The sequence below is a fragment of the Micromonospora sp. DSM 43699 genome (genome assembly GCF_055517075.1).
In genome coordinates this window covers 1-56556 of the sequence record NZ_JBTMMT010000011.1, presented here as the reverse complement: position 1 = coordinate 56556, position 56556 = coordinate 1, and the positions used below count along the sequence as shown (strand labels likewise).

46 protein-coding genes and 2 pseudogenes (1 of these 48 only partly in view) are annotated in these 56556 nt (G+C 72.6%); 26 read left to right on the top strand and 22 right to left on the bottom strand.

Annotated elements, in window-relative coordinates; translation table 11 throughout:
- Together AC0AIB_RS08405 and AC0AIB_RS08400 are read left to right on the top strand one after the other, a co-directional pair.
- A protein-coding gene (locus tag AC0AIB_RS08405; RefSeq protein ID WP_465096355.1) for a glycosyltransferase family 4 protein crosses the window boundary here: on the top strand, nt 1–781 show its 3' portion. Its footprint begins 449 nt before the window's first position; 781 of the gene's 1230 nt are visible here — the last part of the coding sequence; its start codon lies off the left edge, out of view; it ends in the stop codon at nt 779–781.
- Nucleotides 782–921: 140 nt separating this feature from the next.
- Complete coding sequence (locus tag AC0AIB_RS08400; protein WP_465096354.1) at nt 922–1440, top strand: acyltransferase; 519 nt, start codon at nt 922–924, stop codon at nt 1438–1440.
- A gap of 35 nt (nt 1441–1475) precedes the next feature.
- Here the strand turns inward: AC0AIB_RS08400 and AC0AIB_RS08395 are convergent, their stop codons facing one another.
- Nucleotides 1476–3506, bottom strand: coding sequence for a hypothetical protein (locus AC0AIB_RS08395; RefSeq protein WP_465096353.1), 2031 nt, complete (start codon nt 3504–3506; stop codon nt 1476–1478).
- A gap of 238 nt (nt 3507–3744) precedes the next feature.
- On the opposite strand from AC0AIB_RS08395, the gene AC0AIB_RS08390 reads away from it, so the two are divergent.
- From AC0AIB_RS08390 to AC0AIB_RS08375, 4 genes are all read left to right on the top strand, one after another.
- Nucleotides 3745–4701 carry an NAD-dependent epimerase/dehydratase family protein gene (locus AC0AIB_RS08390; protein WP_465096352.1) on the top strand — a complete coding sequence of 319 codons (957 nt, stop codon included), beginning with the start codon at nt 3745–3747 and terminating at the stop codon, nt 4699–4701.
- Between the two features lie 248 nt (nt 4702–4949).
- On the top strand, nt 4950–6278 hold the full coding sequence (locus AC0AIB_RS08385) for a lipopolysaccharide biosynthesis protein (RefSeq protein ID WP_328348648.1): 1329 nt from the start codon (nt 4950–4952) through the stop codon (nt 6276–6278).
- Nucleotides 6263–7465, top strand: a complete 1203-nt coding sequence (locus AC0AIB_RS08380) for a glycosyltransferase (RefSeq protein ID WP_328348647.1) — start codon at nt 6263–6265, stop codon at nt 7463–7465. The genes AC0AIB_RS08385 and AC0AIB_RS08380 overlap by 16 nt, the downstream gene beginning before the upstream one ends.
- 5 nt (nt 7466–7470) lie before the next feature.
- Nucleotides 7471–8724 carry a glycosyltransferase gene (locus tag AC0AIB_RS08375; RefSeq protein ID WP_328348646.1) on the top strand — a complete coding sequence of 418 codons (1254 nt, stop codon included), beginning with the start codon at nt 7471–7473 and terminating at the stop codon, nt 8722–8724.
- Between the two features lie 82 nt (nt 8725–8806).
- Here AC0AIB_RS08375 and AC0AIB_RS08370 read toward each other — a convergent pair whose 3' ends face one another.
- The 3 genes from AC0AIB_RS08370 to AC0AIB_RS08360 are packed head-to-tail and all read right to left on the bottom strand — an operon-like array spanning nt 8807 to nt 12373.
- Nucleotides 8807–10264 (bottom strand): O-antigen ligase family protein, encoded by a 1458-nt coding sequence (locus tag AC0AIB_RS08370; protein WP_328348645.1) that lies wholly within the window; start codon nt 10262–10264, stop codon nt 8807–8809.
- A 55-nt stretch (nt 10265–10319) separates the two neighbouring features.
- The gene (locus AC0AIB_RS08365; RefSeq protein WP_328348644.1) at nt 10320–11333 is read right to left on the bottom strand and encodes a dTDP-4-dehydrorhamnose reductase family protein; all 1014 of its coding nucleotides are present in this window, start codon (nt 11331–11333) and stop codon (nt 10320–10322) included.
- On the bottom strand, nt 11330–12373 hold the full coding sequence (locus AC0AIB_RS08360; RefSeq protein WP_328348643.1) for a polysaccharide biosynthesis protein: 1044 nt from the start codon (nt 12371–12373) through the stop codon (nt 11330–11332). Before AC0AIB_RS08360 ends, AC0AIB_RS08365 begins: the two co-directional genes overlap by 4 nt.
- A gap of 221 nt (nt 12374–12594) precedes the next feature.
- On the opposite strand from AC0AIB_RS08360, the gene AC0AIB_RS08355 reads away from it, so the two are divergent.
- From AC0AIB_RS08355 to AC0AIB_RS08345, 3 genes are read left to right on the top strand one after another with little or no spacing between them, the layout of a single operon-like run.
- Entirely contained in the window at nt 12595–13419 is an 825-nt protein-coding gene (locus AC0AIB_RS08355; protein WP_328348642.1) for a sugar transferase, read from the top strand.
- Nucleotides 13416–14342 (top strand): NAD-dependent epimerase/dehydratase family protein, encoded by a 927-nt coding sequence (locus AC0AIB_RS08350; protein WP_328348641.1) that lies wholly within the window; start codon nt 13416–13418, stop codon nt 14340–14342. Before AC0AIB_RS08355 ends, AC0AIB_RS08350 begins: the two co-directional genes overlap by 4 nt.
- 5 nt (nt 14343–14347) lie before the next feature.
- Nucleotides 14348–15637 carry a glycosyltransferase family 4 protein gene (locus tag AC0AIB_RS08345; RefSeq protein ID WP_328348640.1) on the top strand — a complete coding sequence of 430 codons (1290 nt, stop codon included), beginning with the start codon at nt 14348–14350 and terminating at the stop codon, nt 15635–15637.
- Here AC0AIB_RS08345 and AC0AIB_RS08340 read toward each other — a convergent pair.
- Both AC0AIB_RS08340 and AC0AIB_RS08335 read right to left on the bottom strand, forming a co-directional pair.
- Nucleotides 15581–16015 (bottom strand): hypothetical protein, encoded by a 435-nt coding sequence (locus AC0AIB_RS08340; protein WP_328348639.1) that lies wholly within the window; start codon nt 16013–16015, stop codon nt 15581–15583. The two genes, AC0AIB_RS08345 and AC0AIB_RS08340, sit on opposite strands and share 57 nt — an antisense overlap.
- A gap of 107 nt (nt 16016–16122) precedes the next feature.
- Entirely contained in the window at nt 16123–18696 is a 2574-nt protein-coding gene (locus AC0AIB_RS08335; protein ID WP_465096351.1) for a Tex family protein, read from the bottom strand.
- A gap of 151 nt (nt 18697–18847) precedes the next feature.
- On the opposite strand from AC0AIB_RS08335, the gene AC0AIB_RS08330 reads away from it, so the two are divergent.
- Nucleotides 18848–20359, top strand: coding sequence for a deoxyguanosinetriphosphate triphosphohydrolase family protein (locus tag AC0AIB_RS08330; RefSeq protein WP_328348637.1), 1512 nt, complete (start codon nt 18848–18850; stop codon nt 20357–20359).
- Nucleotides 20360–20383: 24 nt separating this feature from the next.
- Here AC0AIB_RS08330 and AC0AIB_RS08325 read toward each other — a convergent pair whose 3' ends face one another.
- The 7 genes and pseudogenes from AC0AIB_RS08325 to AC0AIB_RS08295 all read right to left on the bottom strand — a co-directional run bounded on the left by AC0AIB_RS08325 (nt 20384) and on the right by AC0AIB_RS08295 (nt 28441).
- Nucleotides 20384–21529, bottom strand: a complete 1146-nt coding sequence (locus AC0AIB_RS08325) for an MBL fold metallo-hydrolase (RefSeq protein ID WP_328348636.1) — start codon at nt 21527–21529, stop codon at nt 20384–20386.
- A gap of 128 nt (nt 21530–21657) precedes the next feature.
- Nucleotides 21658–22650 (bottom strand): serine hydrolase, encoded by a 993-nt coding sequence (locus tag AC0AIB_RS08320; RefSeq protein WP_465096350.1) that lies wholly within the window; start codon nt 22648–22650, stop codon nt 21658–21660.
- Between the two features lie 108 nt (nt 22651–22758).
- Nucleotides 22759–23445, bottom strand: a pseudogene (locus AC0AIB_RS08315) (SDR family NAD(P)-dependent oxidoreductase).
- Between the two features lie 11 nt (nt 23446–23456).
- On the bottom strand, nt 23457–24641 hold the full coding sequence (locus tag AC0AIB_RS08310) for a zinc-dependent alcohol dehydrogenase (protein ID WP_328348634.1): 1185 nt from the start codon (nt 24639–24641) through the stop codon (nt 23457–23459).
- Between the two features lie 371 nt (nt 24642–25012).
- Complete coding sequence (locus AC0AIB_RS08305; protein WP_328348633.1) at nt 25013–25774, bottom strand: succinate dehydrogenase/fumarate reductase iron-sulfur subunit; 762 nt, start codon at nt 25772–25774, stop codon at nt 25013–25015.
- Entirely contained in the window at nt 25771–27708 is a 1938-nt protein-coding gene (locus tag AC0AIB_RS08300) for a fumarate reductase/succinate dehydrogenase flavoprotein subunit (RefSeq protein WP_465096349.1), read from the bottom strand. The genes AC0AIB_RS08305 and AC0AIB_RS08300 overlap by 4 nt, the downstream gene beginning before the upstream one ends.
- A gap of 1 nt (nt 27709) precedes the next feature.
- The gene (locus tag AC0AIB_RS08295; protein ID WP_328348631.1) at nt 27710–28441 is read right to left on the bottom strand and encodes a succinate dehydrogenase cytochrome b subunit; all 732 of its coding nucleotides are present in this window, start codon (nt 28439–28441) and stop codon (nt 27710–27712) included.
- Between the two features lie 29 nt (nt 28442–28470).
- Between AC0AIB_RS08295 and AC0AIB_RS08290 the strand changes: the two genes are divergently transcribed.
- A complete protein-coding gene (locus AC0AIB_RS08290; protein ID WP_328348630.1) occupies nt 28471–29409 on the top strand; it encodes a LysR family transcriptional regulator in 939 nt (312 codons plus the stop codon).
- A 23-nt stretch (nt 29410–29432) separates the two neighbouring features.
- On the opposite strand, the gene hrpA is transcribed toward AC0AIB_RS08290, so the two are convergent.
- On the bottom strand, nt 29433–33488 hold the full coding sequence (gene hrpA / locus AC0AIB_RS08285) for an ATP-dependent RNA helicase HrpA (RefSeq protein WP_465096348.1): 4056 nt from the start codon (nt 33486–33488) through the stop codon (nt 29433–29435).
- A 189-nt stretch (nt 33489–33677) separates the two neighbouring features.
- Here hrpA and AC0AIB_RS08280 point away from each other — a divergent pair, with 189 nt between their 5' ends.
- Nucleotides 33678–34157, top strand: coding sequence for a cytidine deaminase family protein (locus AC0AIB_RS08280; protein ID WP_328348628.1), 480 nt, complete (start codon nt 33678–33680; stop codon nt 34155–34157).
- 882 nt (nt 34158–35039) lie between these two features.
- Here AC0AIB_RS08280 and AC0AIB_RS08275 read toward each other — a convergent pair.
- From AC0AIB_RS08275 to trmB, 3 genes are all read right to left on the bottom strand, one after another.
- Complete coding sequence (locus tag AC0AIB_RS08275; RefSeq protein WP_328348627.1) at nt 35040–35684, bottom strand: hypothetical protein; 645 nt, start codon at nt 35682–35684, stop codon at nt 35040–35042.
- A gap of 142 nt (nt 35685–35826) precedes the next feature.
- On the bottom strand, nt 35827–38340 hold the full coding sequence (locus AC0AIB_RS08270) for a DEAD/DEAH box helicase (protein WP_328348626.1): 2514 nt from the start codon (nt 38338–38340) through the stop codon (nt 35827–35829).
- A gap of 179 nt (nt 38341–38519) precedes the next feature.
- Complete coding sequence (gene trmB, locus AC0AIB_RS08265) at nt 38520–39146, bottom strand: tRNA (guanosine(46)-N7)-methyltransferase TrmB (RefSeq protein WP_465096371.1); 627 nt, start codon at nt 39144–39146, stop codon at nt 38520–38522.
- Nucleotides 39147–39359: 213 nt separating this feature from the next.
- On the opposite strand from trmB, the gene AC0AIB_RS08260 reads away from it, so the two are divergent.
- The 3 genes from AC0AIB_RS08260 to AC0AIB_RS08250 all read left to right on the top strand — a co-directional run bounded on the left by AC0AIB_RS08260 (nt 39360) and on the right by AC0AIB_RS08250 (nt 42420).
- Nucleotides 39360–40064: a hypothetical protein gene (locus tag AC0AIB_RS08260; RefSeq protein WP_328348625.1), complete on the top strand. Its 705-nt coding sequence runs from the start codon at nt 39360–39362 to the stop codon at nt 40062–40064.
- A 221-nt stretch (nt 40065–40285) separates the two neighbouring features.
- The gene (locus AC0AIB_RS08255) at nt 40286–40963 is read left to right on the top strand and encodes a class F sortase (RefSeq protein WP_465096370.1); all 678 of its coding nucleotides are present in this window, start codon (nt 40286–40288) and stop codon (nt 40961–40963) included.
- 179 nt (nt 40964–41142) lie between these two features.
- Nucleotides 41143–42420 carry a lanthionine synthetase LanC family protein gene (locus AC0AIB_RS08250; protein WP_465096347.1) on the top strand — a complete coding sequence of 426 codons (1278 nt, stop codon included), beginning with the start codon at nt 41143–41145 and terminating at the stop codon, nt 42418–42420.
- A gap of 218 nt (nt 42421–42638) precedes the next feature.
- Here AC0AIB_RS08250 and AC0AIB_RS08245 read toward each other — a convergent pair whose 3' ends face one another.
- On the bottom strand, nt 42639–42959 hold the full coding sequence (locus tag AC0AIB_RS08245; protein WP_091246605.1) for an antibiotic biosynthesis monooxygenase family protein: 321 nt from the start codon (nt 42957–42959) through the stop codon (nt 42639–42641).
- A gap of 386 nt (nt 42960–43345) precedes the next feature.
- Nucleotides 43346–43510 (bottom strand): hypothetical protein, encoded by a 165-nt coding sequence (locus tag AC0AIB_RS08240; RefSeq protein ID WP_328348623.1) that lies wholly within the window; start codon nt 43508–43510, stop codon nt 43346–43348.
- Between the two features lie 593 nt (nt 43511–44103).
- Between AC0AIB_RS08240 and AC0AIB_RS08235 the strand changes: the two genes are divergently transcribed.
- Nucleotides 44104–44871 (top strand): DUF5753 domain-containing protein, encoded by a 768-nt coding sequence (locus AC0AIB_RS08235; RefSeq protein WP_465096346.1) that lies wholly within the window; start codon nt 44104–44106, stop codon nt 44869–44871.
- Nucleotides 44862–45059: a DUF397 domain-containing protein gene (locus AC0AIB_RS08230; RefSeq protein ID WP_328348621.1), complete on the top strand. Its 198-nt coding sequence runs from the start codon at nt 44862–44864 to the stop codon at nt 45057–45059. The genes AC0AIB_RS08235 and AC0AIB_RS08230 overlap by 10 nt, the downstream gene beginning before the upstream one ends.
- Before the next feature lie 180 nt (nt 45060–45239).
- Here AC0AIB_RS08230 and AC0AIB_RS08225 read toward each other — a convergent pair whose 3' ends face one another.
- Entirely contained in the window at nt 45240–46037 is a 798-nt protein-coding gene (locus AC0AIB_RS08225; RefSeq protein ID WP_328348620.1) for an exodeoxyribonuclease III, read from the bottom strand.
- A gap of 293 nt (nt 46038–46330) precedes the next feature.
- Complete coding sequence (locus AC0AIB_RS08220) at nt 46331–47251, bottom strand: proteasome assembly chaperone family protein (protein ID WP_328348619.1); 921 nt, start codon at nt 47249–47251, stop codon at nt 46331–46333.
- Between the two features lie 417 nt (nt 47252–47668).
- Between AC0AIB_RS08220 and AC0AIB_RS08215 the strand changes: the two genes are divergently transcribed.
- The 3 genes from AC0AIB_RS08215 (at nt 47669) to AC0AIB_RS08205 (ending at nt 49783) form a co-directional block, all read left to right on the top strand.
- Nucleotides 47669–48568 (top strand): peptidase M23, encoded by a 900-nt coding sequence (locus AC0AIB_RS08215; protein ID WP_328348618.1) that lies wholly within the window; start codon nt 47669–47671, stop codon nt 48566–48568.
- Nucleotides 48569–48720: 152 nt separating this feature from the next.
- Complete coding sequence (locus tag AC0AIB_RS08210) at nt 48721–48870, top strand: hypothetical protein (RefSeq protein WP_328348617.1); 150 nt, start codon at nt 48721–48723, stop codon at nt 48868–48870.
- Between the two features lie 199 nt (nt 48871–49069).
- Nucleotides 49070–49783, top strand: a complete 714-nt coding sequence (locus AC0AIB_RS08205; protein ID WP_442930828.1) for an EcsC family protein — start codon at nt 49070–49072, stop codon at nt 49781–49783.
- A gap of 109 nt (nt 49784–49892) precedes the next feature.
- On the opposite strand, the gene AC0AIB_RS08200 is transcribed toward AC0AIB_RS08205, so the two are convergent.
- Nucleotides 49893–50747 (bottom strand): GDSL-type esterase/lipase family protein, encoded by an 855-nt coding sequence (locus AC0AIB_RS08200; RefSeq protein ID WP_328348615.1) that lies wholly within the window; start codon nt 50745–50747, stop codon nt 49893–49895.
- Nucleotides 50748–50993: 246 nt separating this feature from the next.
- Between AC0AIB_RS08200 and AC0AIB_RS08195 the strand changes: the two genes are divergently transcribed.
- The 6 genes and pseudogenes from AC0AIB_RS08195 to AC0AIB_RS08170 all read left to right on the top strand — a co-directional run.
- Nucleotides 50994–51257: a DUF6343 family protein gene (locus AC0AIB_RS08195; RefSeq protein ID WP_328348614.1), complete on the top strand. Its 264-nt coding sequence runs from the start codon at nt 50994–50996 to the stop codon at nt 51255–51257.
- 12 nt (nt 51258–51269) lie between these two features.
- Entirely contained in the window at nt 51270–52682 is a 1413-nt protein-coding gene (locus AC0AIB_RS08190) for an NADP-dependent succinic semialdehyde dehydrogenase (protein WP_328348613.1), read from the top strand.
- An 86-nt stretch (nt 52683–52768) separates the two neighbouring features.
- On the top strand, nt 52769–53734 hold the full coding sequence (locus AC0AIB_RS08185; RefSeq protein ID WP_328348612.1) for a TIGR03885 family FMN-dependent LLM class oxidoreductase: 966 nt from the start codon (nt 52769–52771) through the stop codon (nt 53732–53734).
- Between the two features lie 37 nt (nt 53735–53771).
- The gene (locus AC0AIB_RS08180; protein ID WP_328348611.1) at nt 53772–55349 is read left to right on the top strand and encodes a Na+/H+ antiporter; all 1578 of its coding nucleotides are present in this window, start codon (nt 53772–53774) and stop codon (nt 55347–55349) included.
- Entirely contained in the window at nt 55349–55606 is a 258-nt protein-coding gene (locus AC0AIB_RS08175; protein ID WP_328348610.1) for a UBP-type zinc finger domain-containing protein, read from the top strand. Before AC0AIB_RS08180 ends, AC0AIB_RS08175 begins: the two co-directional genes overlap by 1 nt.
- A 121-nt stretch (nt 55607–55727) precedes the next feature.
- Nucleotides 55728–56229, top strand: a pseudogene (locus tag AC0AIB_RS08170) (snapalysin family zinc-dependent metalloprotease); the annotation flags it as partial.
- Nucleotides 56230–56556 lie beyond the last annotated feature (327 nt).

Sequence of the window (56556 nt, the reverse complement as noted above, 5' to 3'; positions counted from 1 at the left end):
CCTGGTCGCCCCGCGCGGCGAGTTGTCGCCCGGCGCCCTCGCGATCCGGGCCCTCAAGAAGCGGCTCTTCCTGGCGCTGTGGGCACCGCTGCTGCGCTGGCTGCGGGTGCGCTGGCAGGCGTGCAGTGAGCTGGAGGAGAAGCAGATCCGGGCGAACCTGCCGTGGGCGCAGGTGATGGTGAACGGCAACGAGAGCCCGATCCCGGAGCATCCGGCTCCACCGGTAGTCGCACACGACGGGCCGCTGCGGTTGGTCTTCGTCGGCCGGATCTCGCCGATGAAGAACCTGTCCATGGCGCTGGAGGCGGTGGCCGGGACCACCCGGCCGGTGGAGTTCGACATCTTCGGCCCGCCGGAGGACGCGCCCTACTGGTCGCGCTGCCAACAGATCATCGCGGCCATGCCCGGTCACGTCCGGGTCCGTTACCTCGGCGAACTCGCGGCGGCGGACGTCATGCCGACCTTCAGCCGGTACGACGCCTTCCTCTTCCCCACCCTCGGCGAGAACTTCGGCCACGTGATCCTGGAGAGCCTGGCCTCCGGCTGCCCGGTCATCTGTTCGGACAACACGCCGTTCAGCAAGCTGATCGTCGACACCGGCGGGGTGGTGGTCCGGCCGGCGACGGCGGCCGGCCTCAGCCGGGTCCTCGACCTGCTCGCCGACCGGTCGGCCGGGGAACGGGCCGAGGCGAAGGGGACCGCCGGGCGGCGGTACCGGCGTTGGCGGCAGCGGAACCGGGAACCCAATGTGCTGGAGCACGCCCGCCGGTTCTGTCGCTGATCCGTTCGCGCGGGAACTGCGTCACCGTGGTCGGATCCGGCTCGTTGGCTCAATGACCGGATCCAGGTACGCGGGTCCGGTCGTCCATAGCCCTGCACCCTGCGATGAAGGACAGCCCAGTGCCAAGTCGCGTTCGTACGATGGTCCGGCGAGTGCGGGACCACCTGGCCGCATCCCGTGATCCTGAGGCGTTCGTCCGGTCCCTGGGGGTCAACCTGACCGGTCGGGTCAGGTTCTACGGGGTCAACCGGGCGATGTTCGGTTCGGAGCCGTGGCTGATCACCATCGGCGATAACGTCTTCATCACCTCCGAGGTGCAGTTCGTCACGCACGACGGTGGCACGTTGATCCTGCGCAAGGACCACCCCGACCTCGACTGGACCGCGCCGATCACCATCGGCGACGACGTCTACATCGGCATGCGTGCGATGATCCTGGCCGGCGTCACCATCGGAAACCGGTGCGTCATCGGGGCCGGTTCGATCGTCACCCGGGACATCCCGGACAACACCGTGGCGGCCGGGGTCCCGGCGCGGCCGGTGCGCACGACCGACGAGTACCTCGAACGGCTGCGGGCCAAGTCGCTGGGCATCGGGCACCTGCCCGTCCCGGCCAAACACGCGGCGATGAAGCGGATCTACGGCGTCACCACCGGCTGACGCCCGCCGGTCCCGCCGGGGCACGGGCCACCCGGTCAGGCCCGCCGGTACGCCACCTGCGGCGGGGGGAACTGGTGTACCCCGCTGATCGTGATCGCCCCCAGCGCCCCGGTCACCCCGGTCACCTCGTAGCCGAACCGGTCCCCGGTCATCGCCGCCGCGCCGGCACCGAGGTTCAGCGTGGTGACGGCGCCGACGCCACTGGCCCGTACGGCGGGCGGCGTGGTGCCGCTGGCCTGCCAGACGTGCGCGTACCAGTGCCAGCCGGCGGGCAGCACCACGGGAGCGCCCAGCACGGACTCCTGCACCCCGACCGAGGTGACGGCGACGGTGCCGAAGTCGGCGATCGGGCCGAGGACGGCGGGACGTCCGGTGGCCGGATCGTGGGCGTACACGCCGTGCCGCAGGACGCCGGTGCCGGCCACGGTGACCTCCACACAGGCCCGGTCGACCGGGGTCGGTTCGGCCAGGAAGACCGGGTGCAGCAGGAGCCGTTGGTAGGTGCCGGTGCAGGTGCGGCTCAGCGTCGGGCCGGACCGGACGAGGAAGTAACTGCCCCGGGGCCCGGTCGCCCCCGGTAGCGGTCCCGATGCGGCCCGGTCGGGTTCCGCGCGCCACGTCCCGTACCCGGGGGAGACCGGCACGGCGTACGGGATGCCGTCGACGGTGACCCGGTCCGGCACGTCGAGGTTCGTCGGGCCGACCGGGACCAGCAGCCGGTGGAACAGTTGCGGCGCCGCCATCTCGGCCTGCGCCACGGTGCCGACCCGTTCGATCACCACGAAGTCCTGGCCGTCGGCGGACACCGCGATCTCGGTGGCGGTCGACGGCGGCGCCAGGTAGCGGCGGTAGGCGGTGCCGGTCACCGAGTCGCCGGCGGCCAGGGTGCGGCCCCAGACCAGTTGCGGGTAGTTCTTCTTGAGGCTGGAGCTGATGAACCAGCCCTTGGCCGTGGTGTACCGGACCCGGATCTCGGGCTCTCCGTCCGCGACCGGCAGCAGCCCGACGGCGATGCCCCACTGTTGGACACCCCCGCCGCTGACCACCCACTGGGTCATGCTGCTCGCCGGCATCAGCCGGTTCCGCAGCGTCGCCGGGGTGAAGTCGGTGAGCGCCGTCAGGGTGTCGATGTTCGCCCAGACGGACCAGTTCAGGCCGCCGGCCACCCCCACGTTCGGCATGAACTGCCGTCGGGTGCCGCCGGCCACCGGGGTCAACGGCCCGCACTGGGTGACCCCCGCGTTGAGGGTGAACCGGCTCAGGGCGGTGACCGTCTGCGCGACGATCAGGCTGCCACCGGGCGACCAGCGGTATTCGTTCGAGATCCGGCACAGGGACGGGAGTTGCGGCATGATCGTGGCGATAGGGGTGCCGATCCGCGCCCGGGCCGTGTCGATCATCCCCTGGTAGGTGGGGATGACGTAGGACTCCCGGATCACCAGTTCCTGGCCCGTCGACCGGCCGGCGGGCACCGGCCGGCCGTCGAGTTCGACGGCCACCGTGTGGGAGTGGGTGGCCGGGCGGATCTGCACGTCGGGGGTGAGGCCGGTGATCGGCACGGTGGTCCGGTTGGTAGCCCCCGAGACGTGGGTGAGCGGCGCGGCCGGCCTGACCCGGGCGCCCTGGGCGATGCCGTCCACGATCGTGTACGGGTTGCCGAAGAGCAGGCTGTTGGCGTTGGTCACCGCCAGCAGGGTGAAGATGCGGGTCCCGTCGCTCCACTGCGAGCCCACGTCGGCGGTCGTCTTGCCGTGGTTGGTCACGACGATCTGGTTGCCGACGTTGTAGCCGTGGTTGCCGCCGACGTACGACCAGCCGGTGTTGATCGGGCAGTTGTCGTCCGAGGTGTCGTGGATCCTGGTGCCGACGGCGGACATGACGGGCCACACCTGGGCGTCGGTCGCGGTCGAGGGCACGAGGCTCACCTGGGGCAGGCCGGAGTGCCACAGGCCGACCATGCTCTCCGCGTACGCCAGGTTGACCGGCATGACCACGTCCCGGGTGGCGTCGATCCGCGATCTGACGGACATCAGGGCGTTGGACCGGTAGACGATCAGCTCAGCCATCCTCCACACCTCCGGTGTTGACCTGCGACGATGCTGTCACTGTGCGCGTTTGCGCAGCTGGCGGCGGTTGTCGGTCGGCTCCCGGACAGCACCACCGGCCGTTCGGTGGACCCCGGCCGGGCCGCCGCGATGGACAACTGCGAACTTTGTCCTTAATGGGATGAGGTGCCCGTTTCTGCCGTAATGTGCTGAACACCTGCTCGATGAACAGGTGACGTGCGTATCCGGGGGGTTGTTCATGCGCATTCTGATCACTGGGGGGGCCGGTTTCATCGGCGCCAACCTGGCCCGCGCCGCCCTGTGCGAGCCGGCCGTCAAGGAGGTCAGCGTCCTGGACGACCTCTCGGTCGGGCTGCGCGGCAACCTCGACGGGCTGGACGTCGATCTCGTCGAGGGGTCGATCCTGGACCCGGCCGCCCTGGACACGGCGATGGCGGGCCGGGAGGCGGTGGTCCACCTGGCCGCCCTGCCCAGCGTGCCCCGCTCGCTGCGCGATCCGCTGGCCTCCCACCACGCGAACGCCACCGGCACGTTGATGGTGCTGGAGGCGGCCCGCCGGCACGACGTCGGGCACGTGCTCGTCGCCTCCTCCTCGTCGGTGTACGGCATGAACCCGGCGTTGCCCAAGGCGGAGCTGACCTGGACCCGTCCGATGAGCCCCTACGCGGCCAGCAAGCTCGCCACCGAGGCGTACGCCCTGGCGCACCAGGCGTCGTTCGGGCTGCCCACACTGGCCTTCCGGTTCTTCAACGTCTACGGTCCCGGGCAGCGGCACGACCACGCGTACGCGGCCGTCATCCCCCGGTTCACCCACGCCGCACTGCGCGGCGAGCCGGTGGTGGTGCACGGCGACGGCACCCAGTCCCGCGACTTCACCTACGTCGGCACGGTCTGCGAGGTCATCCTCGACGCGCTCCGCCGCCGGGTGCACCACCCGCATCCGGTCAACCTCGCCTTCGGGGCGCGGGCCAGTCTGCTCCAGGTGCTCGACGAGTTGGAGGAGCTGTTCGGGCGGCCGATCGACCGGGAACACACGCCACCGCGCACCGGTGACGTCCCACACTCGCTGGCGGACAACACCACCCTGCGGCAACTGTTCCCGGACGTCACGCCGGTCGCCCGGGCGCAGGGGCTGCGGGCGACCGGCGAGTGGATGGCCGCGCGGCTGGGCGTCGCCCCCGCCCCCCTCCGGTGACCCGGGCCGTGGGCCAGGCCTCCGCCGAGACGGTCGCCGCCGGGCTCCCTACTGCCGGGCCGGTCGCTGCCGGGCCGCCTGCTGCCGGGGTCGCTGCGGGGTCGCCTACTGCCGGGCCGGTCGGCACCGGGCCGCCGGTTGCCGGGTCGATCCCTGCCGGGCTCACAGCTGGCGGGGCGACGGTCGTTGCCGCGCCGCCGGTCGGTACGACGGTCGCCTCCCCGGTCCCGACGTCCGATGCGGCATCGGTGTCCGGCCCGCCGTCGGGGCCCGGTCGGGACCGCACGGTCACGGTCGGCATCGCCACCGCGATGGTGGCCAAGGGGATCGGCTTGGCCGCACCACTGGTCATCACGCCCGTCTGTTTCCGGTATCTCGGCGACCAGCGGTACGGCCTGTGGATGGCGATCACCGCGCTCACCGGGATGGCCTGGTTCGCCGATCTGGGGCTGGGCAACGGGCTGCTCACCCGGCTCGGTCAACTGGCCGACGACCCCCGACAACAGGCCCGGGAGATCTCCGGGGCCTTCGCCACCCTCGGCGTGGTCGCGGTGCTGCTGCTGGCGGCACTCGTGGTGGTCACCCCGGTGGTGCCCTGGGTGGACCTGTTCGCCGTCCGTGACCCGACCGTGGCCGTGCAGACCACCACCCTGGTCCTGATCTGCTTCGGTGCCTTCGCGGTCAACATCCCGCTCTCGCTGATCCAGCGGATCCAGTACGCCCGCGGCCAGATGGTGCAGAGCAACGTGTGGCAGTCGGCCGGTGCGCTGGCTGCCATGGTCGTCGTGCTGGTCGCCATCGCCGCCGACTGGGGACCGTTGGTGGTCGTCGGCGGCGCGGTGCTGGCCGTGCCGGTGACCAACCTGCTCAACACGGTGACCTACTTCTGGTCCGCCGGGCCCGCCGACCGGCCGACGCCGCGACTCGTGCACCGGGAGACCGTCGTCCGCCTGCTCCGGCTGGGCCTGCAGTTCTTCGCGCTCACCATGATGTCGTCGATCGCGCTGAACGTGGACAACCCACTGGTCGCGAACGTCCTGGGACTGACGGTGGCGGCGCACTACGCGGTCGTGGGAAAGCTGTTCGGGGTCCTGTGGATCTTCGTCGGACTGGTGGGCATGACGGTCTGGCCGGTCAACGGCGCCGCCCTGGCGCGGGGCGAGGTGGCCTGGGTACGCCGCAACACCCGGCGCATGGTGGCGCTCTACGGCGTGATCGTGGGAGCGGTCGGGCTGCTGCTGGTCGGCTACGGCCACCGGCTGATCGAACTCTGGGTCGGCACCGTCGACCGGTCGACCATCCGGCTCCCGGTCCTCGTCGGGCTGGCGGGCTGGTCCCTGCTGGTGGCGGTCACCTCCCCGTTGCTCATGGTGCAGAACAGCATCGGCCTGCTCCGGCCGCAGTTCGTCGGTTGGGCGTCGTTCCTGGTGCTGGCGACCGTGCTCAAGGTCTGGGGGCTGCGGCAGTTCGGCCTGGCCGGCCTGCCCGGGGCGGCCTGCGTCGCGTACCTGCTCACCATGGTGCCGGCGGCGCTGGTGGGATACCGGCGGGCCCTCGCCCGGTGCGGGCCGTCGTGACCGGCCGGGTCCGGGTGCTGCGGGTCGTCGGCGAGCTGAACTTCGGCGGCACCGAGATGCGTACGGCCGAACTGCTGCCCCGGCTCGCCGCCGCCGGCACCGAGCTGCACCTGGTGACCCTCAGCGACGCGGTCGGACCGGGGCCGCTGGCCGACATGGTCACCCGGCACGGCGGCACCGTCACGGCGATGCCGCTGGACCTGCGCTTCCCCGTCCGATTCGTGCGCCTGCTCGGGCAGTTGCGCCCGGACGTGGTGCACGCCGACTGTGCCAACTTCTCCGGCGTGCCGCTCGCGCTCGGCGCGCTGCGCGGCGTGCCCGGACGGGTCGCGCACTTCCGGGGGGACGACAATCAGCACCGCACCCTCCGCCGACGGATCCACCGGTGGATCTGTGGGCGGCTGCTGGGGATCTCCGCCACCGACATCCTCGGCGTCTCGCCCAGCTCGCTGACGTTCGGCTACCATCCGGGCTGGCGTGCCGACCCCCGCTGCCAGGTGGTGCTCAACGGACTCGACCTCGACCGGCTCCGCCGGCCCAGCCCCGACGACCTCCGGACCCTGATCGGCGCGGGACCGGGCGACCTGGTCTGCGTGACCGTGGGCCGGGCCTCGCCCGAGAAGCGCCGCTGGCTGCTGCCGCCGATCCTGGCGGCACTGCGGGACCGGGGCGTGTCCGCGCACGCCGTGCTCGTCGGGCCGGGCGACCGGGCGGACGACGACCGCGTCCGGGCGGCGGCGGCTGCCGCCGGGCTCGGCGACCGGGTGCACCTGCTGGGCCCGCGCGAGGACGTGGGCGGGCTGTTGCGGCAGGCCGATGTCGTCGTCCACCCCTCCTGCCTGGAAGGGCTGCCCGGGGGAGTGCTGGAACCCGTCGCGTTGGGCGTCGGCACGGTGGCCGCCGACCTGCCGGGGGTGCGCTTCATCAGCGAGCGGCTACCCGGCGTGACCATCGTCGATGTCGACGCTCCGGCGCAGGTGTGGGCGCGGGCGGTGGACCGGGCGGCGGCATTCACCGCGTCGACCGCCCCTGCGGTGGCCGCCGACCGGTTCGTCCACAGCGTCTTCGCCATTGACCGGGCGACCGCCATCCACCTGGAGATCTACCGACGGTGGGCGGCGGCCCGCCCGGGGCCGGACCGGGTGCCACGAGAGAGCAGCCGACCACCGGTCGGCTCGGGACGGTGAGCGAGATGACCGATCAGACAATGGTCGTCGGCCGGGAGCCACGGCCGGACGGCGCATCGACCGGGCGGTCCGACCGGCCCCGTCCGCTGCTCATCGGCGCGTACGCCTTCCCGCACGGGGACGCCACCTCCAACCGCCTGCTGCAACTCGCCCGGTCCGCCGCCCCCGAGGGCAGCCGCACGCTTGTCGTCAACGACTGGCCGTGCGAGGTCACCTTCCCGATCCGGCCGCCCGGCGCGGCCGGCATCGACCTGGTCACCCTGCGGATCCGTGGTCTGCACCGGCTCACCCGGCTGCCGGCCCGGCTGGCCCGCCCGGTCCGGGTGCTGCGGGCCACCCGCCGGCAGGGGGTACGCCGTGGCGACGTGAGCGTGGTGCTGCTGCCGATGGCGCTGATGACCCTCGGCAACTGGACCGTGTTGCGCCTGGCGCTGCGCTGCCCGGTGGTGGTGGACGCCAGCGAGCGGCACGACCGGCGGCAGTTCCGGCACGGCTGGCTGACCCCGTACTTCGTCCGGCACCGCTGGTCGACGTTCCTGGCCACCCGGCTCGTCGGTCGCGCTACGGCGGTCTCCACCACGCTGGCCGGCTACCTTGCGGCGCACGGGCTGGAGGTGCTGGTGGTGCCGCCGCAGGTGGACTGCGACGACTTCCGGGCCGGGCAGCCGCCCGCGCTCTCCACCGGCCTGCGCCTGCTCTATGCCGGCACCCCCGGCCGCAAGGACATGCTGGACGTGATCGTGCGCGGGATCAGCCGACTCGGCCCGGACCAACAGCGGCGGGTCAGCCTCACCATCGCCGGGGTCACCCGTGAGGACGCCGCCGCCCACTCGGATCTGGACGTCTCGGTACTCGACGGCCTCCGCGCCGAGGTGCGGTTCCTGGGTCGGGTCCCCCGCGCCACCGTGCTGACGCTGCTCGCGGAGTCGCACTTCTCGATGCTGGTCCGCCCCACCGGTGGCTACGCGGCCAACGGCTTCCCGTCCAAGGTGCCGGAGAGTCTCGCCGCCGGCTGCCCGGTGCTGCTCAACCACACCAGCGACCTGGCCGCCTACGTGCACGACGGCGTCGAGGGGCTGGTGCTCGACGACAACGGCCCGGACGACGTGCGGTGGGCGATCGAACGGGCGCTACGGCTATCCGACCAGGAGTGGACGGCGATGAGCCGGGCGGCCCGGTCGAGGGCCCGCGAGTCGTTCGACCACCGGGCCTGGCGGGACCGGGTCAGCGCCTTCGTGGCGGCCGACGACCGGGGCTGACCCGGAGGGTCTGACAGGTGGTGGGCGTCCCGACCGGGACGCCCACCGTCGTGTGATCTCAGCCCAGCACCGTTGCGTGACCTCAGCGCAGCGCCGGAACCGGCAGGTGCGGCACGGCGTCCACCGGGCCGGGGACCCGTTGCGGGTGGGCTTGCGAGGGGGACGGCTCGACGCTGTCCGCGTCGGTCAGGGCAGCGGGCAGGTGCCGCTGCACACCGGCGGTCACGAGCCAGAACACGTACGGGTAGGTCTGCCCGGTGCCGAAGATGGCCGACTCGGTGATCTGGATCAGCAGGCCGGTGACGACGAGCCAGACCAGACCCGAGTCGGCCCGGCGGACCGGTGCCCGCAGCGCGACCCGCCCGACGGCCAGCAGCAGCAGCGCCAGCGGTGCCACGGCGGTGAGCCCCAACTCCAGCAGCAGTTGCAGATAGCTGTTGTGCACCACGCTCACCCCGGTCCCGAAGGACTCGTCGAGACTGGCGAGGGCGAACAGGTGGTTGCGGGACGCGTACCCGAAGCCCAGGGCGGGGCGGTTCTGCCACCACAGGTCGACCGTCGCCTGCCACATCTCCGTGCGGCCGTTGGACAGGTCGCCGCCGGTGGGGTCGGTGAAGCGCAGCACGAACTGCCGCATCCACGGGCCCGCGAAGATGATCGGCAGCAGATTGAACAGGTAGGCCACCAGGAGCCCCGCGGCCAGCCCGGCGGCGAGGCGGACCATCCGGCCCAGCCCGTGCCGCAGCACGACCCAGAGGGCGCCGACGAGCACGGCGATCAACCCGGTGCGGGACTGGGAGAGCAGCAGGCCGGCAGCGGCCGGCACCATGCCGAGCAGTTCCAGCCGCCGCCGGGACTGCCGGTAGACCGCCCAGCCCAGCGGGGTGGTCAGGGCACAGACGATGCTGAGCATGTTGGGGTTGTTGTAGAGCCCCTCGAACCGTTCGGTCTGCGACAGCGCGGCGACGAGTGTGCCGTCGGCGAGCCCGAGGCCGAGGCTGATCAGGGCGGAGCCGCTGAGGACCAGGTAGACCACGCGCAGGTCGGCCAGCATGACCGCCCGGTCCGACCACCGGCAGCGGATCAGAACGTGCACCAGCGCGGCCAGCAGGAGCAGCGCGACACCGCGTTGGAGGGTCTCCAGCGGCACCACCGACCAGGTGAAGCTCAGCGTGGCGAGACCCGCCATCGCCCAGAGCGCGCCGATCAGCAGACGGGTCCACGGGTCGAGCCGGACCATCGTCGCACCCGGGGTGCGCAGCGCCCAGACGATCAGGGCGCCGACCGCCGCGTACCGGGGATAGAAGCTCGCCTCCACCAGGGTCGGCACCTTGGACGAGGCGCAGACCAGGAGCGCCATGGTCAGGCCCAGCAGCCACCGCCAGCCGTCCACCTGCTGCGCGAGCGCGAACAGCGCGAGCAGTAGCAACGCCACCGACGCGACCGCGACCAGCGGGAGGTTGACGCTCGCGACGGTGGTGACCACCGCGACGACGACCGCCCCGACGATCAGGCACAGTTGACCCACTCGGTTCCCCACGTGATGTCCTTTGACTCCAGCAGGCCGGCGGTGCCGGCGGTGGTCGTTTGGTCCGTCAGCCCGACACGCCCGCGAGGCCCGGCCGGGCCTGGTCGAGCGCCCAGCGGGCCCGGGCGGCGTGCATCGCCGCGATCATGTCCGGCCAGCTCGGCGGACGGTAGCCGGTGACCTGGGCGAGGGCGTCCGCGTGCATCGACCGGTCGCAGGTGAACTCGTCGTCCGGCACCAGTTCACCGGACCACCCGTACACCTCGGCGACCAGTCGGAGCAGGTCGTACTTCGAGATCGGTGCGGCGGCGACGTGGTAGAGGCCGGTCAGCTCCGCCCGGGGCAGGACCACCGTGCGCAGCAACCGGGCGAACTCCACGGTCGTCACCCCGCTGTAGATGGCCCTGGTGAAACCGCGTACCTGACCGCGTTGGGAGAGGAACCAGTCCACCAGGGAACGGTTCGTGGTCAGCTCGTGCCCGACGATCGAGGTGCGCAGGGTGAGCGCCGCGACCCCTGTCGCCTCGCCCAGCAGCTTGGACCGACCGTAGAGGTCGGGCGGGTCGGGCAGGTCGTCCTCCACGTAACCGCCCCGGCGGCCGGAGAACACGCAGTCGGTGCTGACGTGCACGAGCCGGCCGCCGACCTGCGCGCAGGCGTCGGCCAGCAGGTGGGGGAAGAGGGCGTTGAGGGTGACCGTGGGCACCGCGTCCTGTACGTCCGGCCGCTGCTTGATGACGCCGACACAGTTGACGACGACGTCCGGTCGCAGCTCGTCCACGAGTCGCCGGACGTGGTCGAACCGGGTCACGTCGACGGCCGGGACGATGCGGGCGAGCAGCTGCCGGGGGAACCACCCGGCCCGGTCGTCGATGGTGCGGGCGAGACCGTGGACGTCGAGCTCCGGGTCGTCGTCGAGTTCGCGCAGCACGGCGTGGCCGAGCATGCCGGTGACGCCGACGACGAGAACCCGGCGTGCCGGGCGTTGGTCGGCCTGGTGGTCGCCCCGTTGGTCGGCCTGGTGGTCGCTGCGCCGCCGGGGCACCCGGTCGGGTCGGCCGGTGTCGGCGGCCGTGCTCATGTCGTCACCACGGCCGCCGCGGCGGCCTGGACCTGCGCGCGTACCTCCGGCAGCGTCATCAACAACGACTCGATCTCCGGTACGGACAGCCGGCGGGCGTTGTGCGAGTGGAAGTCGGCGAGGCCACCGTGCTCGACGTCGCCCTCCTCGAAGTAGAGGGAGTAGTTGAGGTCACGGCTGTCCACCGGCACCCGGAGGAAGTCGCCGAGATCCTCGGCGAACGCGAGTTCCTCCCGGCTGGCCAGGGTCTCGTAGAGCTTCTCACCGTGCCGGATGCCGAGCACGTTGAACTTCGCCGGCACCCCGAACAGGTTGCACAGTGCCGTGGCCAGGTCGCCGATGGTGCAGGCGTCGGCCTTGCGGATGAAGACGTCCCCCGGCTGGCCGAACGCGAACGCGTGTTCCACCAGCTCGACCGACTCGGGCAGCGACATCAGGAAACGGGTCATCGTCGGCTCGGTGACCGTCGGCAGCCCCCCGCGCAGGATCTGGTCGATGAACAGTGGAATCACCGAGCCGCGCGAGTACATCACATTGCCGTAGCGCACACAGCAGACCCGGGTCCGGGCCGCCGCGTTGTTGCGGGAGTGCGCCTGCGCCACCTTTTCCATCAACGCCTTGGTCATGCCCATCGCGTTGACCGGATAGACGGCCTTGTCGGTGCTCAGCAGGACCAGCGTCTCCACGCCGACCCGCTCGCAGGCGTCCACCACGTTGGCGCTGCCGAGCACATTGGTGCGGACCGCCTCGAGGGGGAAGAACTCGCAGGAGGGCACCTGCTTGAGGGCCGCGGCGTGGAAGACGAACTCCATGCCCCGGGCGGCCTTGAGCACACTGTCGTAGTCCCGGACGTCGCCGATGTAGTAGCGGACCCGGTCATTGCCGAGGCGGTGCCGCATCGCGTCCTGTTTCGACTCGTCACGGCTGAGGACCCGCACCTCGGCGGCACCGGCGTCGAGCAGTCGGGAGACCATTGTCTGGCCGAACGACCCGGTGCCACCGGTGATCAGGAAACGCCTGTCCGAAAGCGAGGAAAGCATATCTCCTCCTGCCTGTATCCCGGCGGACCATCCTCGGGAATCGCGATCTCGTCAATGGTGACCATACTGTTGCCATAACGAGACCGGGCGCGCTTCCGGTAAAGGGAGGAGCAGTCACGTTTCACGTTTGCCGGGTGCGTTGCGCGCGCCATTGCCGACCCGCCCGGGGTGGCGAATGTGAAAGCGCGGGTCGTCCGCCGCAATGGTGATAGGTGTGTTCCATGCCCAAAGTTGCTGTCCCCGCGGCGCAGCCGCGCGCCGGTGCCCACGGCCCAGCGGCCGGACGGGGAGCCGCCCCGACGACCCGGCGACCGTACGATCGCTGGAAGCGGCTCCTCGACGTGCTCGGTGCCCTCGTCGTGCTGACCGTCGGCGCACCCCTGCTGGCCCTCGTCGCCCTGGTCGTGCTGGTGACGCACGGGCGGCCGGTGCTGTTCCGGCACACCCGGCCCGGCCTGCACGGCGAGTTGTTCGAGGTGGTGAAGTTCCGCACCATGCGCCATCCCGACCCGGTGCGGGGGCTGGTGACCGACGCCCAGCGCCTCACCCGGGTGGGCCGCTGGCTGCGGGCGAGCAGCCTCGACGAGCTGCCGGAGTTCTGGAACGTGCTGCGCGGCGAGATGAGCGTGGTCGGTCCCCGTCCGCACCTGGTGCGGTACCTCGCCCTCTACAACGCCGAGCAGGCCCGCCGGCACGAGGTGCGGCCGGGCATCACCGGGCTCGCCCAGGTACGCGGACGCAACTCCCTGAGTTGGGAGGCGAAGTTCGGCTACGACATCGACTACGTCGACCGGCGGTCCTTCCTGCTGGACCTGAAGATCCTGCTGACCACCGTCCGGGTGGTGCTCAGCCGGGAGGGCATCTCGGCTCCCGGCGCGGCCACCTGGCACGAGTTCACCGGCAACGACCAGCCGCCCGCGCCGTCGTCGGCCGGTGACCGGCCGGCTGCGTCGTCGGTCGCCGGCCGGTCGGCTGCGTCGTCGTCGGTCGACGACCCGCCAGCTGCGTCGTCGGTCGACGACCGGGACGCCGCGTACCGCCGATGAACCGGGTGCTGCTGCTGGGCGCCGGTGGCTTCCTGGGCCGCCACATCGGTGCCGTGCTGGCCGGGCACACCGTCCTGCGGTCGCCCACCCGCGCGCAGTGCGACCTGGTCCGGATGGAGCTGCCCGAGTTGACCGCGCTGGTCGCGCGGGAACGGCCGGACGTGGTGGTGAGCGTGGCGGGCCGGATCGTCGGCTCCGGGCTGGACTTCGTGCGGGCGCACGTCGTGACGACCGCGAAACTGATCGAGGCGGTGTCCGTCGCCGCACCCGGGGCCCGGTTGATCCGGATCGGCTCGGCGGCGGAGTACGGCGTCGTGCCGTACGGCCTCGCCGTCGGGGAGGACCACCCGGCCGCACCCGTGAGCGAGTACGGGCTCAGCCACCTGGCGGCGACCCGCCTGGCGCAGCTCGCGGGCGACGCCGGCCGCCTCGACACGATCGTGCTGCGGGTCTTCAACCCGGTCGGGCCGGGGATGCCGGCGGGCAACATGCTGGCCCGGGTGACCGCGATGGTCCGGGCGGCGGCGGCCGGCGGGGCGGGTGACCTCGCCCTGGGTCTGCACGACACCTACCGGGATCTCGTCGACGTGCGGGACGTGGCGGCGGCGGTGCTGGCCGCGACCCGGTGCGCCGTGGGCACGGAGCGGGTCGTCAACGTGGGCAGCGGACGCGCGGTGGCGACGCGGGACGTCGTCCGGCTGCTGGCCGACGTGGCCGGGTTCCCCGGTCAGATCCGGCCCGGCACCTTCCCGCCCGACGCCACCCGCTCGGCCGCGGTGCCCTGGATGTGCGCCGACCTCGACCGTGCCCGTCGGGTGCTCGGCTGGGCCCCGGCGTACGACCTGACCGACTCGCTGCGCGCCCTGTGGGGGGCCGACGGCGCGCAACCCACCCGCCCGGTGGCCGGCGTGGCGGCGGGGTGAGGTCGATGCGGATCGGCCTGCTCACCCAGTGGTTCGACCCGGAGCCGGGCCCGGCGGCCCTGCCCGGGATGCTCGCCCGCGCCCTCGCCGACCGGGGACACGAGGTCCGGGTGCTCACTGGTTTCCCGAACTACCCGACCGGTCGGCTGGCACCCGGCTACCGGCTGGCCCGCCGCCTCGACGAGACCGACGGCCCGCTCCGGGTCCGCCGGGTGGCCCTCTATCCCAGCCACGACCGCTCCGCGCCGCGTCGGGTGGCGAACTACGGGTCCTTCGCCGTCTCCGCGCTGGTCTCCGGCGCCCCGGCGCTGCGGGGCCTGGATGCCCTCTGGGTCGGCAACTCGCCGATCAGCGTCGCCCTGCCGATGTGGTTCACCCGGTACGTGCACCGGGTGCCGGTGCTGCTGCACGTGCTGGACCTGTGGCCGGACAGCGTGGTGGCGAGCGGCTTCCTCGGCACCGGTCGGGTGTCGCGGACGGTCGAGCGGGGGATGGCCGCCTGGTGCGGCGCGATGTACCGCAGCGCGGCCCGGGTCGCCCACGTCTCACCGGGTGCCGCCGATCTGCTCGCCGGCCGGGGGGTGCCCCGGGAGAAACTCGTGCACATCCCGGTGTGGGCGGACGAGACGCTGGGTGTCCGCGCCGCCGACCTGCGCGCCGAACTCGGGCTGCGCACCGACCAGGTGGTGCTGGTGTACGCGGGCGCGCTCGGCGAGGCACAGGGGCTCGACTCGCTGATCGACGCCTGCGCCCGCACCGGCGACCCCCGACTGGTCTGCCTGATCGCCGGCTCCGGCACCACCGAGGAGCGGCTGCGTCATCGGGCCGGGGCGGTGGGGGCGACGAACGTCCGGTTCCTCGGGCAGCTGCCCCGGGACCGGATGCCCGCGCTGATGGCCACCGGGGACGTCCACTACGTGAGCCTGCGGCCCGGCGGCATGTCCGCGTACACGATGCCGAGCAAGGTGCAGGCGACCCTCGCCGCCGGGCGCGCGCTCCTGGTCGCCGCGGAGGGCGACGCCGCCGCCGTGGCACGCGACAGCGGTGCGGGGATCACCGCCCGACCCGGTGACCCCGACTCGATCGCCGACGCCCTGCGGGAGGTCTGCGACCTGGGCCGGGAGAAGCTGGAACTGCTCGGTCAGGCCGGCCGGGCGCACTACGACCGGGTCTTCTCCGTGGCCGCCGGTGCCGACCGGGTCGAGCGGACCCTGCACGAGATGGTGGCCGACGGCCGGTCAGGGCCAGTCGTCGCCCGCGCTGAGCCGGCGGCGCAGGAGCACCTCCAGCGGTAGCGACTCCCCGTCACGGCCACCACGGCCGATCACCAGCGGCGGCGGGGACGGCTCCGGCGTGGCGCCGAACAGCAGCGCGCGCAGGCTGGCCGGCACGGTCAACAGGTGGAACCGCCCCGACACGTCGACCGCCCGGTGCCGGGCCCGGTCGACGTACCAACCGTGCAGCCCGGTCCGGTAGCGGTGCCGCCCGTCGTAGGACACGGCGACGAGGCGGGTGGTGGCGAGCCCCCGCTGTCGTGCCTCGGCGACGAACGCGTCGACCAACTCCGTCGCCTCCGCCTGCTCCGCCGCACGCCGCCGCTCGTCGGCGGCGGCGTGCGCCTGCACCGCGTGCCGTCGCGTCTCGCGCCAGTCCGCGCCGTCGTCCGTGACCATCACCCGACGGTACGCCGGTCACCGCCGCCGTCGCCGCCCCGGGCCACGGCGGTCGGCAGGTCGACCGTGGACAGTAGGCAGCCGACCAGCCCTCCGGCGGGCCGGCCTCAGAGCAGGCCGGCCCGCCGGAGGGCGTCGGCCATCGCGCTGTCGGCGGGCGGCCCACCGCTGCCGCGCCCCTGGCGTCCCTGTCCGCCGCGCCCCTGACCACCCTGGCCCTGTCCGGGCTGACCTTGACCGCCGCGTCCCTGACCGCTCCGCCCCTGCCCGCTCCCTCCCTGCCCGCTCCGCCCCTGCCCGCCCTGGCCCTGGCCGCCCTGACCCTGGCCGCCCTGACCTTGGCCGCCCTGACCTTGGCCGCCCTGACCTTGGCCGCCCTGACCTTGGCCGCCCTGACCTTGGCCGCCCTGACCTCGGTCGCCGCGGCCCTGGCCGGCCCGGCCCGGTTCGCCCCGGTGCGGCCGGTCGACGTCGGCCCGGCGTGCCCCCGCCGCCGCCTCGTCGTCCAACCGCAGGGTCAACGAGATCCGCTTGCGCGGCACGTCGATGTCGAGCACCTTGACCCGGACCACGTCACCGGACTTCACCACGTCGCGCGGGTCCTTGACGAAGGTGTGCGACATCGCCGAGACGTGCACCAGCCCGTCCTGGTGCACGCCCACGTCGACGAACGCGCCGAACGCGGCCACGTTGGTGACCACGCCCTCCAGCAGCATCCCGGGGGTCAGGTCGCTGATCTTCTCCACCCCCTCGACGAAGGTGGCGGTGCGGAACTCCGGTCGCGGGTCCCGGCCGGGCTTCTCCAGCTCGGCGAGGATGTCGGTGACGGTGGGCAGGCCGAAGGTGTCGTCGACGAAGTCGGTGGCCCGCAGCCCGCGCAGGATCGTCGACCTCCCGATCAACGAACGCAGGTCCTGCCCGGTGCTGGCCAGGATCCGGCGCACCACCGGGTACGCCTCCGGGTGCACGCTTGACGAGTCGAGCGGATCGGTGCCACCGGGGATGCGCAGGAAGCCGGCGCACTGCTCGAACGCCTTCGGGCCGAGCCGGGCCACCTTCTTCAGCTCGGCGCGGGTGCGGAACGGCCCGTTGGCGTCCCGGTGCAGCACGATGTTCTCCGCCAGGCCGGCGCCGATGCCGGAGACCCGGGTCAGCAGGGGAGCGGAGGCGGTGTTGACGTCCACCCCGACCCCGTTGACGCAGTCCTCCACCACCGCGTCCAGCGACCGGGACAGCTTCACCTCGGACAGGTCGTGCTGGTACTGGCCGACGCCGATCGAGCGCGGGTCGATCTTGACCAGCTCGGCCAGCGGGTCCTGGAGGCGGCGGGCGATGGAGACCGCGCCGCGCAGCGACACGTCCAACGTGGGCAGCTCCTGCGAGGCGTACGCGGAGGCGGAGTAGACCGACGCGCCGGCCTCGGAGACCATCACCTTGGTCAGGCCGAGCTGCGGATGCCGCGTGATCAGGTCGGCGGCGAGCTTGTCGGTCTCCCGGCTGGCGGTGCCGTTGCCGATCGCGACCAGCTCCACCCCGTGCGCCCCGGCCAGCCTGGCCAGCGTGTCGATCGAGGCGTCCCACTGCCGGCGCGGCTCGTGCGGGTAGATCGTGTCGGTGGCGACCACCTTGCCGGTGGCGTCCACCACCGCCACCTTCACCCCGGTACGCAGGCCCGGGTCGAGACCCATGGTGGTGCGGCTGCCGGCGGGGGCGGCGAGCAGCAGGTCGCGCAGGTTGGTGGCGAAGACCCGGACCGCCTCCTCCTCGGCCGCCTGCCACAACCGCATCCGCAGGTCGGCACCGAGGTGGATCAGGATCCGGGTACGCCAGGCCCAGCGCACCGTGTCGGCCAGCCACCTGTCGGCGGGGCGGCCCGCGTCGGTGACGCCGAACCGGCCGGCGACGGCCGCCTCGTAGCGGGTGGGGCCGGTGGGCGGGGCGTCCGGGTCCTCCTCGGCGTCGGGAGCCATGGTGAGGTCGAGCACGCCCTCCTTCTCGCCCCGGAACATCGCCAGGATCCGGTGCGAGGGCAGCTTCGGGTACGGCTCGGCGAAGTCGAAGTAGTCGGCGAACTTCGCGCCGGCGGCCTGTTGCCCGTCGCGTACCCGGGAGACCAGCCGGCCCCGCGACCACATCTGCTCGCGCAGCGTGCCGATCAGGTCGGCGTCCTCGGCGAACCGCTCGATCAGGATGGCCCGCGCGCCCTCCAGCGCGGCGGCGGCATCGACCACCCCGCGCCCGGCGTCGACGAACCCGGCGGCCGTCTCCTTCGGCTCCCGGGTCGGGTCACCCAGCAGCGCGTCGGCAAGCGGCTCCAGCCCGGCCTCCCGGGCGATCTGCGCCCTGGTCCGCCGCTTGGGCTTGTAGGGCAGGTAGATGTCCTCCAGCCGGGACTTCGAGTCGGCCGCCATGATCTGCGCTTCCAGCGTCTCGTCCAGTTTGCCCTGGCTACGGATCGACTCCAGCACCGCGGCCCGCCGCTCGTCCAGCTCGCGCAGGTAGCGCAGCCGCTCCTCCAGGGTGCGCAGTTGGGCGTCGTCGAGCAGGCCGGTGGCCTCCTTGCGGTAGCGGGCGATGAACGGCACGGTCGCGCCGCCGTCGAGCAGCTCGACGGCCGCCCGCACCTGGCGCTCGGCCACGCCGAGCTCCTCGGCGATCCGCTGATGGACTGACTGGGTCACGATGTCGCTCCGCCTTCGCTTCGGGTTCCGGTCGTATTCTGCCGCCCCGGGCCGACACCGTTGGTGACCCCCGCCCGTGCCGAACGCCAGTCCGGCCCCACCGGCGCCGAGCCGCCGTTGCCGGTCGGCCGGCTGCGCTAGCGTGGCGATCATGGAACAACCTGCGGATCCGCGTGCCCGTCGGCTCTTCGGCGGCAGTGCCCGAGCCCTCGGCGATCTGGCCACCAGCCCGTTCCGGGCCGACCGGGACCGGATCGTCGCCTCACCCTTCTTCGCCCGGCTCGGCGGGGTGACCCAGGTGATCAGCCCGGTCGGCTCCGGGCTGCTGGTGCACAACCGGCTCACCCACAGCCTCAAGGTGGCCCAGGTGGCCAGGGCGATCGCCGAGCGGCTGACCGCCGACCCGACGCACCGGGACCTGCTGGAGAAACTGGGCGGCTGCGACCCGGACGTGGTGGAGGCCGCCGCCCTCGCCCACGACCTCGGTCACCCGCCGTTCGGGCACCTGGGGGAGCGGGTGCTCGACCGGTTGGCCCGGCAGCGGCTCGGGCTGGCCGACGGGTTCGAGGGAAACGCCCAGTCGTACCGGATCGTCACCAGCACCGAGATCCGGGGCGCGGCCACCACCGGTCTCGACCTGACCGCCGCCGTCCGGGCGGCGATGCTGAAATACCCGTGGACCCGGCTGGACCACCCCGCCCCGCACCCCCGGCACCTGCGTCCCGCCCCCCGGGGTGCCGCCGCCCCGCCGGACGACCCGGACAGCGGCTCGCTGAAGTTCGGCGCGTACGGCACGGAGCTTGCCGACCTGCGGCAGGCCCGCGCGCCGTTCGCCGGGCGGATCGCCGAGTGGCAGCAGACCGTCGAGGCGTCGGTGATGGACACCGCCGACGACATCGCGTACGCCATCCACGACGTGGAGGACTTCTACCGGGTGGGGGTGCTCCAGCAGGGCACCGTCGCCGCCGAACTGATGGCCTGGCAGCGCGAGGGCGGGCACCTGCGGGCGGTCACCGACGCCGCGCTGGCCGGTGCCGCCCGCCGCCCCGGCTCGGCGATCGAGGCGCTGCGCCGGCAACTGCACCGTAAGGACGCCTGGATCGCCGACGACGACGCGTTCGCCGCCGCCGTCGAGCACGTCCGCGAGGAACTGGTGGACGGGCTGCTGGCGCTGCCCTTCGACGGTTCGATCGAGGCCGAGCAGTACGTGGCCCGGTTCTCGGCCCGGTGGACCACCCGGCTGGTCGACGCGATCACGGTGACCGCCGTCCCGGACGTGCGTTCCGGTCACGTGCTGCTGGCCAAGGCCCAGTGGCACGAGGTGCAGGTGCTCAAGTTCGTCCACCACCGGTTCGTGCTGGCCCGCCCCGACCTGGCCCTGCACCAGCGGGGCCAGGCCCGGCTGCTGGGCACCCTGGTCGAGTCGCTCTGGGAGTGGCTGCTCGACCCGGAGGAGGAGTCCCGGCTGCCGCGCCGGCTGCCCGACCTGGTGGAGCTGGCCGAGGCGGAGCTGCACCCGCGTACCCCGGACCGGATCGGCCGGGCCCGGGGCCGGGCCATCGTCGACTTCGTCGCCCAGCTCACCGACGGCCAGGCGGTGGCGATGCTGGACGTCCTGTCCGGTCGCTCCGGCGCCCTCTGGACCGACGCCTTCGTCCTCTGACAGGCGGCGACAGGAACCCTCCGGTCAGGCGATGGTCTGCCACCAGCCGTCGACCGGCGGCGGGTCGTCCACCACCACCCGCTCGCCGGGCCGGGGCACCGCCAGCCGGACGTCGCGGGCCTTGGCCTCGGCCCAGAGCCGGTCCACCGGCTCGGACCAGTCGTGCAGGGCCAGGTTGAACGTCGCCCAGTGCACCGGGACGAAGAGGCCGCCGCGCAGCTCCAGGTGGGCGGTGACCGCCTCCTCCGGGAACATGTGGATGCCCGGCCAGGCCCGGTCGTACGCGCCGATCTGCATCAGCGTCGCGTCGAACGGCCCGTGCGCGGCGCCGATCTCGGCGTACCCGTCGAAGTAGCCCGAGTCGCCGGTGTAGAAGACCCGTCGGTGCGCGCCGGCGACCACCCAGGAGCTCCACAGCGTGCCGTCGCGGCGCAGCCCCCGGCCGGAGAAGTGCTGGGCGGCGGTGGCGGTGATCTCCAGACCACCGACCCGGTGCCCCTCCGACCAGTCCAGCTCGATGATCCGGTCGGCGGGCACCCCCCACCGGTCGAGGTGCGCGCCGACGCCGAGCGGCACCAGGAACGGTGCCGACTGCCGCCGGACCAGCTCCCGGACGGTGGTCATGTCGAGGTGGTCGTAGTGGTCGTGGGAGATCAGGATCGCGTCGACGGTGGGCAGTTCGTCGAGGCGTACCGGGGGCTCGTGCAGCCGCTTCGGCCCGATCGCGGCGGACGGCGAGCAGCGGTCGCTCCATACCGGGTCGATCAGCACCCGCTGCCCCTCGATCTCGACAAGCGCCGAGGCGTGGCCGTACCAGACGATGTTCAGCTCACGGTCGACGCCTGTCGTCGGGGCCGCGGTGGGCCGCAGCAACGGGACCGGGGCGGTCGGCCGGCGGCGCTGCTGGCCGAAGAGCAGCTCCCGGAGCAGGCTGCGGTCGGGATCGCCGCCGGGCATCGTCCGGGTGGCGACCCGGTTGTGGAAGGTGCCGTCGCGGAACTGCGCGGAGCGGGCCGCCCGCTCGGCGCGTGCCCCGGTCAGCCGGCCGCCCAGCGCCGCCGGCACGTCCCGTGCCGCCCACGCCAGCCCGGCGATCGCGGCCAGCCCCGCCACCTGCCACAGCCGCCCGCCGGACGTCCGCTCGACCGTTCGCTCCGCTGGTTCCCGCATGCTCTCGTCCCCCTCGCCGGTGTCCCGCGGTACACGGTAGTCACCAGCGGACCCGTCCGCCCACGTTGCCCCGTGCTCCGCCCGACGACGGCGACCGGCGGGCGACCGGCCGGGTGGCGACCGGACGGTCAGCCGCCGTTGCTGGGCCGCTGCCGGGCGACCCGGTGCCGGGGCGCGTCGGTGGCACCGGTCAGCTGCGCGGTGGCGTCCAGGATGAACCGGCCGAGCCGGGCCCGGGCCTGCACCACCGGGTGGGTGGCGCCGAAGTTGTCCCGATCGGCCTGACCGTCGGCGAAGAGCACGTACGTCAGCACGGCCGCCCCGGAGGTGTCGAACACCACGCCGGCCTCGTGCCGGGCGTCGACGAACCAGCCCGCCTTGGTGGCCACCCGGGCCCGTTCCGCCGAGGACATGGTGCGCCGGATGCCGTCGGTGAAGGCGACCGGGGAGCGCAGCAGCTTGAGCACGAGAGCGGTCGACGACGGCGAGAGCAGCGTGCCGGCGACCAGGGCGCGCAGCAGCGCGTGCATCTCCCGGGCGGTGCTGGTGCCGAGGTAGAAGCGGTTCGGGTTGGACAGCGGCTGCACCTGGGTGTCGGGGAAGCCCTTGCCGACCAGGATCCGGTTGATCTCGGCGGCCGGGCAGACCAGGCCGCAGAGCCGCGAGGCGGTGTCGTCGGAGACGGTGAGCAGGTTGGCCAGCACGTGCCCCAGCGTCACCGAGCTGGGGTAGGCGGTGTCCAGGACGAAGATGCCGTCCCCACCGGGCACCACGGTCGAGGCGGCCACCTCGACCCGCTGGTCGAGGGTGAGCAGCCCCCGGTCGATCTTGTCGAGCACCGCGACGGCCACCGCGATCTTGTTGACGCTGTACGCCTCGACCCGGCGGTCGGCCGACTCGGAGACCGCGACCAGCGGGGTGGCACCGTTCTCCAGGCTGAGGTGCACCTGCCAGTTGCCCCCGGTCAGCGCCTTCTCCCGCTGGAAGGCCGCGGCGATCCTCGGGGCGACGAGTTCCGGGCTGGCGGCGGCGGCAGCGGACCGGCCCGGCCGGACGGCACCCGACGCCGGTGTGCCCCCGACGAGCACCGCCCCGGCGGTGGCGGCCGTTCCGAGTCCCAACGCGGTCCTGCGGTTCACCCTGGTGGTCACGTCTCTCCCGTCGAGTGGGGCCCCGAACTGTCCCCGGGCCACCACTCTAGGTGAGCGGACCGCCTCCCGGGTGCCCGCTCACCGACGCCGACGCCGTGCCGCGTCACCGGCCGCGATCGCCGCCCCCGTCGCGAGCGCCTTCACAGTCGGGGTGGTGATCGGCAGCGGCGGCCGGCCCGCCCGACCGGGGTAGTTCGCCGCCTGCTGGTAGACCGGCGTGTCCACACTTCCCGGGGTGACCAGGCAGACGTGCACCCCGGGCAGGTCCCGGGCCTCCTGCCGCACGGTGCGGACCAGTCCCTGCAAACCCCACTTGCTTGTCACGTAGCCGCTCATGTACGGGGCGGTGACGTGCCCGAGCACCGAGCCGGTGAGGATCAGGGTGCCCCCACCGGCCGCCCGGAAGTGCCGCAACGCCACCCGGACGACGCCTGCCGCACCGAGCAGGTCGGTGCGGACCACCTGGTCGAAGACCTCCGCCGGGACCTCCTCGAACCGGCCTTACGCCATCACCGCCGCGGTGTGCACCCACACGTCGATCCGGCCGAACTCCCGTACCGCCGCGGTGGCCAGGGAGTCGAGCGCTGCCGGGTCGGTGACGTCGGTGGGCGCCGTGCGTACCCGGTCCGCGCCGGCGTCGAGGCACTCCCGGCGTACGTCGGCCAGGGTGGTGGGGGTGCGGGCGGCGAGGACCAGACGGTCCCCGCGCCCGGCGAACTCCCGGGCCGCCGCGCGGCCGATGCCGCTGGTGGCCCCGGTGACCACCACCACCCGACTCACGGTGCCAGCACGACCTTGACGCAGCCGTCCTCCTTCTTCTGGAACATCTCGTACGCCTTCGGCGCGTCGACAAGCGGCATCCGGTGGGTACGCAGGTCCTCCACGCCCAGCGGGTCGTCGTCACCGGCCAGCAGCGGCAGGATCTCGTCGGTCCACCGCCGCACGTGGCACTGCCCCATCCGCAGTTGGATGCCCCGGTCGAACATCTCCATCAGCGGCATCGGGTCCACCTCGCCGCCGTAGACCCCGGAGATCGAGACGGTGCCGCCGCGCCGCACCGCCTTGAGGGCGGCCTTGAGCACTGTCAACCGGTCCACACCGGCCTTGTCGATCATCTTGTCGGCCAGCTTGTCCGGCAGCAGCCCGGCGGCGTGCTGGGCCAGCTTGCCGCTTGCGGAGCCGTGCGCCTCCATCCCGACCGCGTCGATCACCGCGTCCGGGCCGCGCCCGTCGACCAGGTCGACAAGTGCGCCGGGTACGTCGTCGAGCTGGCTGACGTCAAGCGTCTCGATGCCGTGCCGGCGGGCCATCTCCAGCCGCTCCGGCACCAGGTCCAGGCCGATCACCCGGCCCGCGCCGAGGTGCCGGCCGATCCGGGCGCAGAACTGCCCGACCGGGCCGAGACCGAACACGGCCAGGGTGCCGCCGGGCGGGGTGTCCGCGTACTTCACCGCCTGCCAGGCGGTGGGCAGGATGTCGCTGAGGTAGAGGTAACGCTCGTCGGCACCGGCCTGCGGGATGACGATCGGGCCGAACTGGGCCTGCGGGACCCGCAGGTACTCGGCCTGCCCGCCGGGGACCGAGCCGTAGAGCGAGGTGTAACCGAACAGCGACGCGCCCTTGCCCTCGGCGGTGACCTGGGTCGTCTCGCACTGGGCGAACAGCTGCCGCTCGCACATCCAGCAGTGCCCGCAGGCGATGTTGAACGGGACGACCACCCGGTCGCCCTTCTTGAGCCGGGTCACCCCGGAGCCGACCTCCTCGACGACGCCCATCGGCTCGTGCCCGAGGATGTCGCCGGGCTTCAGGTACGGCCCGAGCACCTCGTACAGGTGCAGGTCGGAGCCGCAGATCGCGGTCGAGGTGATCCGGACGATCGCGTCCGTCGGCGACTCGATCCTCGGATCGGGGACCTCCTCGACCCGTACGTCCCGCTTGCCCTGCCAGGTGAGTGCCTTCATGCCGCTTCCCCTCTCGGTGCCGTCCATGGGACTGCTACCCGAGCGGAGACGCTTGAACCCGCCGCAGGCCGGACGAGGTCCCCGTCCCACCGGGCCTTGATCGTGCTCGATCCACGTTGTAGTGGTCTCCGTGCGCTGTGAGGCCACTACATCCAGGATCGAGCGCGCGGGCGCACGGGACGGCGTGGGTCGCGGCATGTGGGGGGCGCGGTGAGTGGGCGCGGCGTGGGGTGCGATGCGTGGGGTGGGGCGCGGCGGCGGGCGATGGGACGGGGGGACCGCCGTACTCCCGGGACGGAACGCCCGCCGCACCCCCCGGGTCGGGGTGCGGCGGGCGGTGGGTCGACGGCGGGCGGGGGCCGCCGGTGTGGTCAGGAACCCGGGGTGTCGCCGCGCCTGGCGGTGGCGGTGAGGTAGTCCCGGTTGAGCCGGCCGATGGTGTTCAGCGGGATGCCCTTGGGGCAGACCGCGGTGCACTCGCCCGCGTTGGTGCAACCGCCGAAGCCGGCCTCGTCGTGCGCGTCGACCATGCCGATCACCCGGGTGTAGCGCTCCGGCTGGCCCTGCGGCAGCAGCGAGAGTTGGGTGACCTTGGCGGCGGTGAAGAGCATTCCGGAGCCGTTCGGGCAGGCTGCCACGCAGGCGCCGCAGCCGATGCAGGCGGCCGACTCGAAGGCGGCGTCGGCGTCGGCCTTGGCCACCGGGGCGGCGTGGGCCTCGGGGGCGCTGCCGGTCGGCGCGGTGATGTAGCCACCGGCCGCGATGATCTTGTCGAAGGCGTTCCGGTCGACCACCAGGTCCTTGATCACCGGGAAGGCGCGGGCCCGCCACGGCTCGATGTCGATCGTCTCGCCGTCGGAGAACTGCCGCATGTGCAGCTGGCAGGCGGTGGTGCCGCGCTGCGGCCCGTGCGCGTCCCCGTTGATCATGAGTCCGCACATGCCGCAGATGCCCTCGCGGCAGTCGTGGTCGAACGCGACAGGCTCCTCCCCGGCGAGGATCAGCCGCTCGTTGAGCACGTCCAGCATCTCCAGGAACGACATGTCGGGGGAGACGTCGTCGACCGGGTAGGTCACCATCCGCCCCTTGTCCTGGGGGCCGGACTGACGCCAGATGCGCAGGGTCAGGTTCACTTGTAGCTCCGCTGCGTGGGGTGGACGTACTCGAAGGTCAGGTCTTCCTTGTGCAGCACAGCCGGCTCACCGGTGCCGGTGTACTCCCAGGCCGCCACGTAGGCGAACCGGTCGTCGTCGCGCTGCGCCTCGCCGTCCGGGGTCTGGTGCTCGGCCCGGAAGTGACCGCCGCAGGACTCCTCCCGGTGCAGGGCGTCGACGCACATCAGCTCGGCCAGCTCGAAGAAGTCGGCGACCCGGCCGGCCTTCTCCAGCGACTGGTTCAGCCCTTCGCCGTCGCCCGGCACCCGGACCCGCTGCCAGAACTGCTCCCGCAGCGCCCGGATCTCGTCGATCGCCTTGCGCAGCCCGGCCTCGGAGCGCTCCATCCCGCAGTGCTCCCACATGATCTGGCCCAGCTCCCGGTGGAACGAGTCCACCGTCCGGTCACCGTCGACGGCGAGCAGCCGGGCGATCCGGTCCTCCACCTCGCGCCGGGCCCGCACCGCCGACGGATGGCTGGCGTCGATCTTCTCCAGCGGCCCGGACGCCAGGTAGTGGGCGATCGTGGTGGGCAGCACGAAGTACCCGTCGGCCAGGCCCTGCATCAGCGCCGACGCGCCGAGCCGGTTCGCGCCGTGGTCGGAGAAGTTCGCCTCGCCGATCACGAACAGGCCGGGGATGGTCGACTGGAGGTCGTAGTCGACCCAGAGACCGCCCATCGTGTAGTGCACGGCCGGGTAGATCCGCATCGGGACCTGGTACGGATCCTCGCCGGTGATCCGCTCGTACATCTCGAACAGGTTGCCGTACTTGGCCTCGATGGCCTTACGGCCGAGCCGGTCGATCGCGTCGGCGAAGTCGAGGTAGACGCCGAGCTTGGTCGGCCCGACGCCCCGGCCCTCGTCGCAGACGTTCTTGGCGGCGCGGGAGGCGATGTCCCGGGGGACCAGGTTGCCGAAGGAGGGGTAGATCCGCTCCAGGTAGTAGTCCCGCTCGTCCTCCGGAATGTCCCGGGGGGCGCGGTCGTCGTCCTGGTTCTGCGGCACCCAGACCCGGCCGTCGTTGCGCAGCGACTCGCTCATCAGGGTCAGCTTCGACTGGTGGTCGCCGGAGACCGGGATGCAGGTCGGGTGGATCTGGGTGTAGCAGGGGTTGGCGAAGTACGCGCCCTTGCGGTGCGCCCGCCAGCTGGCGGTGACGTTGCAGCCCTTGGCGTTTGTGGAGAGGTAGAAGACGTTGCCGTAGCCGCCGGAGGCGAGCACCACCGCGTCGGCCATCTCGGTGCTGATCTCACCGGTGACCATGTCCCGCACCACGATGCCGCGCGCCTTGCCGTCCACGACGACCAGCTCCAGCATCTCGTGCCTGGTGTGCATCTCGACGTTGCCCAGGCCGATCTGCCGCTCCAGCGCCTGGTACGCGCCGAGCAGCAGCTGCTGGCCGGTCTGCCCCCGGGCGTAGAAGGTGCGCTGCACCTGCGCGCCACCGAAGGACCGGGTGTCCAGCAGTCCGCCGTACTCGCGGGCGAACGGTACGCCCTGGGCGACGCACTGGTCGATGATGTTGACGGACACCTCGGCGAGCCGGTGCACGTTCGACTCGCGGGAGCGGAAGTCGCCGCCCTTGACGGTGTCGTAGAAGAGCCGGTGCACCGAGTCACCGTCGTTGCGGTAGTTCTTGGCGGCGTTGATGCCCCCCTGCGCGGCGATCGAGTGCGCCCGGCGCGGGCTGTCCTGGTAGCAGTAGCTCCTGACCCGGTAGCCCTGCTCGGCGAGGGTGGCGGCGGCGGAGCCACCGGCGAGGCCGGTGCCCACCACGATCACCGTCATCTTCCGTCGGTTCGCCGGGTTGACCAGCTTGGCCTCGAAGCGGCGGGTCTCCCAGCGCTTCTCGACAGGGCCGTCGGGAGCCTTCGTGTCGGCGACCGGGTCGCCCTCGGTGAAGAGTTCCATGTCAGGACACCAATCCGGTGAGTACGGCGAACGGGACCACCAGGTAGCCGGCGCAGAGCACGACGGCGAAGACCAGCGCGGCGGTACGGGCCCGGCGCTCACCCCGGGGGGTCTGCTGACCGAGGCTGCGCAGCGCGCTGAACACGCCGTGCCGCAGGTGGAAGCCGACGGTGACGATCGCCAGGGTGTAGAAGAGCGTCACGTACCAGCGTTCCGGGGCGAAGTCGGCGACCACGTTGCCGTACGGGTTGCTGGCGTCGCCTACCGGGTTCAGGGTGCCGGTGGTCAGGTCCAGGATGTGGTAGATCACGAAGAGCAGGATGATCACCCCGCCCCAGCGCATGGTGCGCGCGGCGTAGCTGCCCTGGACCTTCTTGCGGTGGGCGTAGCGCACCGGGCGGGCGGCACGGGCCCGTACGGCCAGCACTGTCGCCGCCCAGATGTGCGCGACGACGGCGACCACCAGCGCGGTGCGCAGGATCCACAGGAACCACACGCCCGGCAGCAGCGGCTTGCCGATGTCGCGCAACCAGTGGGCGTAGTGGTCGAACGAGGTCTCGCCGGTGAACACCTTGAGGTTGCCGAGCATGTGGGCGACGAGGAACAGCACCAGCAGGATGCCCGTCACCGCCATGACGGCCTTCAGGCCGACGTTCGAGCGGATGGGCGACCGAGTTTTCGTGATTACCACCTGACCGACGCTAGGAGTCCTGCGACCAGTCGTCCAATGCATCGAACTCGCAGTCTCGATAGCCGTAAGCTATGAAGATGCAGCTCCATCAGCTGAGGTACTTCGTCGCGGTGGCCGAAGTGCGACATTTCACCCAAGCCGCCGACATCGTCGGCATAACCCAGCCGTCGTTGAGTAAGCAAGTTCACGCCCTGGAGACCGACCTCGGTGCCCCGCTGTTCGAGCGGGTAAGGGGAAACATCACCCTGACCGCCGCCGGTGAGGTGCTGCTGCCGCTTGCCAAACGCATCCTCGCCGACGTGGACACCGCCACCCGGGAGGTCCAGGAACTGGTCGGCCTGCGCCGGGGCCGGGTCCGGCTCGGTGCCACCCCCAGCCTGGCCACCTCGCTCGCCCCACCGGTGCTGCGCCGGTTCCGCGACGCCCACCCCGCAGTCGACCTGCGGGTCGAGGAGAGCGGCTCCCAGGACCTGGTCCGGGACCTGCTGCGCGGCGACCTCGACCTCGCCCTGATCATCATGCCGGCCCAGGGCGCCGACCCCGGGCTGCGGGTCGACCCGATCCTGCGGGAGAGCCTGGTGGTCGCCTCGGTGGATCCGCTGCCCGCCGCCTCGGGCAGCGGTGAGCTGCGGATCACCGACCTGCGCGGGCAACCGCTCGTGATGTTCCGCGAGGGCTACGACCTGCGCGACGCCACCATCCAGGCCTGCCGGGAGGCCGGGTTCGAGCCCACCTTCTCGGTCGACGGCGGCGAGATGGACGCGGTGCTCAGCTTCGTCGAGGCCGGGCTCGGCGTCGCCCTGGTGCCGGGCATCGTGGTCAGCCGCCGCCCCGGCGTCCGGGTCACCCGGCTCGCCCCGCCCGGCGTGCGCCGGACCATCGCGGTGGCCCGCCGCCGCGACGTCGTACCCACCCACGCCGGGCGGGAGCTGCGCCGCATCCTCCTCGACTACGTGCACGCGGCCACCACCACCGGCGAGCTGCCGCCGGGGGTGGAACCACTTGCGTGACCAGCGGGCCTCGGCGTCGTCGGTCAGCGGGCTTCGGCGTCGTCCATCGCGCGGTAGATGCGCTGCTCGGAGACCGGGTACGGGGTGCCGAGGGCCTGGGCGAAGACGTTCACCCGCAGCTCCTCGATCATCCAGCGGATCTGCCGTACCGGGGCTGCGGCGCGGCGGGGCGGGGGCAGCCCGGCCAACAGGTCCCGGTACTCCTTCTGCACCGTGGCGATCCGGTCCTGCTGGGCCCTGTCCCGTTGCGGGTTGGCGGTTAACCGGTCCAGCCGGCGTTCCATCGCGGTCAGGTAGCGCAGCAGGTCGGGCAGCCGGGCGTAGCCGGCCTCGGTGACGAAGCCGTCGTGCACCAGGCCGGTGAGCTGCTGACGCAGGTCGGCGAGGGCGGCCACCACCGCCAGGTTGCGGGTCGCGCCGAGGCGCTGCTCCACCGCGTACGCCGCGGCGAGCACCTGGCGGACCCGGCCCATCACCTCGACCACCGTGTCGACCAGGTCGGCGCGCACCCTGTCGCGCAGGGCGGCGAAGCCGTCGGCGTCCCAGGCCGGCCCGCCCGCGTCGGCGACCAGCTTGTCGATGGCGGCCCCGGCGACGTCGGCGATGAGCTGCTGCACCCCCCCGTGCGGGTTGCGGCTCAGCGCCAGCTTCGCCTCGTTGCTCAGCCGCCCCTGGAGGAACTGCGCCGGTGACGGCACGGTCAGCCGTAGCAGCCGCCGGGTGCCCGCCCAGTGCGCGGCGGCCTGCTCGGCCTCCGAGTCGAAGACCTTCACCCCGACCGTGGTGCCCTCGTCCACCAGCGCCGGGTAGGCGGTCACCGCGTAGCCGGCGCGTACCTGCTCGATGGTGCGGGGCAGGGTGCCGATGCTCCACGCGGTGAGCCCGGTGCGGGCCACCTCGGGCGCGGCGGCGGCCACCACCTGGCGTACCTCCTGGCGGAGCTGGCGTTGCAGGGCCGGCAGGTCCTTGCCCTCGGCGACCGGCTTGTCCTCGTCGCCGATCACCCGGAACGTCACCCGCAGGTGCGGCGGCAACTTCGCCGGCTCCCACGCCTCCCGGGGGACGTTCACCCCGGTCATCCGGCGCAACTGCCGGGCCAGCGCGTCCAGCAGCGGCTCCTCGCCCGGGGTGATCGCGGCGAGCGCCGCACGGGCGAAGTCCGGCACCGGGACGAAGTTGCGCCGGACCGGTTTGGGCAGCGACCGGATCAACGCGATCACCAACTCCTCGCGCAGCCCCGGTACCTGCCAGTCGAAGCTCTCCGCCGGCACCTGGTTGAGCAGCGGCAGCGGGATGTCGACGGTGACGCCGTCGGTGGGCGCGGTCGGGTCGAAGGTGTACGTCAGCGGCAGGGTCACCCCGTCGGCCCGCCACTCGTCCGGGAAGTCGGCCTCGTCGACCCCGCCGCGCCCGGCGTTGACAAGCAGTTCCCGGGTGAAGGTGAGTAGGTCGGGCTGCTCGTGCCGGGCCTTCTTCCACCAGGCGTCGAAGTGTCGTCCGGAGACCACGTCGGCGGGGATGCGCTGGTCGTAGAAGGCGAAGATGCTCTCGTCGTCGACCAGGATGTCCCGGCGGCGGGCCCGGTTCTCCAACTCCTCGATCTCGGCGAGCAGCCGACGATTGTCCCGCCAGAACGGGTGGTGGGTCTGCCAGTCGCCCTCGACCAGGGCGTGCCTGATGAACAGCTCCCGGCTCAGCACCGGGTCGATCCGCCCGAAGTTGACCTTGCGGGAGGTGACAAGCGGGACGCCGTACAGGGTGACCTTCTCGTAGGCCATGACGGCGGCCTGGTTCTTCTCCCAGTGCGGCTCGCTGTAGCTGCGCTTGACCAGGTGCTGGGCCAGCGGCTCCACCCACTCCGGCTCGACCCGCCCGGCGACCCGGCCCCACAGCCGGGAGGTCTCCACCAGTTCGGCTGCCATCACCCAGCGCGGCGGCTTCCTGAACAGCGCCGAACCGGGGAAGACCGCGAACTTCGCCCCCCGCGCGCCCAGGTACTCGTGCTTCTGGGCGTCCTTGAGCCCGATGTGCGACAGCAGCCCGGGCAGCAGCGACTGGTGCACCTTCGGGGTGTCGATCTCCTCCGGCAGGTCGGCGGCCGGGCCGCGCCGGCCCCCGTCGGCCGTCGGCGGCGTCGCGCCCCGCCGGCCCCGCCGCCCGTCACCCTGTTCCGGGGTACGCAGCACCTGGCGCAACTGGGCGACGATGTCCTGCCACTCGCGGACCCGCAGGTAGTTGAGGTATTCCGCCCGGCACATCCGGCGGAACGCGCTGGACGACAGCTCCCGCTGCTGCTCGCGCAGGTAACGCCAGAGGTTGAGGAACGACACGAAGTCGGACTCCTTGTCGGCGAACCGGGCGTGCGCCTGGTCGGCCTGGGCCTGCTTCTCCGCCGGCCGCTCCCGGGGGTCCTGGATCGACAGCGCCGCGGCGATCACCAGCACCTCGGTGGCACAGCCGTTGCGTTCTCCCTCGATGACCATCCGGGCCAGCCGGGGATCGACCGGGAGCTGGGCCAGCCGCCGGCCCAACGGGGTGAGTCGCTTGGCCGGGTCGGCCTCGGTCGGGTCCAGCGCGCCCAGCTCGTGCAGCAGGTTGACCCCGTCGGTGACGTTGCGCCGGTCCGGCGGGTCGATGAACGGGAACGCGGCGAGGTCACCGAGGCCGATCGCGGTCATCTGGAGGATGACCGAGGCGAGGTTGGTGCGCAGGATCTCCGGGTCGGTGAACTCCGGCCGGGAGGCGAAGTCCTGCTCGTCGTAGAGCCGGATGCAGATGCCGTCGGAGGTCCGGCCGCAGCGGCCCTTACGCTGGTTGGCCGAGGCCTGGGAGACCGGTTCGATGGGCAGCCGCTGCACCTTCAACCGGCTGGAGTAGCGGGAGATCCGGGCCGATCCCGGGTCCACCACGTACTTGATGCCGGGGACGGTCAGCGAGGTCTCCGCGACGTTGGTGGCGAGCACCACCCGGCGTCCGGGGTGGGCGGCGAAGACCCGGTGCTGCTCGGCGGCCGACAGCCGGGCGTAGAGCGGCAGGATCTCGGTGCCCAGCAGCGAGCGTTTCGACTGGGTCAGCTTGCCCAGCGCCTCGGCGGTGTCCCGGATCTCCCGTTCGCCGCTGAGGAAGACCAGGATGTCGCCCGGCCCCTCGGCGGCCAGCTCCTGCACCGCGTCGCCGATCGCCTGGATCTGGTCGCGGACGTTCTCCTCGTCGTCGCCCTCGTCCTCGTCACCCTCTGTCACCTCGACCAGCGGCCGGTAGCGCACCTCCACCGGATAGGTCCGTCCGGATACCTCGACGATCGGCGCGGGCCTGCCCTCGGCATCGGCGAAGTGCTCGGCGAACCGGGCGGTCTCGATGGTCGCCGAGGTGATGACCACCTTGAGGTCGGGACGGCGGGGGAGCAGCTGACGCAGGTAGCCGAGGATGAAGTCGATGTTGAGGCTGCGCTCGTGCGCCTCGTCGATGATCAACGTGTCGTACTGGCGCAGCATCCGGTCGGTCTGCAACTCGGCCAGCAGGATGCCGTCGGTCATCAGCTTGACCAGGCTGCGGTCGCTCACCTGGTCGGTGAAGCGCACCTTGTAGCCGACCACGTCGCCCAGCTCGGTGCCGAGTTCCTCGGCGATCCGGTCGGCGACCGTCCGGGCGGCCAACCGGCGGGGTTGGGTGTGCCCGATCAGCCCGGTGACCCCGCGCCCCAGCTCCAGGCAGATCTTGGGCAGCTGGGTGGTCTTGCCGGAGCCGGTCTCGCCGGCCACGATCACCACCTGGTGGTCCCGGATGGCGGCGGCGATGTCGTCGCGGCGCTCGCTGACCGGCAACTGCGCCGGATAGGTGATGGTCGGCACGGCGGCCCGCCGGGCGGCCAGCCGGGACTCCGCCCGGGACACCTCCCCGGCGATCTCGACAAGCGCCTCGTCGCGTCGCTGCGGGTCGCGCAGCTTGCGTACCCCGTCCAGCCGACGCTGGAGGCGGCGCTGGTCGCGGAACATCAGCGGGGTGAGGCGGCGGTGCAGCTCGCGGGCGGAAACGGCGTCGGCGGGCGTGGCGGGGCCGGAGGCGGTTGGATTCTGCATGTCGTCGCCAAGGATAGGCAGTGCGCCGCCGGACCGCCCCCGGGTTACGCCCTCGCGGCGCAGCGCGGCTCCCCGCAGCCCCCGGTGGCCCGGTCCGGATGCGGTCGCGTCCGCCGGAGCGCTGCCCGGGAAACCAGCTGTCGCCGGGCTACGCTGACCGCCGGAGGACGCGACCACGGGGGCTGCCGGATGACGACGACGATGCTGGACACCGACCGCGCACTGGTCCAGGCCGCCACGGCGGTCGCCAAGTTGCGTTGCCGCAGCGAGAACCACACCGTCGCGGCGGCGGCCCGGACCAGCGACGGCCGGGTCTTCACCGGAGTGAACCTCTTCCACTTCACCGGTGGCCCCTGCGCCGAGATCGTGGCCCTCGGTGCCGCCGCCACCCAGGGTGCGGGGGAGCTGGAGGCCATCGTCGCGGTGGGCGACCGGGGGCGCGGGGTGATTCCGCCGTGCGGCCGGTGCCGGCAGGTGCTGCTCGACTACCACCCGGGCATCCAGGTCATCGTCGGGCCGCTTGACGCACTACGGAAGCTGCCGGTCACCGACCTGCTGCCGGAGACGTACGTCTGGGCCGACCAGCGCCTCGACGCGTCGGCGATCGTCCGGACCGGTCACTGGCCGATGCCGACTGTCCCGGCGAGCCGACCCGCCTCGGAGGACTGAGCGGGCACTGTCGTCCGGCGGTCCGGTTCGGCCCACCACCGGCCCGGCGAGCCGAACCGACGCTGCCGACGGGCGGCGTGAGGCCGATGCCGTCCTGGCCGACCCGTCGTGACGTCCGCCGCCGGCACGAAACCGCAGGTGGATCGACAATCCTCGGCTAGGTGACCCTAAGGTGCTCGAATAAGGTGAGGCGAACTGTGGATAACTCGGGCGGGTCGACTGACGCCGGCATGAGAGGTCGAGCTGCCCTCGGGAGGCTAGATCACGCTGCACCCATGTTGTAGTGGCCTCCAAGACTAGGGATGCCACTACAACATAGACAACACCGTTGTGTTAGGTGGAACGGCTGTTCGTCACCCAGCGCTGCCTCGCCGATCATGGAGTTGTGGTGGGTGACAGAACGCCTGTAAAGCCCCCAAGGTCGGCACCACCACTCCATGATCGCCAAGCGGGCCCACCCCGGTCCCCGATCGGGCACTTCCTGTCCCGGGTTGACCAGCCGCCCACGGCGTTAACGCAACGGTGTTGACAACATTGATCGAGCACGATCTTGCTCGGTGATCGTGTCCAGTAGGACGCCGGGCGGGGCGGGTGGGTGACGACGCAGCAGCGTCCCTGCCACGAAGAGGCCCCGACGCTGCTGGGGGGGGGCTTGCTGCTGGCGGTGGGCTTGCTGCTGGCGGTGGGCTTGCTGCTGGCGGTGGGCTTGCTGCTGGCGGTGGGCTTGCTGCTGGCGGTGGGCTTGCTGCTGGCGGTGGGCTTGCTGCTGGCGGTGGGGGCTCGTGGCGCGTCGGGGTGGGTGGCGGGGACGACGGGGTCACTGCCGGTCGGGAGTGGGCCCTGCCTAGTAATCTTGGCCCTGTCGGGGTTGGCCTGTCGGGGTCAGGCGGCGGTGGACCAGATGGCGCGGAAGGCGGCGGCCTCGCCGGCCAGCCACTGCTCGACCTGTGCCGGCTTGACGTGGTCGGGCGTCCGGAGCGCCACGCCGCGACGGACGTCGACCAGGACTGGCTCGGCGTGCGGCAGCACGGCGTCCATGTGTCGGGCCATCAGGTGCAGGGTGGCCAGGGCCGCCTCCTCGCTCGGCGGGGCCTCGTCGAAGTGCAGCCGGACCGCCTCGGCGTGACCGTCGGCGTACCGGATGCCGAAGTGGGGGTTGATCTTGACTGGGAGGTCGCCGAGCATCGCGAGGGCGTCGCGGGTCTGCGCCAGGTCGATGCCGGTCGGCTCGCCGAGCGATTCCAGCCAGGCCGTCGCGCCGGGAGTCAGCGCCTGGTAGAGCGGACGCCAGCGCGGCTTGACCACGTCGGCGATGCCGGCCAGGTGGGTGCCGCCGGTGTGGAAGGCGATGTCGGCCTTGAGCGCCTTGACGAACTGGCCGTGCGGGTTGAACCCGTGCCGGCTGGCCCGCTGCTTGCGCAGCCCGCCGACGAAGCTGGCCTTGGTGGGGCCGGTGCGGTCGACGTACCGGGTGAAACCGAGCAGGGTGGCGTACGGCGTGAGGGGGGCGGAGGTGGGCGCGGTCATGGGCGTCCTCCCAGCTCAGAAGGTCGATTAGTACATACATTCTAATCGACGGGGGTGACATCGCCCAGGGCAGAAAAGGGGCCGTCCGGACGCACCGGACGGCCCCTGGAAAGAAAGTTCGACGGCCCCTGCGAAGAGCAGGCTAGAGCTGCCCGACGTCCGTCACCCGGACCACGGCGGCCCCCACCTCGTCGGAAGCGCCGAGGTCGACCTCGGCGCTGATCCCCCAGTCGTGGTCGCCCTCCGGGTCGTCCAGGATCTGCCGGACGGTCCACTTCTCCCGCCCCTGTTCGATCATGAGCAGCGCGGGCCCCCGGGCGTCCGGTCCCACCCCGATCCCGTCGTACGCCTCGAAGTACGGCTCCAGCGCCTCGGCCCAGGCGTCCGCGTCCCACCCGGATGCGCCGTCCAGCTCGCCGAGGTCCCACCAGCGGCGCAGGGCGGCCAACTCGACCCGACGGAACAACGCGTTGCGGACCAGCACCCGGAAGGCGCGGGCATTGCGGGTGACCGCCGGCACCCGCTCCTCCAGCGACGCGTGCGCCTTGGCCGCGTCGGCGACGTCGGAGGGGTTGCGCAGCCGTTCCCACTCGTCGATCAGGCTGGAGTCGACCTGGCGGACCAGCTCGCCCAGCCACTCGATGAGGTCGATCAGCTCCTCGGTCTTGGCGTCCTCCGGGACGGTCTGCCGCAGCGTCTTGTACGCGTCGGCGAGGTAGCGCAGCACCAGCCCCTCGGACCGGGTCAGCCCGTAGAACTGTACGAACTCGCCGAAGGTCATCGCGCGTTCGTACATGTCCCGGACCACGGACTTGGGGGAGAGCTGGTGGTCGGCGACCCACGGATGCCCCTGCCGGTACATCTCGTACGCGGCGTGCAGCAGTTCGGCAAGCGGCTTGGGCCAGGTCACCTCGTCGAGCAGCTCCATGCGGGCCTCGTACTCGATGCCGTCGGCCTTCATCGCGGCGACCGCCTCGCCGCGCGCCTTGAACTGTTGCGCGGAGAGCACCTGGCGCGGGTCGTCGAGGATCGACTCGATCACGCTCAACACGTCCAGGGCGTACGACGGGGACTCGACGTCGAGCAGTTCGATGGCGGCCAGGGCCAGCGGCGAGAGCGGCTGGTTGAGCGCGAAGTCGAGCTGGAGGTCGACGGTGAGCCGGACCCGCCGGCCGGTCTCGTCGGGCGTGTCGAGCTGCTCGACCACCCCGCCTGCGCGCAACGCCCGGTAGATGGCGATCGCCCGGCGGATGTGCCGGCGCCGGGCGGCGGCGTCCTCGTGGTTGTCGGTGAGCAGGTGCCGCATCGAGGCGAACGCGTCACCCGGCCGACCGATCACGTTGAGCAGCATCGAGTGGCTGACCTGGAAACTGGAGGTGAGTGGCTCCGGCTCGGCCTCGACCAGGCGTTGGAAGGTCGGCTCGCCCCAACCGATCGAGCCCTCCGGCGGCTTCTTCTTCACCACCTTGCGGCGCTTCTTCGGATCGTCACCGGCCTTGGCCAGGGCCTTCTCGTTGTCGATCACGTGCTCGGGGGCCTGCACCACCACCCGCCCCAGGGTGTCGAAGCCGGCCCGACCGGCCCGGCCGGCGATCTGGTGGAACTCGCGGGCCTTGAGCAGCCGGGTGCGTACCCCGTCGTACTTGCTCAGGCCGGTGAAGAGCACCGTGCGGATCGGCACGTTGATGCCCACACCCAACGTGTCGGTGCCGCAGATGACCTTGAGTAGCCCGGCCTGGGCCAGCGTCTCCACGAGTCGGCGGTACTTGGGCAGCATGCCGGCGTGGTGCACGCCGATGCCGTGGCGCACCAGTCGGGACAGTGTCTTGCCGAAGCCGGAGGTGAACCGGAAGTTCCCGATCGCGGCGGCGATCATGTCCTTCTCGGCCCGGGTGCAGACGTTGACGCTCATCAGCGCCTGGGCGCGTTCCAGCGCGGCGGCCTGGGTGAAGTGCACGACGTACACCGGGGCCTGCTTGGTCTCCAGCAGCTCTTCGAGCGTCTCGTGCAGCGGGGTCATCGCGTACGAGAAGATCAGCGGGACCGGCCGCTCGGCCGAGCGGACGACGGCGGTGGACCGGCCGGTACGCCGGGTCAGGTCGTCGACGAACCGGGTGGTGTCCCCCAGGGTGGCCGACATCAGCACGAACTGCGCCTGCGGCAGCTCGATGATCGGCACCTGCCAGGCCCAGCCCCGGTCGGGCTCGGCATAGAAGTGGAACTCGTCCATCACCACCTGGCCGACGTCGGCCCGTGCCCCCTCGCGCAGCGCCAGGTTGGCCAGGATCTCGGCGGTGCAGCAGATGATCGGGGCGTCGGCGTTGACGCTGGCGTCGCCGGTGAGCATGCCGACGTTCTCCGCGCCGAACACCTCGCAGAGCGCGAAGAACTTCTCCGAGACCAGGGCCTTGATCGGGGCGGTGTAGAAGCTCGTCCGGTCGTCGGCCAGGGCGGTGAAGTGCGCCGCGATCGCGACCAGGCTCTTGCCCGAACCGGTAGGCGTATTCATGATCACGTTCGCGCCGGAGACGATCTCGATGACCGCCTCCTCCTGGTGCGGGTAGAGGTCCAGCCCACGCTCGGACGCCCAGCCGGCGAACGCGTCGAAGAGGGTGTCGGGGTCGGCGCTTCGAGGCAGCGCGGCAGTCAGCGTCATAGCGCCCCCATCGTGCCCGCAACACCACCCCCCACGCCAACCGGGTCACCGCCGCCCGCCCCGGTCAGCCCCCGTCCGCCCATGCGCCGGCAGTGCCGTGTGGAATCGCAAGAGCGCTGAAGTAGCGGTATCGCCAGCGGTCGGACGCCACCGATCGGTGATACAGCGGAGGCGTGCCGTCAGCGACGGCGGTGGATCAGGTCGAAGACGGGGCGGCCGGCGGTCAACGCCCGGCGCTCGAACTTGGTGACCGGGCGGTGGGCGGGGCGGGGCGCGTAACCGGCGTACACGTCCTCCAGTTCCGGGTCGGCGGTCAGCGTCGACCGCATCGACTCGGCGTACTCGGCCCAGTCGGTCGCGCAGTGCAGGGTGCCGCCGGGGGCCAGCCGGGAGCGCAGCAGCGCCACGTGCTCCGGCTGGATGATCCGCCGCTTGCGGTGCCGCAACTTGGGCCACGGGTCGGGGAAGAACACGTGCACCGCGTCCAGACAGCCCTCCGGCATGGCCCGGACCAGGTCCAACGCGTCGCCCTCGGCGACCTGGACGTTGCCCAGGCCGTGGTGCTGCACCAGGTCGAGCAGGCGGGCGATGCCCGGGGTGTGCACCTCGACCGCCAGGTAGTCGCGGCCCGGGTCGGCGGCGGCCATCGCCGCGGTGGCGTCGCCCATCCCGGAGCCGATCTCCAGCACCACCGGGGCGTCGCGGCCGAACAACCCGGCCGGATCGACCGGCCCGTCGAGGTCGGCGATTGCTGTCCCGTACGCCGGCCACAGCCGGGTCAGCGCATCGGTCTGCCGGCCGCTCATCCGGCCACGCCGGGGGTGGAAGGTGCGGATCCGGGTGGCCGGCGGGGCCACCGGGACGGCGGGGTCAGGGTCGAGGGAGGTCACAGCGACCCGAGCGTACGCGACGGTTCCGTCGTATCGGATGTGCCGTCGGTCGGAGGGTGAGACGATTCATCCCGTACGGCAGGTCGGCGCGCAGGTCGGTCCGGCGCTGCCCGGGACGCCGGAGGGGGAATGGTGTCGATCATGCTGCACCGCGCCGCGCTGGCGGTCGCCGCCGGTGCCCTCGCCTCCGCCTGGTGCAGCACCGCCCCGGCCTCGGCCGTCCCCCTGCGGAACGCCCCGCCGCTTGTCGCCTCACCGGTTGCTGGTCCGCCGGCGGTTGCCCGGTCGGCGGCCGACGCGCGGGAGGTCGTTTCGCTACCGGCTGTTCGACAGGTGGCCGCCCCGCCGGTGGCCGCTCCGGTTCCCGGGCCGGGGCAGCCTGGGCCGGACCAGGGTGGGAACCCGCAGCCGCCGCCCGGCGTCCTCTTCGTCGAGGTGACGCCGGGCACCGTCGAGCCGGGTTATCTGGTCGGCATCCGGGCGAGCTGTCACGACAACTCGATCCCGGCGACAGTCGTCTCGGACGCCTTCGGCCGGGTCCAGGTCCAGCCGCAGCAGGGGCTGCTCAGGGCTGCTCCGATGGTCAGGGAACGGGTCCGGCCCGGCAGCTACCGGATCAAGCTGGAATGCCCCGACGGGGCGACCGCCTCGACGTCTCTCCAGGTGGTCGAGAAGGTGAAGCCCAGCCCTGGGCCGCACACCGGCTTCGGCGGCGCGGCCGACAGCGGAGTGCCCGGGGGCCTGCTGGTGCCCGGCGGGCTGGCGTTGACCATCGCCGGGGCCGTCGTCGGGATCGTGGCGGCCCGTCGGCCGCGCGGCGTCGCCGGGAGCTGACCATGCCCCCGCCACCCGCCTCCTCGGGTCCCCGAAGCGGCCCGCTCCCGCCACCCGCCAGCCCGAACCCGCAGCACCACGACCCGATCCGGCTGCCCGGTAGCCTGGTGACGCCGGGTAACGGTCCGTTCCCGCCGCCCGGTGGGCCGGTGCCGCCGGGTATCTCTTCGCTCCCGCCGCGTGGTGGCTGGTTCCCGCCCACCGGTGGGCCGTCCGCGCAGCTGCGCGCCCCGGGTCCGGCGGCGTCGCCGGGTGGTCCCCCGGAGTCGACCCGGAACCCCTGGTCGGTGCCGGTGGCTGTGCTGCTGGTGCTGCTCGGGGTCTTCGCCACCGGGGCCGGGTTGGGTCGTACGGTCGGGCCCCTGGACCGGACCGACGCGTCGCCGCAGCGCCCGGTGGCCGGTGCCCGGACGAGCCCTCCACCGGGCAGTCTGCCGGCCAGCCGACCAGTGCGGCTCGCCGTGCCGGCGATCAAGGTGGCCGCCCCGGTGGCCCCGGTCGGTCAGGCCCGGGACGGGTCGATCGACGTCCCCCCGCTGGACCGGCACCACGAGACCGGCTGGTACGACCGGGGCCCGACCCCCGGCGAGCCGGGCCGGGCGATCATCGTCGGGCACGTCGACTCGAAGGACGGGCCGTCGGTCTTCTACGACCTGCGCAAGCTCAAACCCGGCGATCGGATCGAGGTGACCCGGGACGACCGCCGGGTGGTGATGTTCCGGGTCGACTCGGTGGAGTTCTTCGACAAGTCGGCACTGCCCGCCGACCGGGTCTACGGCGACAGCGGAGCGCCGGCCCTGCGGTTGATCACCTGTGGCGGCCAGTGGATCGGCGGGCGTACCGGCTACGCCGACAACGTCATCGCCTTCGCCTCGCTGGCCGAAACCCGCTCACCCTGACCCCCGTGCCCCAGGCACCGGCCAGATCCGGTCTTGACCGTCGTGCCCCAGGTGCCGGCCGGGACCCGTTCACCCTGTCGGGGCGTGCCCGCAAGCACCTGCCGTGACCTGGCGCTGACGGCCGCGCTCCACGCGATATTGCGGGGACGCCATCGGGCGGCGATGGCAGGATCGGCGCGGTGACGGCGGACGTGGTGCAGCAGGCGTTCAGGTGGATCGAGTCGGTGGCGGTGCCCGCCGACGGTGGTCTGGGCTGGCAGGAGGCGGGCGAACGCTTCGACGATCTCTATGCCGGGACCGCTGGGGTGCTGCTCGGCTGCGCCGAGGCCACCAGCACCGGCCGCCACCCTGCCGACGGGCCTGCCGTCACCACGACGGACGGTGGCGTCGCCACCGCGGCGGGGTCGGCGCTCGGCCGGGTCGCGGCCGGTGCCCGGGGCCGGTTGGTGCATCTTGCCCGGCACGAGCCCGACGCCGCGACGTTGCCCGACGACGGGTTGTTCGGCGGCTGGGCCGGGGTCGCTGTCGCGTTGCGCGCCTGGTCCCGGGTCTCCGGCGACCGGACGGCCCTCGACACCGCCGCGTCGGTGACGGCACGGATCGCCGAACGGCTGCTGCACCGGCCAGTGGACCCGGGCCGGTGTTCCGACGTCATCTCCGGCGACGCGGGCATCCTGCTGGCCCTCCTCGACGCCCTCGACGATGGTGCCGACAGCGTGGTGACGCAGGCCGCACACGTCCTCGCCGACGGGCTGGTGGGGCTGGCCGAGGAGCGGCCCGACCGGCCGCACTGGCGGATGCGGGCGGGGGACGAGCGCCTGATGCCCGGCTTCTCCCACGGTACGGCCGGCGTCGCCTACGCCCTCGCCGCTGCCGGCGTCACCCTGCATCGCGACGATCTGCGCGACATCGCCGTCCGCGCCGCCGACGGCCTGCTGGCCCTGGGTCGCCGCCCCGACGGGTGGGCCCTGCCGTTGCTGATTCCGCCCCACCCGGACCGCCCGGCGGTCGCCTTCGGCTGGTGCCACGGCCCGACCGGTACGGTGCGGCTCTTCGCTCTCCTCGACACGGTCGACCCGCAGCCCCGCTGGGGGCAGGCCGTCGAGGAGTGCCTGGGGGCGCTGCGCGACAGCCGTGTCCCGCAGCGGATGTACCCGGGGTACTGGGACAATCTCGCCCGCTGCTGCGGCACGGCCGGGGTCGGGCAGTTGCTGGTCGACCGCTTCCAGGACGCCGCCGACCCTGCCCTGCTCACCTGGGCGAACACGCTCGCCGAGGACGTTCTTTCCCGTGCCCTGTCCACCCCGGCGGGCGGCACCTGGTCGAACACCGAGCACACCCGGACCCCGCCGGAGCTGCCGCCGGAGCCCGGCTTCATGCAGGGCGCCGCCGGGATCGCCGGCTGGCTCGCCCGGCTGGCCGCCCCCGCCACCGCGCCCGTCCTACCCTGGCTCTGACCCGGTCCGCCGCCTGACCCGGTCCGTCGCCCAGCCGGTCCGCCGGCCGTCACTCCGGTAGGTGGCGTCGAACGTGTCGATCGGTGGCCGTGGGAGGTCGACGTCGTCGGACGGTCCCTGTCGGGCTGACGGTGCCGGCTACCTGTCGGGCTGACGGTGCCGGCTCCCCGTCGGGCCGGTGGCGGTGGAGTCCCGGCCCGGCCCGACGGCATCGCTGTTCAGCCCTTGCCGGTCACCTGCTGGACCACCTCGAACTCCAGCAGCGTCGCGCCGGAGGCGACCGGTCGCCGCTGCTCGCCACCCTCACCACCGGCGTGCGCGGCCCGGGACGGCCCGGCCGCCCATGCCTGGTAGGCCTCCTCGGTCTCCCACCGGGTGTAGACGAAGTAGCGGCTCTCCCCGGCGACCGGGCGCAGCAGCTCGAAGCCGAGGAAGCCCGGGGAGTTCTCCACCGCCCCGGCCCGCGCGGCGAACCGCTTCTCCAACTCCTCGCCGGCACCGGGCGGGACGTCGATCGCGTTGATCTTCACGACTGCCATCCCACCACCCTAGCCCCGCCACTGCCGCCGGACCGTCCGGCGGCCAGCCTGGCCGTACGCCGTCGGTGGTGCCCGCGCGACGCGGAGCTGCCGTGCAGGATGCGGCGGGCGGACCCGGTGCGGTGCGCGGCGCGCGGGCTGCGGGGCGTGGGCGCATGCCGAGCGCGGGGAGACGCGCTTCCGGCGGGGGGAGCGCGGAGTGCACGCGGCTTTGTGGAGAGTTGTTGTCGCCAGGGGCGCCAGGGGCGCCAGGGGCGCCAGGGGCGCCAGGGGCGCAACAACTCTCCACAATACGCCTGCGTCGCCCGGTCGCCGGCCGGGTGGCGGGCGGGGGCGGGCAGCCGTCGGCAGAGTGGTGGGGAGCAGCGCGGCCAGCGCGGGACGGTTCAGTAGGCGGGCGGGCGGGCCCAGGTCATGAAGCGGTCGGTCAGGTCGGCCTGGCGACCGCTGTCGAGTTGCGTCAGGTGGTCGGTCGCCTCCACCGACAACCGGGACAGCAGAATCAACAGACCCGGCCGGCGGCCCCGGCTGCGGGGTGTGCCGGCGGGCACCCGCCGGCATCAGGAACAGGGTCCGCCGCCGCACCGCGTCACCGGCACCATTCAGCTCGTACGCGTCGATCCACACCCACCCGTCGTACGTGTGCCAGTCGGTCAGCACCCGGATGACCCGGACCGTGATCGGCCGGCTGAACTGCACGCTTGCCTCCCTGGTCAGGTGCAGCAGGTCACCGGCGGCGACCGCTACCCCGGGCACTGCGGCCCCCGGTTGCGCCGCCCCGCCCAGCGGTGCGCCGGCACGACGCCGGTGATCCGGCCCGGCCCCCGGTAGGGCGGGATGAACGGACCGATCGGGCCGGGGACGATCGGGCGCGCGGGTGGTGGGGGCGGCGGCGGTGGGTTCGGGGCGGGTGGTGGTTTCGGCTGCTCCTCGGGCACGGCGGGGTCCCTTCTGTTCGTGAGGTGTTGGAGGAGGGGCCGTCCGGTCCCCTCCTACCGGACGGCCCCTCGGCAGACGCGACCGGTGGGGATCTCACCCGGACCGGCGGCGTCGCTCTGAAGTCCACCCTGCCGAGAGTTGCGGTCCGAACACACCGCGTAGCAGGATGGCGGCGAACGTTCAGAACGTCCGGAGGGGACTCGGGATGAATCGGGCAGTGATCGAGGCGATGACCCAGAGCGGCGAGACCGCCGAGAGTCTCGCCTCCCGGGTCGGGGTCGACCCCAAGACCGCCGCACGGTGGGCGAGCCACGGACGGATTCCCCAGACCCGTCACCGCGCGCAGGTCGCCATGGCGCTGGGCAGGGACATCCTGGAGTTGTGGCCGGAGGCGCTGCGGCGGCGTGAGCCGGTGTGGTTCCGCCGGTGGGCCGACATCGAGCGTGAGGCGATCGCCTTGCGCGGGTTCGAGCTGGCCTGGATTCCCGGGCTGCTCCAGACCGAAGCCTACGCACGGGCGACCCTGGCGGGTGAGGCGCTCACCGAGGAGGAGGTCGACCAGCTCACCAAGGCGCGGATCGGCCGGCAGTCGGTCCTGCACCGGGCCCGCCCGCCGTTGCTGGTCGCCGTCATCGACGAGGCGGTGCTCCGCCGGCCGGTGCGGGGGCGGCCCGAGCTGATGCGCGAGCAGTGCGCCCACCTGGCCGAGTGCGCCGAGCTGCCGACCGTGCAGGTGCACCTGGTCCCGGCGGACACCGGGATGTACGCCGGCCTCGGTGGGCCGTTCATCGTGGCCGACCTCGACGACGGGACGCGGGTGGCGCATGTGGACGGTCAGGTGCGGGCGCAGATCATCGACCAGCGTCAGGATATCGCTACCTTGGAGCAGCGCTGGGCGCGCATAGTGGGAGAGGCCCTGCCTCGGGCCCAGTCCCTGGATCTCATTCGGAAGGTGGCGGCAGCATGGACGTGACCGGTGCGCGGTGGCGCAAGAGCACCAGGAGCGGCAACAACGGCGGCAACTGCGTCGAGGTGGCGGACAACCTGCCCGGCGTCGTCCTCGTCCGCGACACGAAGGACCGCGACGGCGGGATGCTGACCTTCGCGCCGGCCGCGTGGCGCGGCTTCGTCGCCTTCACCAGGGCGTCCCGCCCTCAATAGGCAGCCACGGCGTGCCGCACGGGTAGGCAGCGAGGGCGTCCCGCCCTCAATAGACCGGCCCAGGCGTCCCGTCCTCAATAATCAGCCCAGACGGCCAACCCTTGAGACACAGCCAGGGTGTCCCGTGCCCCGATAGGCAGGGCACACCCGGTCTGCTCGGCGGCGCTGTCCCGGGGCGGGTCAGGGCACGTCGACGGCCGGCGGGAGGTCGGTGTCGACCACGATCGGGGCGTGGTCGGAGGGGCCCTTGCCCTTGCGGGCCTCCCGGTCGACGTAAGCGGCGCGGACCGTGGAGGCCAGCGGCGCGGAGGCGTACACCAGGTCGATCCGCATGCCCTTGTTCTGGTGGAACATGCCGGCCCGGTAGTCCCAGTAGGTGTACGGGTGCGGCCCCTTCATCGGGGTGGGCACCACGTCGCTGAGCCCGAGGTCGCGCAGGGCGGCCAGGGCGGCCCGCTCGGCCGGGGTGACGTGCGTCGAGGTGGCGAAGAGCGCCGGGTCCCAGACGTCGGCGTCGGTCGGGGCGACGTTGAAGTCCCCGCAGACGGCGACCGGCCCACCGGCGGCCACCTCGGGCACCAACGCGTCCCGCAGCGCGGCCAACCAGGCCAGCTTGTACGCGTAGTGCGGGTCGTCGACCGCCCGGCCGTTCGGGACGTACACCGACCAGACCCGGACCCCGGCGCAGATGGCGGCGATGGCCCGCGCCTCGGGCCGCGGAAAGCCCGGTTCGCCGGGGAAGCCGACGGTGACGTCGGTCAGGCCGGCGCGGGACAGGATCGCCACGCCGTTCCACCGGCCGTCGCTGTGGCTGGCCACCTCGTAGCCCAGCTCACCGACCTCGGCGACGGGGAAGGCCCCGTCGGGACACTTGGTCTCCTGGAGGCAGACCACGTCCGGCGCGGTGCCGGCCAGCCAGTCAAGCAGCCGGGGTAGCCGGGCCTTCACCGAGTTCACGTTCCAGGTCGCCAGGCGCATGTGCCAAGCCTGCCGCATCACCGCCCGCCGCGCCGGGACGGCCCGCCGTGCCGCCGACTCGTGCTGCCAGGCCCCGTCGTGCTGCCGGTTCCGTCATGCCGCCGGTTCCGCCGTGCCGCTGACTCGTGCTGCCGGCCCCGTCGTGCGCTTCCGCCGGGTCGGGACCTCCGCGCGTCTGCCCGGCGGGCGTGGGGGCGCTGCCGGGCGGGAGCGCCGGCCGGAGCCACCCGACCGGCGGTGCTCCGCGCGACGGCGGTCCCGACCGAGGTCGTCGCCGCCGGCGTACGGGTGGGTCAGGTGCCGGGGGTGTCGCCGGGGCGGGTCTGCTCGGCGAGGTAACGCTCCAGCTCGGCCCCCAGCTCGTCGGCGGTGGGCAGCGGGCCGGACTCGGCGGCGAGCAGGTTCTTCTCGCCCCGACCCCGGGCGAACGCGTCGTACTGCTCCTCCAGGGCCTTGACCAGCGCGGCGGCCTCGTCGGTCTGGGCGACCTGCCTGTCGATCTCCACCCGGACCACCTCGGCGGCGGAGCGGAGGCTGTCGTTGGGTAGCAGCAGCCCGGTGCTGCGCGACACCGAGGAGAGCAGCACCTCGGCGGCGGCCGGGTACTCGGTCTGTGCGACGTAGTGCGGCACGTGCGCGGCGAATCCGAGGGCGTCCCGGCCGAGCTTGCCGAGGCGGTATTCCAGCAGGTGCCCGACGCTGCCGGGCACCTGCACCCGCTGCAACCACGGCTCGTAGCCGGCGATCAGCTCCCGCCGGGTGGCGTGCGCGGTGACCCCGGTGGGACGGGTGTGCGGAACGGCCATCGGAATCGAGTTGAGCCCGACCGTGAGCCGGACGTCGAGCCGGGCGGCCACCACCCCGACCGCCGCCACGAAACGTTCCCACTGCAGGTCCGGTTCCGGGCCGGTGAGCAGGAGGAACGGCGTCTCGTCGTCGTCGTTGAGCAGGTGCAGGGCCAGCTCGGGGGCGTCGTACTCCTCCCAGTGGTCCTCGACGAAGGTCATCACCGGCCGGCGGGACCGGTAGTCGAAGAGCTGGTCGACGTCGAAGGTGGCGATCGTGCGGGCGTCCAGCGAGGTGAGCAGCTGCTCGCGGGCCAGCCGACTGGCGTTGCCGGCGTCGACGAAGCCGGTGAGCGCCTGGATCAACACCGGCTGACCGAGGTCGGGCAGATCGTCGGTGAGCTGGTACAGCTCGTGTGGGTCGAGCACCGGTCGGACCTCCTGAGGAAACGCGCGTACGGGTGGCTCGCACGGACGGCACCCGGTTCGGGGAACGTACCCGTCACCGCCATCCATTCCATCACTGGGCGCGTCGTGACCGATCCGGCTACCAAACCCGGAGGAAGCCGCCAATTCGCCAGGTGTGCCGGGTCGGCTGGGCCGGACGGTTCCGTCCTGTCGGCCAAAAGGCGGACATGGTGGATCATGTAGGTGGCCGGTGTGGTCTGGCCTGTCGACCACACCTCACGACGCCGTGCGCGGTCGCTGACCGTAATGCCCGTTGCGGGAGGTCTGGTGGCCGGGCGACCCGTCCAGGGTGCGCGTCCTGCCGGGAGGTCGGCGATTGTGGCGAGGCCCACTCTGTGACGGTGGGTTACCGGAGCAGGGCATGCCTAGCCTCGGCGGATGCGTGACGACGACACCATCGACGACCAGGGCGCCCCCAGTGGCATGACTGGCCGTTCGGACGACACCCCCTCGTCCGTTCAGGTCGGCGTTCTCCGTGAACCCCGTTTCCTCCGTACCCGCCTCGGCGGGCTCGTTAACCCCCTGTACCGGCGCCCGGCCGGCACCCGGGTGGCCATCGCTGCCGGCGTGCTCTGCTGCCTGGGTGCCACCGCCGTCGCCGGCGTACAGGCCCTACCGGCCGATCGGGCCGGCGACCGGGTCGGCACCGAGGCCGCGCTCGCCGAGCGTGCTCAGCAGGCGGCCTCCCGCGGTGAGGTCCGTACGCCGGTCACCATCGTGCCCAGCACCCCTGCCGCCACCCCGAGCACCGCCACCCCGAGCACCGCCACCCCGACGCCGGCAGCGACCAGGACCACCAGACCCAGGCCCAGGCCCACACCGAAGCCGAGGCCGAAGCGGATCGTCCCGGTAGCCGGCCTCGACCGGGCTCAGATGGACAACGCCATCAAGATCGTCAAGGCCGGGCGGGCGATGGGCGTGCCCCGCCGGGCCCTGGTCATCGCGGTGGCCACCGCGATGCAGGAGAGCAACCTCTACAACTACGCCAGTGGTGTGCTGCCCGAGTCGCAGGACTACCCGCACCAGGCGATCGGTTGGGACCACGACTCGGTCGGGTTGTTCCAGCAGCGCCCGAGCAGTGGTTGGGGCGAGGTCGGCCAGTTGATGGACCCGGCGTTCGCCACCCGGGCGTTCCTCACCGTGCTGCTGGAGATCCCCGGGTGGGAGGACCTGCCGCTCACCGTCGCCGCGCAGGCCGTACAGATCTCCGCCTACCCGGATCTCTACGCCCAGCACGAGTGGCGGGCGACCGAGGTGGTCGCCGCCGTCCTGGTCTGAGCGGTCCCGCCCACCCGACCCGGTCCACCGAGCCCCGCTCGGGTGGGCCGGGTCGCCGGGCTCCCCGGACCGTCCGAGAATGACCACAGTGGACGATTGTTTGTTGCTCCGAGCGGGTACACATGACGCAGGACATCCGATCGGAGGACGACATGTCAGCATTGATGCAGCGGATCAGTTCCTTCCTGCGCTCACCCAAGGGGCAGCAGTTGGTCGACCGGGGGCGGCGCGAGCTGGCCAAGCCGGAGAACCAGGCGCGGCTCAAGCAGGCGGCCGGAAAGCTGTCGGGTCGCCGCCGCTGACCCCGCCGAACCGATATCCACCCCGGGAGCATCTGTGACCGACGCCGTGCCCGTCGACGACGAACCGACCGTCCCCACGCCGCCGGTCCCGGCGGCCACTCCGGCCGTCCCCGGGACACCGGCCGTCCCGGCGTCGACAGCCACGGTCCCGACGGCTCCTGCCCCGACACCAGCTTCCGCCCCGACAGCTGCGGGGACGGTGCCGCCGGTGCCGGGGGCACCGGCCGGTGATCCGAGCGACGCTCCCGAGGCGCCACCGGCCCGGCTCTGGGACCGGATGCGCGACGATCCGCAGTACGCCCCGGAGCACCTCGCCCTGGAAGCGGTCCGCCGACTCGGCCCGGAGGCGGCGCAGTGGATCGCCAAGGCGCGGGCGGAACGACCCGACGCCACCGCCGACCAACTGGCCGAGCAGGCGATCCGACGCTTCGTCAACCGGGCCCGGCTCTCCGGTGCGGTCTCCGGCGCGGCGGGGCTGCCGGGTGCGGTCATCGACGTCGGTGTGCTGGCCTGGACCCAGGCCCGGCTGGTGCTGCACGTCGCCGCCGCGTACGGGGCGGACCCGGTGCACCCGGACCGGGCCACCGATCTGCTCGTCCTGCAGAAGGTGCACAAGGCTGCCGAGACGGCCCGGTTGGCGCTGGGCGTCGCCGCCGGTCGGGAACGGGCCGGTGCGTTGTTCGGCCATGCGGCCCAGAACCCGCTCGGTCGGGTGATGCTGCAACTGGGCGTCCGGCTGGCCCGGATGGCCGGGGTGCGGGCGGCGAAGCGGGTCTTCGCCAAGGTGATTCCGGGAGCCGCGATCATCCTCGGCACCTGGGCCAACTCGTCGGCCACCAAGGATCTCGCCGAGCGCGCCCAGGTGCTCTACCGGGAACACCGGGGCGGGGTGCCCCAACCGCGCCGCTCCTGATCAGCTGACCACCACGCCGCGCCCGGCCAGCCGTCGGGCGCGGCACGGCGTCGTCGACCGGTGGCCGCAGAGGCGCCGAGGGCAGGTGCGGAGGCGCTGGCCGGCGGCCTCAGAGTCGCCAACCGGCGGCCGGGAAGGTCGCGTCGGCGAGCCGGTTCTGCCCGGCCACGTTGGGGTGGAACCAGTCCAGCGCGTTGACCTCGTCCAGGCTGAACCGCACCCGGTGCACCGCGCCGCCGTCGTAGCGGCACCGCGACCCGTACGCCCGGCAGGCCGCCTTGAGCTGGTCGTTGTACGCGTCGATCCGCTCGGCGAAGCGGGCCCGGCGGGCCCGGTCGGCCTTGGCGTCCGAGGTGGGGTTCGCCAGCAGCGCCGGGCAGATGCCGGTCTTCCAGATCCGCACCGCGCGGGACTCGGTGTGCCCGATCTCCCAGAGCCGGTTCAGGTCGGGGATGCTGGCGACCAGTACCCGGGCCTTGGGGCGGCCCTCCCGCAACACCCGTAACGCCCGGTCGACCTGGCTGCGGAAGGTGGCTGTAGCGGTCATCGCGTCGATGTCTTTGCGGCAGGCGTCGTTGGCGCCGATCAGCACCGTGACGTAGTCGGCCTTGTCGCGGACGGCAGCACCGGCCTGTCCGGCGAGGGCCTCGGCGCGGGCGCCCGGTACGGCATGGTTGCGGGCCCGGTTGCGGATCGGCGCGTCGGCGTCGAGCAGCCGTCGGTAGTGGCTCTCCACCCGGATGCCGTCGCCTGTGGACCAGGAGTTGCGTTGGCACGAGGTGAGCACCAGGCAGGAGCCGAAGCCGGTGGTGATCGAGTCGCCGAGGGCGGCCATCGTGGTGGGCAGCCCGGTCGGTGTCGACCCGCTCCTGGTGGGCCGGGGGGATGCCCCACCGCCCTCCTCGCAGCCGAGCGCGACCAGCGCCAACAGGCAGGCCACGGCGGCGACCCAGCGTCGAGGCATGCGTCTTCCCCCGGTCCGATGGCGCAGAGCGACAGCGCGGTCACTTTACGGGCCGGGTGGGGTGGGATGGTCCGCTCGTGTCGGCTTCCGGGCAGAATCCACATCTGGAAACATGAATCTGGTAGGAGTGGCGTCGGCGGGGTGCGGGCGGCCTCCGGGTCGGTGTCGGGCGGCCAGCGGCACCGCTGCGGGCGATTCGGGCGTCGGGGCCGGTTAGTGGCGTCCGTGCGGGGGTAGCCCGAGACGATGACGAGATCGCAGCCCCGGCGTGCCCGTGGCACGGTCGGCCACGCGTACAGTGCGTTGAACCTCCGGCTGGCGCTGGCCCTGTTCGGCCTGGTCACCATGACCGTCTTCGCGGTCGGAGCGTTCTGGGCCGGGCTGGTCTGGCTGGGGGCGGTCTGCGTGCTGTTCGCCGTCGTGGCGGTGGTCGACCTGGTCGTCATCCAGCGCCGCCGCGCTGCCCGCCGCCGTGAGCAGCCGGGCGCGCGGCACTCACTCTTCGAGTGACAGGAGTACGAGATGCCCATCGCCACCACCAACCCGGCCACCGGTCAACTGCTCAAGTCGTACGAGCCGATGTCGACCGAGCAGATCGACGCCGCCATCGAACGGGCCGACCTGGCGTTCCGGGATCTGCACCGGACCACGATCGCCCAGCGGGCGCAGTGGATGAACGCCGCCGCGGACCTGCTCGACGCCGAGCGCGACGAGACCGCCCGGCTGATGACCACCGAGATGGGCAAGACGTACGCCGCGGCGAAGGCCGAGGTCACCAAGTGTGCGACCGCCTGCCGGTTCTACGCCGCCCACGCCGAGCGGATGCTCGCCGACGAGCCCGCCGACGCCGCCGCGGTGAAGGCCAAGCGGGCTTTCGTGCGCTACCAACCGATCGGGCCGGTGCTCGCGGTGATGCCGTGGAACTTCCCGCTCTGGCAGGTGCTGCGGTTCGCCGCGCCGGCCCTGATGGCCGGCAACACCGGTCTGCTCAAGCACGCCTCCAACGTGCCGCAGACCGCGCTCTACCTGGAGGACGTGTTCCGCCGCGCCGGGTTCCCCGAGGGCGCGTTCACCACCCTGCTGGTCGGCTCGGACGCCGTCGACCGGGTGCTCAGCGACCCCCGGGTGCGGGCAGCCACGCTGACCGGCAGTGAGGGCGCGGGCCGCTCGATCGCCCAGATCGCCGGCCGGGAGCTGAAGAAGACGGTGCTGGAGTTGGGCGGCAGCGACCCGTTCGTGGTGATGCCCTCGGCCGACCTGGACCGGGCCGCCGAGGTGGCCACCACCGCCCGTTGCCAGAACAACGGCCAGTCCTGCATCGCCGCCAAGCGGTTCATCGTGCACACCGACGTCTTCGACGCCTTCGCCGGGAAGTTCGCCGCGAACATGGCCGCGCTGCGGGTCGGCGACCCGATGGACGCCGACACCGACGTCGGCCCGCTGGCCAGCGAGAGCGGGCGGGACGAGATCCACGCCCAGGTGCAGGACGCGGTGGCGCACGGCGCGACGGTGCTCTGTGGCGGCGAGAAGCCGACAGGCGACGGCTGGTTCTACCCGCCTACCGTGGTGACCGACCTGAACCCGCAGATGCGGATGTGGGCCGAGGAGGTCTTCGGGCCGGTCGCCGGTCTCTACCGGGTGTCGTCGTACGACGAGGCGATCGAGGTGGCCAACGGCACTCCCTTCGGGTTGGGCGCGAACGCCTGGACCACCGACCCGGCCGAGCAGGAGCGGTTCGCCACCGACCTGGACGCCGGCAACGTCTTCGTCAACGGCATGACCACCTCGTACCCGGAGCTGCCCTTCGGTGGGGTGAAGAACTCCGGCTACGGCCGGGAGCTGTCGGCGCTGGGGATGCGGGAGTTCTGCAACACCAAGACCGTCTGGGTGGGGGAGGGCGCGGCCACCGCCGGCGCCGGGGCGCACGCCGAGTGACACCGCGCCGACGCCCGCCCGCCCACGCCGGGTAACCGGCGTGGGCGAGCTTTAACCGGACACCGTCATGGGTACGGAAGGACGCCATGACGGTGTTCGGCTTCCACGCCTCCCACGAGCAGATCCATCCGAGTCGCCTGCTGGAGGCGGTGGTGCACGCCGAACGCGCGGGCTTCGACGCCGCGATGTCGTCGGACCACTTCTCGCCGTGGAGCACCCGGCAGGGGCAGTCCGGGTTCGCCTGGTCCTGGCTGGGGGCCGCGCTCCAGGCCACCGGGCTGCCGTTCGGCGTGGTCAACGCGCCCGGCCAGCGCTACCACCCGGCGATCATCGCGCAGGCCATCGGCACTCTCGGCGCGATGTACCCGGGCCGGTTCTGGGCGGCGCTGGGCACCGGCGAGGCGAGCAACGAGCACATCACCGGGGACGGCTGGCCGCGTAAGGACGTGCGTACCGCCCGGCTGCGGGAGTGCGTCGAGGTGATCCGGGCACTGCTGGCCGGCGAGGAGGTCAGCCACGACGGGCTGGTCCGGGTGGACCGGGCGAAGCTGTGGACCCGGCCGGAGGAACCGCCGGCGCTGATCGGGGCGGCGGTCAGCGTGGCCACCGCCCGCTGGTGCGCCGAGTGGGCGGACGGCCTGATCACCGTCAACGCGCCGACCGCACACCTGCGCGAGATGATCGACGCCTACCGGGACGCCGGCGGGCGCGGGCCGGTGCACCTCCAGGTGCACGTGAGCTGGGCGCCGGAGCAGGCCGAGGCGGAGTCGATCGCGTACGAGCAGTGGCGCAGCAACGTCTTCGCCCCGCCGGTCTGCTGGGACCTCGACACCGCCGAGCACTTCGACGCGGTCAGCGAGCAGGTGCCGATGGAGAAGGTCACCGAGGTGGTGAACGTCTCGGCCGACCTGGGCCGGCACGTCGGCTGGCTGGAGGAGTACCTGTCGCTGGGCGTCGACCAGATCGCCCTGCACCACGTCGGGCAGGAGCAGCGCGCCTTCATCGACACGTTCGGCGCGGAGGTGCTGCCGAAGCTGCGCGCCGCCGGGTGATCACGGCGGCCTGGTCGTACGCCTAGGCTGCTACCCCATGGAAGCTCTGTTCGAGGTCGTGGTCTTCCTGGCGATCGCGACCTTCGGCGCCGCGCTGGCCCGCAAGCTGGGTCTGCTCGCCCCGATCCTGCTGGTGGTGCTGGGCCTGGGGCTCTCCTTCGTGCCGGGCTTCCCGCACGTCCGGCTCGATCCCGACCTGGTGCTGGTGGGCATCCTGCCGCCGCTGCTGTACGTGGCGGCCCTGGGCACCTCGGTACCGGCGTTCCGGCTCAACCTGCGGCCGATCCTGCTGCTCGCGGTGGGGCTGGTGATCTTCACGGCCTTCGTGGTGGGGACGGTGGTGCACCTGTTCCTGCCCGATCTGCCGTACGCGATCTGCGTGGCGCTGGGCGCGGTGGTGGCGCCGCCCGACGCGATCGCCGCCACCGCGGTGGCCCGGCGGGTGGGGTTGCCCCGGCGGGTGGTGACCATCCTGGAGGGGGAGAGCCTGGTCAACGACGCCACCGCGCTGGTGCTGCTGCGGGTGGCGATCGTCGCGGCCACCGCCAGCGCCGGCTCGGTCAGCTTCGGGTACGTCGCGCAGGAGGTGGTGGTCGCCACCGGTGGCGGGGTGCTGGTCGGACTGCTGGGCGTGGTGGTCTTCGGGTTCCTGCACAAGCGGACCACCGACCCGTTGCTGGACAATGCGCTGTCGCTGATCGTGCCGTTCGCGGTGGTCTTCGCCGCCGAGGAGATCCACGCCTCGGGGGTGGTGGCGGTGGTGGTCACCGGGCTGGGGATCGGCCACAAGATGCCGCTGCTGTTGTCGGCCGCCTCCCGGTTGCAGACCGGCGCGTTCTGGCGACTGGTCCAGTTCCTGTTGGAGGGGTTGGTCTTCCTGCTGGTCGGCCTGCAACTGCCCGAGGTGCTGCGGGATCTCGACGAGCCGACCGAGCGGCTGGTGGGGATCACCGCGGCGGTGCTGGCGGCGGTCTTTCTGACCCGGTTCGTCTGGGTCTTCCCGGCCACCTATCTGGCCCGGCTGGTGCCCCGGGTGCGGCAGCGTGACCCGGCCCCACCGGTGCAGTTCCCGATCGTCATCGGGTGGGCGGGGATGCGCGGGGTGGTGACCTTGGCCGCCGCGCTCGGTCTGCCGTTGACGCTGGCCGGAGAGCAGCCCTACCAGCGGGCGCTGTTCATCTGGTTGGCCTTCGCGGTGATCATGGCGACCCTGCTCGGACAGGGGGCGACCCTGCCCTGGCTGGCCCGCCGGCTGAAACTGCCCCCGGACGACCCGGTGCAGGACGCGCTCTCCGCCGCGACGGTGCAGCAGCAGGCGGGGCGGGCGGCCCGGGAGCGGCTGGACGAACTGGCCGAGGGCGCTCCCGCAGCCGTGGTGGAGCGGCTGCGCGGGCTGGTGCAGAGCCGCACCAATCTGGCCTGGGAACGGCTCGGCGGCACCGACCGGGAGACCCCGTCCCAGGCGTACGGTCGGTTGCGGCAGGAGATGATCGACGCCGAGCGGGAGGTCTTCCGGGCCGCCCGGGACGAGGGACGGATTCCCGAGGAGGTGCTGGTGCGGGCCTACCGTGACCTGGACCTGGAGGAATCGTTGTTGCGACGGGAGACCGACTGATGAGCTGTGCGCACCTGACCGGGGCGGGGACCGCCGAGCCGACCGTCACCGACGTCTGCCCGGAGTGCGTCGCCGTCGGCAACGACGACTGGGTTCACCTGCGGTCCTGCCTGGAGTGTGGGCAGGTGGGATGTTGCGACTCGTCGCCGTACCAGCACGCGACGAAGCACTTCGAGTCGAGCGGGCACCCGGTGATGCGCTCGATCGAGCCGGGGGAGTCCTGGCGCTGGTGCTACGTCGACGAGGAGATCGGCTGAGGCGGGGAGCGGCTGAGCGGGGCGGCTGACCGGACGGTCGCGGCGGTATGACGGATCCGCTATTCGACCCTGGACCGGCCGACGGTCTAACATCGGTGAACATCTATCGATGGGAGGTCGGATGCTCCGACGACGAGAGTTCTCGCGTACCGCCGGGACCCTGCTGGCCCTGGTGCTCGCGGCGACCGGCGCGGTCACCGCGGCCGGCACCGGCGCGTCCGCCGCCGCGCGGACCGTCTACTACGACGCGAGCCGGGCCGGGGAGTTCCGCACCAACTTCGACCAGGCCGCGACGATCTGGAACAGCTCGGTGACCAACGTCAGGCTGGTCGCGCGCACGCCGGGCAACATCACCATCTACGTCGACACCGGCTGGCCCCGGGCGCAGACCACCAGCCTGGGCAACGGCCGGGTCTGGATGGGCACCCAGGCCGTCGACCAGGGATACGACCGGACCCGGATCGCCACCCACGAGATCGGCCACATCCTCGGCCTGCCGGACAACCGGACCGGCCTGTGCACCGACCTGATGTCCGGCAGCAGCGCCCCGGTCTCGTGCCGCAACGCCCAGCCCAGCGCCGCCGAGGCGTCCCGGGTCAACGCCCTCTTCGCCGGCTCCCTCGCCGCCCCGCCCGTCGGAACCAGCTACGTCTGGACCGGCGGGACCGTCGTCGGGCCCGCCGCCGTTCCCGTCGCGGTCAGCGGCAGCCCCGCCGCCTGAGCGCCACCCGGATCGGGCGCCCGCCTCCCGTACTGAGGCGGGCGCTCGGCTCCGGTGCCTGAGGCGGGGCGCTCGGCTCGACATGCCGCCGCCGATCTGAATGCCCGCCCGAACCTCGGCCTTCGGCCCCGGCTCCCGCTCGCCCGGCTCGCCGACCGATCCACTCGCGGCGGCCGGCCTTTGCCTGCGCTGTAGCCATGGTCCGGCTCCCGCTCGCCCTGCCCCCGCC

Bases quoted from the DNA above. Each gene is read 5' to 3' on its own strand.
- AC0AIB_RS08400 (WP_465096354.1), top strand. From the start codon at position 922: ATGGTCCGGCGAGTGCGGGACCACCTGGCCGCATCCCGTGATCCTGAG.
- AC0AIB_RS08395 (WP_465096353.1), bottom strand. From the start codon at position 3,506: ATGGCTGAGCTGATCGTCTACCGGTCCAACGCCCTGATGTCCGTCAGA.
- AC0AIB_RS08390 (WP_465096352.1), top strand. From the start codon at position 3,745: ATGCGCATTCTGATCACTGGGGGGGCCGGTTTCATCGGCGCCAACCTG.
- AC0AIB_RS08375 (WP_328348646.1), top strand. From the start codon at position 7,471: ATGACCGATCAGACAATGGTCGTCGGCCGGGAGCCACGGCCGGACGGC.
- AC0AIB_RS08365 (WP_328348644.1), bottom strand. From the start codon at position 11,333: ATGAGCACGGCCGCCGACACCGGCCGACCCGACCGGGTGCCCCGGCGG.
- AC0AIB_RS08360 (WP_328348643.1), bottom strand. From the start codon at position 12,373: ATGCTTTCCTCGCTTTCGGACAGGCGTTTCCTGATCACCGGTGGCACC.
- AC0AIB_RS08355 (WP_328348642.1), top strand. From the start codon at position 12,595: ATGCCCAAAGTTGCTGTCCCCGCGGCGCAGCCGCGCGCCGGTGCCCAC.
- AC0AIB_RS08350 (WP_328348641.1), top strand. From the start codon at position 13,416: ATGAACCGGGTGCTGCTGCTGGGCGCCGGTGGCTTCCTGGGCCGCCAC.
- AC0AIB_RS08345 (WP_328348640.1), top strand. From the start codon at position 14,348: ATGCGGATCGGCCTGCTCACCCAGTGGTTCGACCCGGAGCCGGGCCCG.
- AC0AIB_RS08340 (WP_328348639.1), bottom strand. From the start codon at position 16,015: ATGGTCACGGACGACGGCGCGGACTGGCGCGAGACGCGACGGCACGCG.
- AC0AIB_RS08330 (WP_328348637.1), top strand. From the start codon at position 18,848: ATGGAACAACCTGCGGATCCGCGTGCCCGTCGGCTCTTCGGCGGCAGT.
- AC0AIB_RS08325 (WP_328348636.1), bottom strand. From the start codon at position 21,529: ATGCGGGAACCAGCGGAGCGAACGGTCGAGCGGACGTCCGGCGGGCGG.
- AC0AIB_RS08310 (WP_328348634.1), bottom strand. From the start codon at position 24,641: ATGAAGGCACTCACCTGGCAGGGCAAGCGGGACGTACGGGTCGAGGAG.
- AC0AIB_RS08300 (WP_465096349.1), bottom strand. From the start codon at position 27,708: ATGGAACTCTTCACCGAGGGCGACCCGGTCGCCGACACGAAGGCTCCC.
- AC0AIB_RS08295 (WP_328348631.1), bottom strand. From the start codon at position 28,441: ATGCATTGGACGACTGGTCGCAGGACTCCTAGCGTCGGTCAGGTGGTA.
- AC0AIB_RS08290 (WP_328348630.1), top strand. From the start codon at position 28,471: ATGAAGATGCAGCTCCATCAGCTGAGGTACTTCGTCGCGGTGGCCGAA.
- hrpA (WP_465096348.1), bottom strand. From the start codon at position 33,488: ATGCAGAATCCAACCGCCTCCGGCCCCGCCACGCCCGCCGACGCCGTT.
- AC0AIB_RS08280 (WP_328348628.1), top strand. From the start codon at position 33,678: ATGACGACGACGATGCTGGACACCGACCGCGCACTGGTCCAGGCCGCC.
- AC0AIB_RS08275 (WP_328348627.1), bottom strand. From the start codon at position 35,684: ATGACCGCGCCCACCTCCGCCCCCCTCACGCCGTACGCCACCCTGCTC.
- AC0AIB_RS08270 (WP_328348626.1), bottom strand. From the start codon at position 38,340: ATGACGCTGACTGCCGCGCTGCCTCGAAGCGCCGACCCCGACACCCTC.
- trmB (WP_465096371.1), bottom strand. From the start codon at position 39,146: ATGAGCGGCCGGCAGACCGATGCGCTGACCCGGCTGTGGCCGGCGTAC.
- AC0AIB_RS08260 (WP_328348625.1), top strand. From the start codon at position 39,360: ATGGTGTCGATCATGCTGCACCGCGCCGCGCTGGCGGTCGCCGCCGGT.
- AC0AIB_RS08245 (WP_091246605.1), bottom strand. From the start codon at position 42,959: ATGGCAGTCGTGAAGATCAACGCGATCGACGTCCCGCCCGGTGCCGGC.
- AC0AIB_RS08235 (WP_465096346.1), top strand. From the start codon at position 44,104: ATGAATCGGGCAGTGATCGAGGCGATGACCCAGAGCGGCGAGACCGCC.
- AC0AIB_RS08230 (WP_328348621.1), top strand. From the start codon at position 44,862: ATGGACGTGACCGGTGCGCGGTGGCGCAAGAGCACCAGGAGCGGCAAC.
- AC0AIB_RS08225 (WP_328348620.1), bottom strand. From the start codon at position 46,037: ATGCGCCTGGCGACCTGGAACGTGAACTCGGTGAAGGCCCGGCTACCC.
- AC0AIB_RS08215 (WP_328348618.1), top strand. From the start codon at position 47,669: ATGCGTGACGACGACACCATCGACGACCAGGGCGCCCCCAGTGGCATG.
- AC0AIB_RS08210 (WP_328348617.1), top strand. From the start codon at position 48,721: ATGTCAGCATTGATGCAGCGGATCAGTTCCTTCCTGCGCTCACCCAAG.
- AC0AIB_RS08200 (WP_328348615.1), bottom strand. From the start codon at position 50,747: ATGCCTCGACGCTGGGTCGCCGCCGTGGCCTGCCTGTTGGCGCTGGTC.
- AC0AIB_RS08195 (WP_328348614.1), top strand. From the start codon at position 50,994: ATGACGAGATCGCAGCCCCGGCGTGCCCGTGGCACGGTCGGCCACGCG.
- AC0AIB_RS08190 (WP_328348613.1), top strand. From the start codon at position 51,270: ATGCCCATCGCCACCACCAACCCGGCCACCGGTCAACTGCTCAAGTCG.
- AC0AIB_RS08185 (WP_328348612.1), top strand. From the start codon at position 52,769: ATGACGGTGTTCGGCTTCCACGCCTCCCACGAGCAGATCCATCCGAGT.
- AC0AIB_RS08180 (WP_328348611.1), top strand. From the start codon at position 53,772: ATGGAAGCTCTGTTCGAGGTCGTGGTCTTCCTGGCGATCGCGACCTTC.
- AC0AIB_RS08175 (WP_328348610.1), top strand. From the start codon at position 55,349: ATGAGCTGTGCGCACCTGACCGGGGCGGGGACCGCCGAGCCGACCGTC.